At 41.7% G+C, this 57,671-nt stretch carries 46 protein-coding genes and 2 tRNA genes (1 of these 48 only partly in view); 4 read left to right on the top strand and 44 right to left on the bottom strand.

Annotated elements, in window-relative coordinates; translation table 11 throughout:
• From ACKLNX_RS13680 to ACKLNX_RS13640, 9 genes are all read right to left on the bottom strand, one after another.
• Nucleotides 1-173, bottom strand: partial view of a sodium ion-translocating decarboxylase subunit beta gene (locus ACKLNX_RS13680; protein ID WP_412972775.1) — the 5' portion only. It extends 961 nt beyond the left edge of the window; 173 of the gene's 1,134 nt are visible here — the first part of the coding sequence; the start codon lies at nt 171-173; the stop codon falls past the left edge of the window.
• A 4-nt stretch (nt 174-177) separates the two neighbouring features.
• Nucleotides 178-1,959, bottom strand: a complete 1,782-nt coding sequence (oadA, locus tag ACKLNX_RS13675; RefSeq protein WP_412972774.1) for a sodium-extruding oxaloacetate decarboxylase subunit alpha — start codon at nt 1,957-1,959, stop codon at nt 178-180.
• Nucleotides 1,960-1,969: 10 nt separating this feature from the next.
• Nucleotides 1,970-2,257, bottom strand: a complete 288-nt coding sequence (locus tag ACKLNX_RS13670) for an OadG family protein (protein WP_412972773.1) — start codon at nt 2,255-2,257, stop codon at nt 1,970-1,972.
• Nucleotides 2,258-2,454: 197 nt separating this feature from the next.
• Nucleotides 2,455-4,146 (bottom strand): sulfotransferase family protein, encoded by a 1,692-nt coding sequence (locus ACKLNX_RS13665; protein WP_412972772.1) that lies wholly within the window; start codon nt 4,144-4,146, stop codon nt 2,455-2,457.
• A gap of 239 nt (nt 4,147-4,385) precedes the next feature.
• A tRNA-Arg gene (locus ACKLNX_RS13660) sits at nt 4,386-4,462 on the bottom strand.
• A gap of 82 nt (nt 4,463-4,544) precedes the next feature.
• Nucleotides 4,545-4,637: transfer RNA gene (locus ACKLNX_RS13655), tRNA-Ser, on the bottom strand.
• Between the two features lie 191 nt (nt 4,638-4,828).
• The gene (csrA, locus tag ACKLNX_RS13650; protein WP_411694149.1) at nt 4,829-5,026 is read right to left on the bottom strand and encodes a carbon storage regulator CsrA; all 198 of its coding nucleotides are present in this window, start codon (nt 5,024-5,026) and stop codon (nt 4,829-4,831) included.
• Nucleotides 5,027-5,233: 207 nt separating this feature from the next.
• Nucleotides 5,234-7,834: an alanine--tRNA ligase gene (gene alaS / locus ACKLNX_RS13645; RefSeq protein WP_412972771.1), complete on the bottom strand. Its 2,601-nt coding sequence runs from the start codon at nt 7,832-7,834 to the stop codon at nt 5,234-5,236.
• 116 nt (nt 7,835-7,950) lie between these two features.
• Nucleotides 7,951-8,394 (bottom strand): regulatory protein RecX, encoded by a 444-nt coding sequence (locus ACKLNX_RS13640; protein WP_412972770.1) that lies wholly within the window; start codon nt 8,392-8,394, stop codon nt 7,951-7,953.
• Between the two features lie 37 nt (nt 8,395-8,431).
• Here ACKLNX_RS13640 and ACKLNX_RS13635 point away from each other — a divergent pair, with 37 nt between their 5' ends.
• The 4 genes from ACKLNX_RS13635 to ACKLNX_RS13620 all read left to right on the top strand — a co-directional run bounded on the left by ACKLNX_RS13635 (nt 8,432) and on the right by ACKLNX_RS13620 (nt 17,676).
• On the top strand, nt 8,432-9,607 hold the full coding sequence (locus ACKLNX_RS13635; protein ID WP_412972769.1) for a GNAT family N-acetyltransferase: 1,176 nt from the start codon (nt 8,432-8,434) through the stop codon (nt 9,605-9,607).
• 255 nt (nt 9,608-9,862) lie between these two features.
• Nucleotides 9,863-11,971 (top strand): M13 family metallopeptidase, encoded by a 2,109-nt coding sequence (locus tag ACKLNX_RS13630; RefSeq protein ID WP_412972768.1) that lies wholly within the window; start codon nt 9,863-9,865, stop codon nt 11,969-11,971.
• A 494-nt stretch (nt 11,972-12,465) separates the two neighbouring features.
• A complete protein-coding gene (locus tag ACKLNX_RS13625; RefSeq protein ID WP_412972767.1) occupies nt 12,466-15,654 on the top strand; it encodes a TonB-dependent receptor domain-containing protein in 3,189 nt (1,062 codons plus the stop codon).
• 81 nt (nt 15,655-15,735) lie between these two features.
• Nucleotides 15,736-17,676 (top strand): alpha/beta hydrolase family protein, encoded by a 1,941-nt coding sequence (locus ACKLNX_RS13620; protein ID WP_412972766.1) that lies wholly within the window; start codon nt 15,736-15,738, stop codon nt 17,674-17,676.
• 49 nt (nt 17,677-17,725) lie between these two features.
• On the opposite strand, the gene ACKLNX_RS13615 is transcribed toward ACKLNX_RS13620, so the two are convergent.
• The 35 genes from ACKLNX_RS13615 to ACKLNX_RS13445 form a co-directional block, all read right to left on the bottom strand.
• The gene (locus tag ACKLNX_RS13615) at nt 17,726-18,328 is read right to left on the bottom strand and encodes a DUF938 domain-containing protein (RefSeq protein WP_412972765.1); all 603 of its coding nucleotides are present in this window, start codon (nt 18,326-18,328) and stop codon (nt 17,726-17,728) included.
• 24 nt (nt 18,329-18,352) lie between these two features.
• A complete protein-coding gene (gene metH / locus ACKLNX_RS13610) occupies nt 18,353-21,004 on the bottom strand; it encodes a methionine synthase (protein WP_412972764.1) in 2,652 nt (883 codons plus the stop codon).
• Between the two features lie 8 nt (nt 21,005-21,012).
• Nucleotides 21,013-22,065 (bottom strand): homocysteine S-methyltransferase family protein, encoded by a 1,053-nt coding sequence (locus tag ACKLNX_RS13605; protein WP_412972763.1) that lies wholly within the window; start codon nt 22,063-22,065, stop codon nt 21,013-21,015.
• 112 nt (nt 22,066-22,177) lie between these two features.
• Nucleotides 22,178-23,110 (bottom strand): homoserine O-succinyltransferase, encoded by a 933-nt coding sequence (locus ACKLNX_RS13600; RefSeq protein WP_412972762.1) that lies wholly within the window; start codon nt 23,108-23,110, stop codon nt 22,178-22,180.
• A 198-nt stretch (nt 23,111-23,308) separates the two neighbouring features.
• Entirely contained in the window at nt 23,309-23,803 is a 495-nt protein-coding gene (locus ACKLNX_RS13595; protein ID WP_412972761.1) for a DUF2802 domain-containing protein, read from the bottom strand.
• 136 nt (nt 23,804-23,939) lie between these two features.
• Nucleotides 23,940-24,431 carry a chemotaxis protein CheW gene (locus tag ACKLNX_RS13590; RefSeq protein WP_412972760.1) on the bottom strand — a complete coding sequence of 164 codons (492 nt, stop codon included), beginning with the start codon at nt 24,429-24,431 and terminating at the stop codon, nt 23,940-23,942.
• Between the two features lie 45 nt (nt 24,432-24,476).
• The gene (locus tag ACKLNX_RS13585) at nt 24,477-25,268 is read right to left on the bottom strand and encodes a chemotaxis protein CheW (RefSeq protein ID WP_412972759.1); all 792 of its coding nucleotides are present in this window, start codon (nt 25,266-25,268) and stop codon (nt 24,477-24,479) included.
• A complete protein-coding gene (locus tag ACKLNX_RS13580) occupies nt 25,258-26,028 on the bottom strand; it encodes a ParA family protein (RefSeq protein ID WP_411694163.1) in 771 nt (256 codons plus the stop codon). The genes ACKLNX_RS13585 and ACKLNX_RS13580 overlap by 11 nt, the downstream gene beginning before the upstream one ends.
• A gap of 30 nt (nt 26,029-26,058) precedes the next feature.
• Nucleotides 26,059-27,171: a protein-glutamate methylesterase/protein-glutamine glutaminase gene (locus ACKLNX_RS13575; protein ID WP_412972758.1), complete on the bottom strand. Its 1,113-nt coding sequence runs from the start codon at nt 27,169-27,171 to the stop codon at nt 26,059-26,061.
• A 62-nt stretch (nt 27,172-27,233) separates the two neighbouring features.
• Nucleotides 27,234-29,432: a chemotaxis protein CheW gene (locus tag ACKLNX_RS13570; RefSeq protein WP_412972757.1), complete on the bottom strand. Its 2,199-nt coding sequence runs from the start codon at nt 29,430-29,432 to the stop codon at nt 27,234-27,236.
• Between the two features lie 12 nt (nt 29,433-29,444).
• On the bottom strand, nt 29,445-30,203 hold the full coding sequence (locus ACKLNX_RS13565) for a protein phosphatase CheZ (RefSeq protein ID WP_412972756.1): 759 nt from the start codon (nt 30,201-30,203) through the stop codon (nt 29,445-29,447).
• Between the two features lie 30 nt (nt 30,204-30,233).
• A complete protein-coding gene (gene cheY / locus ACKLNX_RS13560; protein WP_411694167.1) occupies nt 30,234-30,617 on the bottom strand; it encodes a chemotaxis response regulator CheY in 384 nt (127 codons plus the stop codon).
• A gap of 51 nt (nt 30,618-30,668) precedes the next feature.
• Nucleotides 30,669-31,397 carry an RNA polymerase sigma factor FliA gene (locus ACKLNX_RS13555; RefSeq protein WP_411694168.1) on the bottom strand — a complete coding sequence of 243 codons (729 nt, stop codon included), beginning with the start codon at nt 31,395-31,397 and terminating at the stop codon, nt 30,669-30,671.
• Nucleotides 31,398-31,408: 11 nt separating this feature from the next.
• Nucleotides 31,409-32,260 (bottom strand): MinD/ParA family protein, encoded by an 852-nt coding sequence (locus ACKLNX_RS13550; RefSeq protein ID WP_411694169.1) that lies wholly within the window; start codon nt 32,258-32,260, stop codon nt 31,409-31,411.
• The gene (gene flhF, locus ACKLNX_RS13545; RefSeq protein ID WP_412972755.1) at nt 32,257-33,708 is read right to left on the bottom strand and encodes a flagellar biosynthesis protein FlhF; all 1,452 of its coding nucleotides are present in this window, start codon (nt 33,706-33,708) and stop codon (nt 32,257-32,259) included. Before flhF ends, ACKLNX_RS13550 begins: the two co-directional genes overlap by 4 nt.
• 32 nt (nt 33,709-33,740) lie before the next feature.
• On the bottom strand, nt 33,741-35,840 hold the full coding sequence (flhA, locus tag ACKLNX_RS13540) for a flagellar biosynthesis protein FlhA (protein ID WP_412972754.1): 2,100 nt from the start codon (nt 35,838-35,840) through the stop codon (nt 33,741-33,743).
• Nucleotides 35,841-35,956: 116 nt separating this feature from the next.
• The gene (locus tag ACKLNX_RS13535) at nt 35,957-38,911 is read right to left on the bottom strand and encodes a diguanylate cyclase (protein ID WP_412972753.1); all 2,955 of its coding nucleotides are present in this window, start codon (nt 38,909-38,911) and stop codon (nt 35,957-35,959) included.
• Nucleotides 38,912-39,391: 480 nt separating this feature from the next.
• Nucleotides 39,392-40,519: a flagellar biosynthesis protein FlhB gene (gene flhB, locus ACKLNX_RS13530; RefSeq protein ID WP_412972752.1), complete on the bottom strand. Its 1,128-nt coding sequence runs from the start codon at nt 40,517-40,519 to the stop codon at nt 39,392-39,394.
• Nucleotides 40,520-40,540: 21 nt separating this feature from the next.
• On the bottom strand, nt 40,541-41,317 hold the full coding sequence (gene fliR, locus ACKLNX_RS13525) for a flagellar biosynthetic protein FliR (protein ID WP_411694174.1): 777 nt from the start codon (nt 41,315-41,317) through the stop codon (nt 40,541-40,543).
• Nucleotides 41,318-41,321: 4 nt separating this feature from the next.
• On the bottom strand, nt 41,322-41,591 hold the full coding sequence (fliQ, locus tag ACKLNX_RS13520; RefSeq protein WP_411694175.1) for a flagellar biosynthesis protein FliQ: 270 nt from the start codon (nt 41,589-41,591) through the stop codon (nt 41,322-41,324).
• Between the two features lie 4 nt (nt 41,592-41,595).
• The gene (gene fliP, locus ACKLNX_RS13515; RefSeq protein ID WP_411694258.1) at nt 41,596-42,348 is read right to left on the bottom strand and encodes a flagellar type III secretion system pore protein FliP; all 753 of its coding nucleotides are present in this window, start codon (nt 42,346-42,348) and stop codon (nt 41,596-41,598) included.
• Nucleotides 42,349-42,367: 19 nt separating this feature from the next.
• Nucleotides 42,368-42,871: a flagellar biosynthetic protein FliO gene (gene fliO / locus ACKLNX_RS13510; RefSeq protein WP_411694176.1), complete on the bottom strand. Its 504-nt coding sequence runs from the start codon at nt 42,869-42,871 to the stop codon at nt 42,368-42,370.
• Entirely contained in the window at nt 42,831-43,301 is a 471-nt protein-coding gene (fliN, locus tag ACKLNX_RS13505) for a flagellar motor switch protein FliN (RefSeq protein WP_411694177.1), read from the bottom strand. Before fliN ends, fliO begins: the two co-directional genes overlap by 41 nt.
• A gap of 16 nt (nt 43,302-43,317) precedes the next feature.
• Nucleotides 43,318-44,376, bottom strand: coding sequence for a flagellar motor switch protein FliM (gene fliM, locus ACKLNX_RS13500; protein WP_411694178.1), 1,059 nt, complete (start codon nt 44,374-44,376; stop codon nt 43,318-43,320).
• A 104-nt stretch (nt 44,377-44,480) separates the two neighbouring features.
• Nucleotides 44,481-44,999, bottom strand: a complete 519-nt coding sequence (gene fliL, locus ACKLNX_RS13495; RefSeq protein WP_411694179.1) for a flagellar basal body-associated protein FliL — start codon at nt 44,997-44,999, stop codon at nt 44,481-44,483.
• A gap of 125 nt (nt 45,000-45,124) precedes the next feature.
• Entirely contained in the window at nt 45,125-47,377 is a 2,253-nt protein-coding gene (locus ACKLNX_RS13490; RefSeq protein ID WP_412972751.1) for a flagellar hook-length control protein FliK, read from the bottom strand.
• Nucleotides 47,378-47,494: 117 nt separating this feature from the next.
• Entirely contained in the window at nt 47,495-47,947 is a 453-nt protein-coding gene (gene fliJ / locus ACKLNX_RS13485) for a flagellar export protein FliJ (protein WP_412972750.1), read from the bottom strand.
• A gap of 11 nt (nt 47,948-47,958) precedes the next feature.
• On the bottom strand, nt 47,959-49,326 hold the full coding sequence (gene fliI, locus ACKLNX_RS13480; RefSeq protein WP_412972749.1) for a flagellar protein export ATPase FliI: 1,368 nt from the start codon (nt 49,324-49,326) through the stop codon (nt 47,959-47,961).
• Entirely contained in the window at nt 49,307-50,119 is an 813-nt protein-coding gene (fliH, locus tag ACKLNX_RS13475) for a flagellar assembly protein FliH (RefSeq protein WP_411694184.1), read from the bottom strand. Before fliH ends, fliI begins: the two co-directional genes overlap by 20 nt.
• A complete protein-coding gene (fliG, locus tag ACKLNX_RS13470; protein WP_411694185.1) occupies nt 50,119-51,162 on the bottom strand; it encodes a flagellar motor switch protein FliG in 1,044 nt (347 codons plus the stop codon). Before fliG ends, fliH begins: the two co-directional genes overlap by 1 nt.
• Before the next feature lie 12 nt (nt 51,163-51,174).
• Nucleotides 51,175-52,869: a flagellar basal-body MS-ring/collar protein FliF gene (gene fliF / locus ACKLNX_RS13465; RefSeq protein WP_411694186.1), complete on the bottom strand. Its 1,695-nt coding sequence runs from the start codon at nt 52,867-52,869 to the stop codon at nt 51,175-51,177.
• An 11-nt stretch (nt 52,870-52,880) separates the two neighbouring features.
• Nucleotides 52,881-53,207 (bottom strand): flagellar hook-basal body complex protein FliE, encoded by a 327-nt coding sequence (gene fliE, locus ACKLNX_RS13460; RefSeq protein WP_411694187.1) that lies wholly within the window; start codon nt 53,205-53,207, stop codon nt 52,881-52,883.
• Between the two features lie 220 nt (nt 53,208-53,427).
• Nucleotides 53,428-54,819 (bottom strand): sigma-54-dependent transcriptional regulator, encoded by a 1,392-nt coding sequence (locus tag ACKLNX_RS13455; RefSeq protein WP_411694188.1) that lies wholly within the window; start codon nt 54,817-54,819, stop codon nt 53,428-53,430.
• A complete protein-coding gene (locus ACKLNX_RS13450; RefSeq protein WP_412972748.1) occupies nt 54,816-56,048 on the bottom strand; it encodes a sensor histidine kinase in 1,233 nt (410 codons plus the stop codon). Before ACKLNX_RS13450 ends, ACKLNX_RS13455 begins: the two co-directional genes overlap by 4 nt.
• 147 nt (nt 56,049-56,195) lie before the next feature.
• Nucleotides 56,196-57,629, bottom strand: a complete 1,434-nt coding sequence (locus ACKLNX_RS13445; protein ID WP_411694190.1) for a sigma-54 dependent transcriptional regulator — start codon at nt 57,627-57,629, stop codon at nt 56,196-56,198.
• Nucleotides 57,630-57,671 lie beyond the last annotated feature (42 nt).

Here is a 57,671-nt window from a genome sequence, read left to right as displayed (position 1 = left end):
AATGGAATATTAGTTAACAGAGCACCGAAGCCTATAGGAAGTAATAATAATGGCTCAAATTTGCGTACAATGGCTAAATATAGCAATCCAAAGCCAACTAGCATCATCACCAATTGACCAATTTCAAAATGCGGGATAGAAGTACTTTCCCAAAGTAATAATAATTTATCCATGGGCTTATCCGATAACCATCATTGCTTCACCAGCTTGGACGGAGTCACCTTCTTTGCAAATCACTTGCTGAACAACGCCGGAAACGCTACTTCTTACCTCGGTTTCCATTTTCATGGCTTCTAATATAAGAATCACATCGCCTTCATTCACCTGTTGACCTTGTGCAACCATGATTTTAAATATATTGCCTGATAAAGGAGATACTATATCTGTCCCCTCTCCACTTGAGCTTACTTGCGTTGACTGTTCGTTAACCGCCCCGGCACTAGAAATATGGCTCACTTCGCCATTATCAGCTACTTCGACATGATAAACCTGACCTTCAACACGCACTTTGTAAGCGGCTGCATCGCCGGAAAGAGGCTCAGCACTAGTTGCATCAACGACAGGTAGTTCTGTTGTAGGAACAGGTTCAAATGCACTTGGGTTATCTCGATTCTCAATGAACTTCAAACCAATTTGCGGGAACAGTGCATAAGTGAGAACGTCATCAATTTTATCTTTTGCGATACGGAGTGATTTTTGCTCTGTCAGTTCATCCAATTCAGCTTCTAATTTTTCTAATTCTGGTTCGATGTTATCTGCAGGGCGACAAGTGATAGGTTCCGCACCTTCTAAAACCCGATCTTGTAATTCTTTATTAACTGGTGCCGCTGTCGCACCATATTCACCTTTCAGGACACCAGCGGTTTCTTTGGTGATGCTTTTGTAACGCTCTCCTGTGAGAACATTCAGCACAGCTTGTGTACCAACAATTTGCGAAGTAGGTGTGACTAAAGGAATAAAGCCAAGATCTTCACGCACTTTTGGTATTTCAAGAAGCACTTCATCAAACTTATCTTCAGCTCCCTGCTCTCTTAGCTGGCCTTCCATGTTGGTCAACATGCCGCCAGGAACTTGAGCAATTAGGATTCGTGCATCCACGCCTTTCAATGAACCTTCAAACTGCGCATACTTTTTACGCACTTCGCGGAAATAAGCAGAAATTTCGGCAAGCTTTTCAATATCCAAGCCAGTATCACGGTCGGTGCCTTCAACTATAGACACCATTGTCTCGGTTGCAGTGTGTCCATAAGTCATGCTCATAGAAGAGACCGCCGTATCTAGCATATCAATACCGGCATCAATGGCTTTTTGGTAGCTTGCAGTGCTTAAGCCAGTTGTTGCATGGCACTGCATGGCAATTGGCACATTAACTGTTTCTTTGAGGCCTGATATAAGTGCTTCGCAATCATATGGCTTTAATAAGCCCGCCATGTCTTTAATACATATTGAGTGCACACCCATATCTTCGAGACGTTTTGCCATATCTAGCCAAAGCTGCAGGTTGTGCACTGGGCTTACTGTGTAAGAAATTGTACCTTGAGCATGCGCGCCAACTTTAATTGCAGATTTAACGGCAGTCTCAAGATTGCGAACATCGTTCATCGCATCAAAAATACGGAATACATCAACGCCATTGGTATGAGCTCGCTCGACGAACTTCTCGACGACGTCATCGGCATAATGCCTGTAACCAAGTAAGTTTTGACCACGCAACAACATTTGTTGCTTCGTTTTAGGCATTGCTGCTTTAAGCGCGCGAATACGCTCCCAAGGATCTTCACCTAAATAGCGAATACAAGAATCAAAGGTTGCTCCGCCCCAAGATTCCACAGACCAATAACCAACATCATCCAATTTAGCTGCGATAGGAAGCATATCTTCTAAACGCATGCGCGTTGCCAGCAGAGATTGATGCGCGTCGCGCAGGACCAGTTCGGTGATTTTTAATGAATTGGACATAATGTGTTCCCTATGGCTTTAAAGTTGTATGTCTGTGCGTATGAACAGCTGCGGTAATAGCTGCTGCTATTTGAGGGCTCACTGACGATGTCGCTTTATTATTTGTGTTTGATTGATTTTGAGTGGGGCGATGACGGGGAGATGCCTGCACAATTTCTGCAGAAGGAAATTTGCGACAATACCATGCGATTGCCTGTATGCCGCCAATCAACAATATTAAGAATGCAAATACCACCGACATACCAACGCCGAGTAAAACGCCTGCTTCTGCTAATTGCTCGGTCATTTGTGTTGGCATAGCTGTTCCTTTTTAAATACTTCGAAAATCAAGCTAGCTTAAATAGCATGAGGCTAAAGTAAATACAATCTAAAAACGTTTCAAACGCGCATAAAAACCTATTTTTATGCACTCATTCGATATTATATTTAATTTTTATGCAATTTTTACGAATTTTTAACAACTTATTAAACTCAAAAAGAATTATATCAAGCTGACTAGGTATTATAACCGTACTTATCAATAAAGTACTTCAAATCAGGGATATATGGCTTCAATTGCTCTTCATATTTCTTCCATTTATATTTCGAAGATTGATAAAGAGGTTGATTAGTTTGACCTCTCGAAGCACTGGTTACATATTTTTCGCCTGCGTGTGTATGAAAGTTCAAATAAGTATTATCTGCTTTGAATCCAATGAAATCGAACACCTTCTCCATTTCACCAGCCAAATCTTCAACCAAGTCCTCATATTTTACACAATGAACCTTTATGCCTAATTCTTGTTCATACCTTTCCAACAATGTAAAAGTTGAAACATAGTGAGCCACAATATCTTGCATACTTAACATATGGGCATTATATGAATTCATAGTGAAATTTTGTTGTAAACAACTTAAGCAAACATCTAATGGATGCCTTATGGTGAGAATTAACTTTGCACCTGGAAATAATTTTTTGATTAGAGGCAATTGCTCCGTAAAGTGTGGATTTTTTTCCACAACAATTCCTGATTCTGGAATTGAGTAACCTTGCTCATTCTCGATGATATCAATATATCGCTCACGTAAAATCACTAACTCTTCATCGCTTAGGTTCCAAATGTCTTTTGGGTGCTTTTTACCAAAATTTTTCATGACGTTTGCAGCAGATGGCAGTATTTTCCTTTCACTGAGAACCAGCAAATTAACTTGAGTATCAAGTACATTATCTAATAAGGTAGTTCCTGATCGTGGAAAACCAAAGATGAATACATAATTTTTTCCCTCTTCACCTTGCATGAAGTCACTGCTGTTCTGAAGCTTTGGAATTAGTCCTTTATATTCACTATATCTTTTTTTAGCTTTATTTAAATGTATTTTTATAGAAGCATCTCGAGACTTACGTATGCTACCAGCCGTTTCCCAAGCATTGAATGCCGACGCGTAATCCCCATTGCTATGAAAAACTTTCGCCAACAACTGTTGATGTCTTACTGATTTATTGGAGTCAGCATGCATTTGTAGTGTTTCAAGTGCCTCAACTATCTTATTATCTTTTAATAAACCATCCACTCTGTTCGATAAAACAACAGTTTGAAACTTTTTCTCATACTTCTCACACGCAATCTCTCTCAAGTCGTCGACACCTAAACCAATTAGGTAATCTATGAAGGTAGCAAACTGTTCTCTATCTAATTTTTCAAGCTCTAAAAATAACTTTCTTACTCGTTCCTCCACAAGTAACTTGGAACCAAACTTCGAGGCACTTTCTAACAATAGCATTTGCGCCTCAATAGAATGCCTTTCCCACCCTAGTGCTTTTGGTGCTAGTTTTTCAATATTAACCAAATGATCTCTCAATGAGTATAGTTTGAGAAGATGTATTAGACTTTCACCATTACTAACTGAACTGTTTTTTGCAATCGACAATTCAAAGTAATGTTCTGCACTCGCTGCATCTCCTAAATTAATACAGCATCGCGCCATGCTATTGGCAATTTCGACAACTTCAGCAGAATCATTTGTTTCAGTTAGTAGCCTTTTACCAATAGGGAGACATTTTTGATATTTTTCTTCCTTGAGCAAAATGGCAAATTCTAACTTTCTTTTTGTAAATGAATTAGCTTTTATCTTTTTGAGGCTCTTTTTAGCACTAGAAAAATTGTTTGCATTAAAATGCGCTATTGCTTGTTCTAATTCATCTGGCACAGTTTCATATTCCTTTGCTCATTTTGCTATTGGGAAGAGTGATATAAAACTAGAATAAACCATGTACTTGTTCTATTCAACAGAGCATAAGAAGCAGAATTATCAAGCTAGTAGAAGAATAGAAGCCTCGATAAACAAAGTGCTCAAATGAATAGACTGAAGTTTTTCAAACTTTTAATTAAGCAAAAAAAAACCTCAGCTTTCGCTAAGGTTTTTAATCAGCCTCTAAGGCTGTGATATGGCGCGCATGGAAGGATTCGAACCTCCGACCGCCTGGTTCGTAGCCAGGTACTCTATCCAGCTGAGCTACATGCGCGTAGTATTTCTATCGTACTGTGTTAAATCGAATGAGCTTTCAAGCTTACTCTTATTAACGTCACATTTATACCATTAAAGAATGGCGGAGAGAGAGGGATTCGAACCCTCGATAGGGCTATAAACCCTATACTCCCTTAGCAGGGGAGCTCCTTCAGCCACTCGGACACCTCTCCTAAATGTGGGGCGGAAGTTTACTGAATCGATAGTATAAGTCAATGCTTTTTTAGCAACTTATTCGCTATTTTTGATCGATTGTCAGTTTTTTAACCAACTCGCCCTATTTTACCTGCCTAAAAAACAAAAAACTCAGAATGACCTGAGTTTTTCGTGCCGCTTTTAAGCGGCGTTTATGAGAATGAAAAAGTTAGTCATCGTCTCCGACAGCAGCTTGGTTTCCTTTTTCTGCTTGAATCCTCATGTAAATCTCTTCCCTATGAACTGAAACTTCCTTCGGTGCGTTAACACCAATTCGTACTTGATTTCCTTTGACGCCTAAAACAGTTACCGTGACATTGTCACCTACCATTAAAGTTTCCCCTACGCGTCTCGTCAAGATAAGCATGTTGTCGCTCCTTTTAGTTTAGATCTGATTCATAGCCTAATATCTGAGTTCAGATATTATATTTGTAAGACATTGACCATTAACAAGATCAAATATACTTTAATTAATTGATTTAAGCCAAGAAAAATCCAATAATTTTTTGTTTATTTTTTAAACAAAGCCATTTTAAATGAATTTTATGCTGTTCATTTCACTAGTAAACTTTGGCTACTCTTTTTTCATGTTATTTTCAAGCCAAGTATTCACAGAGGCTAAGGCCTTATCAAGGTTTTCTGGCTGGGTGCCACCCGCTTGTGCCATATCCGGTCGACCTCCACCTTTTCCTCCAACTTGGCTTGCCATGTGGTTAACTAACTCACCTGCTTTGAATTGCCCCACCAAATCTTTTGTTACGCCAGCAATCAGACTTACTTTACCTTCGTTAGCAAGCCCTAATGCAACAACACCGGATTGCATTTGGTTTTTTAAGTCATCCATCATGCCACGCAGAGCTTTTGCCTCAACACCTTGCATGTTAGCTACGAGAAGCTTAATACCCTCAACTTCAACAACGTTTGACATGATGTCTTTACTCTTCTGACCAGCCATCGACTGTTTAAGCTGTTCAAGCTCCTTTTCTAAGGACTTAGTATGTTGCAGTGCCGAAGACACCTTTTCCACAACAGAAGCTTTATCGGACTTCAATAGGCTAGCAATATGATGAAGTTTGTTTGATTCATCATTCACAAAATCCTGAGCCATTTGACCAGTAGTCGCTTCTATACGTCGAACTCCAGATGCTATACCGCCTTCGGAAGTGATTTTTAATAAACCAATATCACCGGTTCGTGCAACATGTGTTCCGCCACACAGCTCGGTTGAGAACTCGCCCATTTTTACAACGCGCACCTTTTCATCATACTTTTCACCAAACAGCGCCATCGCGCCAGACTCTTTAGCTTCGTCCAGATCCATGAGCTGAGTAGTCAATGCGTGATTCAAACGTATTTCAGCATTCACTAAATTCTCAATGTCAATCAATTGCTCAGAAGATATAGATTCAAAATGCGAGAAGTCAAAGCGTAATTTTTCAGCGTCTACTAATGAGCCTTTTTGCATCACATGCTCGCCTAACACTTGTCTCAATGCTGCGTGTAGCAAGTGGGTCGCACTGTGGTTTGCTTTGATTCGATCACGTCTAGCGCGATCTACGACTAATTCAACTTTATCGCCTACTTTAATAACGCCGTCGATAGACACTGTATGAGCAAATGCCTGGCCTAATTTCACGGTATCAAGAACTTTTGCTTTACCTGAATTTGAATTTATGAATCCAGTGTCACCCGTTTGGCCGCCTGACTCTGCGTAGAAAGGCGTTTCCTCTAAGATAATAATTGCACTCGCATTCGCTTCTTTAACGGCTTCGTTATCAACGATAATATCTATGACAGTTGATGAACCCGTCACTTCTGAGTAACCCGTAAACTCGGTTTTATGTTCTACACTTAGTACATTCGCATAGTCCGCTCCAAACTTACTAGCCGACTGTGATTTTGATTTTTGTTTTGCCATTGCTGCTTCAAAGCCAGCTTCGTCGATGGTCAAGTCTTGCTCACGCGCAACGTCATTGGTTAAATCGGCTGGGAAGCCATAGGTATCATAAAGCTTGAATACCAATTCACCAGGTACTTGTTTGCCCGATAGTTCTGCTAAAGCATCGTTTAGAATTGCCATGCCGCGAGCTAGGGTTTTTGAGAATTGTTCTTCCTCTACTTTTAATACTTTTTCAACCACCGCTTGCTGCTGCTTTAGCTCAGGGAAAGCTTCCCCCATTTCTTGCACGAGCGTATTAACCAGTTTGTAGAAGAAAATGTCGTCCGCGCCCAACTTATAGCCATGACGCACAGCTCGACGAATGATCCGACGCAGCACGTAACCGCGGCCTTCATTCGATGGCATAACACCATCACATATCAGGAAGCTACATGAACGAATATGATCCGCTATTACGCGCAATGATTTGTTTTCTAAATCTTCAGTACCCACTATTTTTGCAGCGGAGGCGATCAGGCTTTGGAATAAATCGATTTCGTAGTTGCTGTGCACATTTTGCAAAATAGCGGAGATGCGCTCTAAGCCCATTCCGGTATCGATAGATGGTTTTGGCAATGGCAACATATCGCCATTTGCTTGACGATTGAATTGCATGAAAACCAAGTTCCAGATTTCGATAAAACGGTCACCGTCTTCTTCAGGTGAGCCCGGAGGGCCGCCCCAAATATGCTCGCCGTGGTCGTAAAAAATCTCTGAACACGGTCCACAAGGCCCAGTATCGCCCATTGACCAAAAATTGTCAGAGGTTGAAATGCGAATAATGCGATCAGCAGGCACGCCTATTTTATTTTCCCAGATATCAAAGGCTTCATCATCTTCAAAATAGACTGTGACGAGTAACTTTTCTTTGTCGAGTCCTAGCTCAACAGTTAAGAATTCCCACGCAAACTTAATCGCATATTCTTTAAAGTAGTCACCAAAACTAAAATTCCCCAGCATTTCGAAGAAAGTATGATGTCTTGCGGTGTACCCAACGTTTTCTAAGTCGTTATGTTTGCCGCCTGCGCGCACGCAGCGCTGAGAAGAAACTGCTCTTGTGTAATTGCGCTGTTCCGCACCTAAGAACACATCTTTGAACTGGTTCATTCCGGCATTGGTAAACAACAATGTTGGGTCATCGTGTGGCACTAGAGATGAGCTTGAAACAAGTTGATGTTGATGTTTTTGAAAATATTCAAAGAAACTGCGTCGTAAATCGGCTGTAGAGCGTACCATTAATGTTCCTAAATCGTTCATATACGGGGAAAATGTTCTAAGGCAGAAGATATCATGTAAAAGGTGAGTTTGTTAACCCTCTCAGCCCTCTATTTCACTTATACTTCACTAAAATTTCATTCAAATGCATATTTAATTTGTTCCTGCGTAAAGCCACGGTATTGCAAAAAACGCATTTGCTTTTGTTTTGCCGCCCAGTCTTCGGGTAAATCAGCGCCGAATCGTTTTATACGCACAGCTTTTGATGATTCAAACCAATCGAAACCTTCGTCACCTACCAATGTTTTAACTGTGTGAAAATCGATATTATGATTATTTAGCTCTCGCTCAACAAATACTGGTCCTTTGCCCTTTCTGTAAGCGCCACGAACAACCGCTTCAGCGTATCGAAGGTCGCTTTGAATGTCTTTCTCTGCGAAGCGCTGAATCGTTTCATCAACCAAATCCTTATCTAAGGCCAGTTCAGCTAGCTTTTTACGCAACTCTGTTTGGCTATGCTCACGTCTTGACAGTAAACGAGTTAACTTGTGTCTAATGATCTTTGCGTCGTTATCTGACATAGTGATAAACATGCTTCCTAATAATTAAAATTTAACTATGGCCTTACATTGGCAACCCATTCTCAGTGTCGATGATATAACTCAACAACAATGGCAACAACTGTCCAATCATAAAACGGCCTATTCTACGCCCTTTTTAAGCTACGCTTTTCTGAAAGGACTAGAACTTAGCAAATGTGTAGACGGCGAAACTGGCTGGCACAGTTATCATATTGGTATTTATGATAGCGCAGCTAAGCTAATTGGGTTTATTCCTTCTTATTTAAAAACACATTCTTATGGTGAATATGTTTTTGATCATGCTTGGGCGAATGCATATCAACATCATCAGGTACCCTATTATCCTAAATTGGTCGCATGTATTCCTTTTACACCTGTAACAGGCAGTCGATTATTATTTGATAAGAATGCCCCATACTCATTTGAAGACATCAATACATTTGTACTTAACAATACAGATAATATTCTTGAATCTGCTCGTGCGTCATCATTTCACTATTTATTTCTGCCTGAGTATCAAAGCGAGTTAATTGCCCAAGACAAACTGTTACAACGCTTGAGCGTGCAATTTATTTGGAAAAATAAAGGCTATGAAAACTTCGATGATTTTATGCAACAAATGACATCGCGTAAACGTCGCTCTATTCGCAAAGAGAGAAAAGCAGCAACGCGCATATCCGATACCGAAAATGTTGTCATCAAGCGACTGTGTGCTGAGCAACTAACAAGTGAGGTTTTGGCTGACTTTTATCTGTGCTACCAACAAACATACTTGAAACGAAGTGGTCACACGGGCTACCTAAACGAAGCATTTTTCGACTATTTACAATCAAATATGCGAAACAACATTATGATTGTAATGGCCTACCATGCCGAAAAATGCATTGCCTCGGCGCTCTTCTTTTATAATGAGGAGCAATTGTTTGGACGTTATTGGGGGGCTTTACAGGAAGTTTCTGGCTTACATTTTGAGTGTTGTTATTATCAAGGTATTGAATTTGCCATCGAAAAAAAGCTACGACAGTTTAATCCGGGCACTCAGGGCGAACACAAGATTTTGCGGGGCTTTGAACCTACCTTGTGTTTTTCTAATCATTACTTGCAACATCCCGGATTTCAAAACGCCGTTGAGGATTTCTTGCAAAACGAAAGAATCGGCATTGAACAATACAAACAACAAGCTGAAAGCGTATTGCCATTTAAACAAGATTAATTTCCTATTCTTTCAGACACAAAAAGTAACGATTTAATTACGGACAAACTCGAGAAGCTCATTAAAATATTGGCACTGAGTTAAATAGCAGTTTAATTTGGTCTTCGTTCTGTATTGAATATCGTGACAGATTATCGTTAAAGCTAAACGGTGACCTATTCGGTATGAGCTATAAGACAATGCAGAACAAAGCTAACATAAGCTAACATAAGCTAACATAAGCTAAGCACTATAAAATCAATAAAAAGGGTAACCATGAAGAAGTCATTTATCACAATCGCAATTATGAGTAGCTTTGCGCTTGGCGCTTGCGATTCAACATCGAGTAATAGCCAAACTGTTAATCAAAACAAGCAAGCACTTCAAAACGAAGATTCACTATTAACAGCCAAAACAACAACGGCAAAACCTGAACTAGGTTCTTTTGGCATTGAGTTGTCGGCTCGTGATTTGTCAGTCAAACCTGGCGACGACTTTTTCATGCATGCCAGCGGCACTTGGTATGACAACTTCGAAATGCCGTCGGATAAAACACGCTATGGTGCGTTTTCACTTCTTGCCGATCGCAGCGAAGAACGTGTAAAACAAATTATCGATGATATAAGTGCATCGAAAGATTTAAGCTTTGAAGAACAACTTATCGCAAATTTTTATAATGCGTACATGGATGTAGAAACTATCAACGCATTAGGTTTAGAGCCAATCCAAGCTCTCATTGATCAAATTAATGACATTGACTCAGTGATTGATCTTACCTCTGTTTTCGGAAGTGCGTGGCTAACGGGAGTTTCAAGCCCTATCAATGCTGGACTTGGTTTCAATCGCTTAGACCCAAATGAATATCAATTATCAGTAAGTACTGGTGGACTTGGTCTACCTGATCGCAGCTACTACTTGACTGATTCTGAGCGCTTCGCAAAAATTCGCGCCGCTTATAAAGAGAATATTACGAAGATGCTTGCTTACGTAGGCGTTGAAGATGCGGCAAATAAAGCGGATGAAATAATAGCGCTTGAAACAAAAATTGCAGAAGCTCAATGGCCGCGTGAAAAACGCAGAAACCGAGACCTCACGCTTAATCAGATCAGCCGAAGTGAATTACTCAAGGAGTATGCAGGCTTCGATTGGGATACTTACTTTGCCTCTTCAGCCTATAAGATCCCTGAGCTAAACATTACGCAGCCTGAGCCGGTAAAAGACATGATCAAATTGGTGAATAGCGAACCATTGTCTGTATGGAGAAACTATTTGCTCTATCACGCAATGAGTAATAACGCAGGCATGCTACCTGAAGCTATATATCTCACTGATTTTGAATTCTACGGCACTGTGTTAAATGGTCAACAAGAACCAAGACCTCGCTGGAAACGAGCTATTTCAGCTATGTCTGGAACACAATCATTAGGTTTTGCTATTGGTAAAGTGTATGTCGAAAAGTATTTCCCTGAAAGTTCTAAAGAGAAAATGGCAAGCCTTGTTGAGAATTTACGTAAAGCCTTGGGTGAGCGCATTGATAACCTTGATTGGATGGGTGCTGAAACTAAAGTTAACGCTAAACAAAAACTAATGGCATTCCGCCCGAAAATTGGTTACCCGGACGAATGGCAATCATTTGAAGGTGTCTCAATTTCATCGAACGATCTTATTGGCAACGTCAAAACATTACGCAAGTTTTTCCATGCACAGAGTGTTGAACGAGAATTGCAAAAAACGGATAGAGAGCGCTGGGGTATGGCACCACAACGTGTGAATGCCTACTATAATAGCTCGTTTAACGAAATCGTGTTTCCTGCAGCTATTCTTCAAGCTCCGTTTTTCGACCCTAATGCCGACGACGCTGTGAACTACGGTGCAATTGGTGCCGTCATTGGACATGAGATGGGTCATGGTTTTGATGACCAAGGTTCAAAATCAGATGCCAATGGTATTCAACGTAACTGGTGGACGGAAGAAGACCGCGCAGCCTTCGATGAGAAAACAGACAAACTTGCCGCTCAATACAGCCAATACGAACCGATTGAAGGTAATTTCGTGAATGGCCGCAACAGCCTAGGCGAAAACATCGGAGATGTGGGAGGTTTAGCTATGGCTTATCACGCTTACAAATTGTCACTTAACGGTAAAGAAGCCCCTATTATTGATGGACTAACAGGTGATCAACGTTTCTTTTTAGCTTGGGCACAAGTATGGCGCGAAAAACGGACTGAACAGAGCATGTTGAATCAACTCCGCTCTGGCACCCACGCTCCTGGCAGGTTTAGAGCTCAGGCGCCACGAAACCACGATGCTTGGTATGAAGCATTCGATGTGCAACCTGGAGACGAACTTTACCTTGCACCAGAGGATCGTGTTCGCATTTGGTAGGACAAAAAGCGCCCGACAACTGATTGCTATATAGTCAAAAAAGGGCCGCATTTATAGATATAAAATGAACAATGCAGACCAGTCTATTAGATGGTTTGCATTTTTTTTAATTAAATTTATTTTTTTTAATCTTTTTGTAAAGAAATGAGACCAGCAAGAAACTTTGTATGCAATTGTTTTAATTGTATTTTTTATATTTTATAAATATAGCGAAGTGAAAAACCATAGAATCGAGCAAAAAACACACAGAAATGATGCTGTCAGATGTTTGACTGTTTCTACCACTTTGATTAAATTAAGGTGTGCAGAAAAAGCAACTGTCTTGTCTGACTGTTTTATGTATCAACGAATGCATCAGATAATCTGGTCATTCAATATGTGATGTAGTTACTGAGACATGTCTTATAATAAAAAGTTGCACATTTTGACCAAAAAACTCATTTTTGGATAAAACAATAATACTAATCGCTATAAAGCGGTAACAGGGAAACAATATGAATCAAAGCAACGACACTAAGTTGCATAAAGTATCATTAGCGGTATTAGTCGCTCTAGGATGCTTAGCAGCCCCAAACCTATACGCACAGGAAACTGATAGCCTTCTTGAAGAAGAAGAGGAAGAAGTCAAGGAAGTCGTAGAACGAATTTCCGTTACTGGTTCGCGTATCAAGCGTCAAGAATTTTCAAATGCATCTCCTATTCAAATCATTAGTGGTGATATTTCACGTGAATTGGGTATGTTTGACACGAGCGAAATGCTGCAGTCAAGCTCACAAAGCTCTGGTCAACAAATTGACAACACCTTTTCTGGTTTCGTTCTAGATAACGGTCCGGGTGCTGCAACAGTTGGTTTCCGTGGTTTAGGTGCTGCTCGTACATTGGTACTTATCAATGGTCGTCGTGTTGCTCCTGCTGGTGTGGGCGGCGCGCCAACATCTCCAGATTTGAACCTTATTCCATCAGTACTAATCGATCGTGTTGAAAACCTTTTTGATGGTGCTTCAACGGTATACGGTTCTGACGCAATCGCGGGTGTTGCTAACGTAATTCTTCGCTCTAACGTTGAAGGTTTCGATGTTCAAGCGACAGTAAGTGCTCCTAAAGATGGTGGTGAGCAAACTATTCTTTCAGCTATGTATGGTGTTTCGGGTGACAACTATTCATTCAACATCGCAGCTGAATATAACGAACGTCGTTCACAAACATTTGGCCAAAGCGAATTTGTTGGCGAATGTACTGAATTCTATTATGAAGGTGATGACGGTGAAATCTACACAGACTACCGTGGTATAGGTCCAAACCCTACTCCTCCTGATGCTTGTGATATTTTCCCATTATCAAACCGTATGAGTATTCCTTTCCACGGTAGTATCTACCGCACTGAAGGTTCTACTAACATCGGTATTCCAAACTGGAGTGACTCAACAAGTGGTCTAGCTAACGCACCATTCTTCGGTGACATGGTGACTGAAGTTGATACAAATGGCGATGGCATCATCGATAACGCTATTTGGGATGGTAACGGCGACGGTTTGTTAGACTTTAACTTCCAAGACCCGTTCTACAGCTTAGAGCGTTCTGACTACGTAAACACAAGAGACTGGGTAAGCCCGCTTAAGCGTTTGAGTATTTATGCAAATGGTGATTATTTGCTACAGGACGACAACGATACTCGTTTCTTCTATGAAGCATTGTATGCACAACGTGACTCAAACGTATTTAGCCCAGGCGGTCAATTGTTTGAATTTGTTGGTGCAGATAACCCATTCAACCCATGTGGTACTGATCCAATTAACGGCATTGATTGTCGTGCTGGCGTTGGTTTCCCATACGGTCCTCAAGAAGTACGTCCAATTATCAGCATTAAAGGCGATAGAGATACAAACGTTGTTGACGTACATCAGTACCGTGTAGTTGGTGGTGTTCAAGGTAACATCGGCGCTTTAGAAGACTTCGGTCAGGGTAACTGGTCATACGAAGTTTCTGCTATTTACAGCGCATCTAAAGGTGACAACAGCATCATTGGTATCAATGAAGCAAACTTGTTGAACTCATTAGATACTTCTGTACGTAATGACGATGGTTCTATTACTTGTGGTAACGGTTCTGACGGTTGTGTTCCTGTTAACTTGTTCTCTTCTAACATTTATCAACTGGGCGGTGGTGTATTAACTCCTGCAGAAGCTGGTTACTTGTTCGATAGCCGCGAGATTTCAACTGAAGTTAAGCAAACAATGCTGACAGGTTATATTTCTGGCGATGCATTCACTTTGCCATGGAATGACCAAATTGTACCATTAGTATTAGGTGCTGAATTCCGTAAAGACGAAATCATCACAGATGCTAACCCAGTAGCTGCTGAAGGCCTATTATGGGGTTACTTCTCAGATGAAGGTGCTGACGGTTCAAGAAACCTACAAGAAGTATTCTTCGAAACTGAAGCGCCATTGTTACGCGGTGAAGAGTGGGCTGAAGAGTTGACAGTAACGGCTTCTGGTCGTTGGACAAACGAAACTTTCTACGATCCTGAAACGACTTTCAGCTTGAAAGCGATTTATCGCCCAACTGAATGGTTCACTATTCGTGGTACACGTGGTACTTCATACCGTGCACCTAACCTACGTGAGCGTTTCCTAAACGGTACTTCAGGTTTTGCTAGCATCAGCGATCCTTGTGTTGTTCCTGATAGCGCTAGAATCTCTGATCCACTTGATTTGAATGCAAACGAAACTTACGATGCATCAGAAGATCAACGTGCACAGCGTATCTTAGACTCGTGTGTAGCAAATGGTGTTGATCCAACGTCACTTGGTCTACAAACAGATACTACTGACCGTTTCGGTGCAGGTACTTCTACTGAAGTTAGTACTGGTGGTTCCGATACATTGGCTGCTGAGCAATCAGTATCTGAAACTTACGGTTTCATCTTTGAACAGCCGTTCACTGATGCATTTGACTTAACACTTTCTGCTACTTGGTACGATATTCGTATCACTGATAGTGTTGCTGAGCCAAGTGGTGGTTTCATTGTTAGCAACTGTTACAACAACATTGAGCGTCCAGATGGTTCAAGTGCTTTCTGTGGTAGCATCAATCGTAACAGCACAACTAACCGCCTTGAGTCAGTAGATGCTTCGTTCATCAACATTGGTCTTGAAGGTTCTAAAGGTGTTGACTTCAACATCTTCTATCAACAAGATTTCGTTGTTGGTGAGAATGAGCTAGGTGTGACTTTCGATCTAATCGCTACTAAGCTTCAGTCTGCTGAGCAAGATATTCTTGGTCAACAGGATGATAACTTCGGCGAGCCTACTTATCCTGAATGGAGAGGTAATGCACGTGTGAACTTAAGCTACATGGACTTCAGATTTAACTGGTCAACTCGTTACATCGGTAAAGGTGAAGCGGATCAGCCAGCTGATTTTGATACCTACGCTCCATGTGACGGTTTAGACGTATTATGTCGTCCAGTTTACTACACTGACGATTACTACACGCATAACGCTTCAATCAGCTACAGCCAAGATAACTGGGCTGTAACTGTAGGTGTTAGAAACGTGTTTAATGATGCTCCACCTAAAGTTGATGATGCAGGCGTATTCTCCACGCGCAACATCCCACTAGGTGTTGGTTATGACTTGTTCGGCCGTACTGTTTTCGGAACGGTTAGCTACTCGTTTTAATTAAAAGCGTTACGTAATATGAAGGACTCTCTGGGCTTAGGTCCGAGGGTCCTTTTTTTTTAAAGAATTGTAGGAAGAATTATGTTTCTTAAACAAAAATTGATTGCAATATTTTCAGTCGCTATGCTCTTACCGAGCACCTTAATAGCGAAAGATTATGAACATTCAGATTTAATCGAATCCTTCGCGGTACTGCCTGCCTTACAACAAGTGTCTGTTTCTCCGGATGGTAAGAAAATTATCATCATGCGAGCGACATCAAAAGATGGTGATTATATTTTAGAGGTAAGACAAACCGATAAAATTACCGAAGATCCCGTGTTGTTCGGATCAGAGCACATGGAAATTCAAAGTGCATTTTGGCTAAATAATGAATTAATGGCTGTTAACTTCAGTCAAAATATTCAAGATGGTAACCGTAACTATTATGCGAGTAAGTTCGCTATCGTCCAAGCCGACGGTAAGGGAGACTGGCGTGTTCCATTTCCAAAAGACAACCAAGCAAGATTTAGTCTTATTTCTGTCCTAAGAGATGATCCAAAAAATGTATTGATTAGCTACGACATTAATGATGATCGCTTGCCTGATATTGTTAAATACAACATCTACAACGGCAGAACTCGCACCATTTTGCGAGCTAACACCAAACTTTCTAGTGGCTTTATTCCGGATAACAACGGCGAAATAAGAGCTGCCAACGCATATGACGCGAAAAATAATAGTCTTGACCAATATGTTCGCTTAACACCAGACGATGAATGGGAACTTATATTTAAGAACCGTGCAGAAAACCGTGAACAGTTTGACTTTTTATCGTTTTCTCGCGAAAACCCACAAGAAGTATTTATCAGCGCGAACCGAGGCCACGATACAACAGGTATTTACACATATAATATCGAAACTAAAGAGTACTCTGAGAGACTGTTTGGTTTAGAGAATGTGGATGTTGACGATGTTATTTTGAGTAACAAAGAAGCTGACAGAGGGCGCCTTCTAGGCTTTTCTTACGAAGGTAAGCATCCTACAGCTTATTGGTTAGATGAGTATGAAGAGAATTTAAGAAAAGCGATAAAAGCTGCATTTCCTGGAAAGTATGTTTCCTTAGCAAGTCGCTCTGAAGATGACAACCAAATTGTTGTTCGCACAAGCGCAAGTAATGACCCAGGTACTTACTATCTACTTAGTAACAAAAAAGATGTCAAAGTTATTGGCGAGCGTTTCCCTCTTATCGATAGAGATCTTCTTGGCGATGTTAAATACATTAAGTATACAGCTAGAGATGGTCTAAAAATCCCTGCTTACGTTACTATTCCAAAAGTTGGTAAGAAGCCTTACCCAACGGTTGTTATGCCACACGGTGGACCATGGGTGCGTGATACTATCATTTATGATGAATGGGCCCAGTTGTTAGCTAGCCACGGTTATATGGTCTTGCAACCAAACTATAGGGGTTCTACTGGCTTCGGTTTAAATCACTGGAAAAAAGGTGATAATAATTGGGGTCAAACGATGCAAGATGATAAAGATGATGGAGCTAAATTCCTTATTGATAAAGGTTTAGCAGATCCTGAGCGTATGGCTATTTTTGGTTGGAGTTACGGTGGCTATGCCGCTTTTGCAGCCTCAGTTCGTGAAAACGGACCGTTTAAATGCGCAATTGCTGGTGCTGGTGTAAGTGATATTAATCGCATTGGTGCTTCGCTATTTAACCGCGGCCGTTATGGACGTGTTTTCCAAGGAAAAACCGTGACCGGTTTATCTCCAATCGAAAACGCTGAAAAGTTAGCGATGCCCTTGTTCATTATCCATGGCGACATTGACCAACGTGTCCCAGTAGAGCAAAGTCGTTTGATGGTTGATAAATTAAAGTCATTAGGAAAACCGTATAAATACCTTGAACTAGAAGGTGCGGACCATTTCTATAACACACTTTATTATCGCCACAAGTCAGAGTTCTATCCTGCGATGATAGACTGGCTTGAAAACTCATGTTTTACCGATAGTACTATCGCAAAACAGTAAGTTAACACTTATATTGAAAGCCCCAATAAACCTTGTTTATTGGGGCTTTTTAACTTTGCCACACCAACATCATATTGTTTGCCGGCATATCGATACGCTCAATCAACGTAAGCTTTGGTGCCCAAGCAGCTAACTCATCAATATCACGATAACCTCCCCGTCCGTTTGCAATTAATTGCTCATGAAATGCTTGGTTGCTTTCACTAGTAAATTTTCCATTCACTTTAAAAGGCCCATACTGGCAAAATACGCCGTTTTTAGGTAAATGATAGTCAACTGAGTGCATTAGCGCTTTTATCTCATTCTCGAGCATAATGTGAGCTGTATTCGCCGTATATACACCGTCAAATTGCTCACCTGTGCTTGGAGACGTTTTTAGCCATTCATCATGATCCAATTTCAAAGCAAGGGGACGATGTAAATTCTCACATGGGTATTCGTCTAACCATTGATTAATTCCTGCGTGGTATTCTTTTTGGTCGGAACATTGCCAATGTAAATGGGGTAAATTTGGTGCGAAGAACACCGCATGTTGGCCTGTCCCTGAGCCCACTTCCAACACGCTCTTAGTTTTTGCGAACGCCTTTTTTAATGCGGCCAAAATATAAGGCTTATTATTTTCACAGGCTTGGCTGAACGGTTTATCTTCCACTTATTGTCCTATTCGTCATTCAAATTAATCATTCAAATTCGGCCTTAGCCATTTCTCGGCTTCCTCAATTGACCAGCCTTTACGCTTCGCGTAATCCGTCAACTGATCTCTTTGGATTTTCGCAACGGCAAAATAACGAGCCTCAGGATGTGCAAAATAAAACCCTGAAACTGAAGCACCTGGCCACATGGCGTAGCTTGAAGTAAGTTTCATACCGATTCTATTTTCAACGTCCAGTAAATCCCAGATGAGTTGCTTTTCAGTGTGCTCAGGACAAGCAGCATATCCTGGCGCAGGTCGAATACCTTGATACTTTTCAGCAATTAATGCTTGGTTATCGAATTGCTCATCTTTAGCATAGCCCCATAACTCTTTGCGAACACGCTCATGTAGGTACTCAGCAAATGCTTCAGCAAGTCTATCGGCAATTGCTTTACTCATAATTGAGTTATAGTCATCACCGTCCTCTTCAAAGGCTTGTGCTAATTCATCCTCACCAATACCCGCTGTGACTGCAAAAGCCCCCATGTAATCGCTGCGCCCCTCAACTAAAGGCATTACGAAGTCACTTAAACAGTAATTTGGTCCTTTAGGTTTATGCGTTTGTTGGCGCAAATGATGAGCGACGCCTATTTGGGAATCAAGATTATTTGGACCATCTGTATTTGCCGAATCGGCATTAAATACGAGAACGTCTTCTCCCTGTGAATTAGCAGAGAAAATACCAACACGACCTTTCGCTATCAATTTGCCGTTAGCACATAAAGAATCTAGCATTTCATTTGCATCTTTAAATAAGCTTGTCGCTTCTTCACCTACAACTTCATCATTTAAGATACGAGGATATTTGCCAGCTAATGACCAAGTTAAGAAAAATGGCGTCCAATCGATATAGTTTCGTAGCGTTTCTAATTCAAGCTCAACTGTTTTAGTGCCTAAAAACGCAGGCTTCACGGGTTCATAGTTAGCCCAGTCACAAGTGAATTTATTTGTTTTAGCATCGGTAAAGTTAATTGCTTTGGTGCGTGGTGTTTTTTTCGCATGTTGAACGCGCACTTTTTCATATTCTGCAGTAAGCTCTTTGGCAAACTCCGCACGATTCTCTTTTGAAATCAGCTTCTGACAAACACCTACTGCACGACTAGCATTTGGAACATAAACCACAGGATGATCATAGTTTTGCTCTATTTTAACCGCAGTGTGTGCTTTTGAGGTTGTTGCACCACCAATTAACAAAGGTAAGTCCAATTTTAGACGTTGCATTTCTTTAGCGACTTGCACCATTTCATCGAGTGAAGGCGTGATCAAACCAGACAAGCCAATCATGTCGGCATTTTCATCTTTTGCGACTTGAATAATCCTTGCCGCTGGCACCATTACGCCCAAATCAATTACTTCAAAATTATTGCACTGTAAAACTACGCCTACAATGTTTTTACCAATATCATGGACGTCCCCTTTCACCGTGGCAATCACAATTTTACCGTTCGAGCTACGCACACCTGACTTTTCTGCTTCAATATATGGCTGCAAATGTGCAACCGCTTTTTTCATCACCCTCGCCGACTTAACCACTTGCGGCAAAAACATCTTTCCTTCTCCGAAGAGGTCACCAACCACGTTCATCCCATCCATTAAGGGACCTTCAATTACGTGCAATGGACGCTCAGCGGCAAGGCGAGCTTCTTCGGTATCATCAATAATGTAATCGGTAATGCCTTTCACCAATGCATGTTCGAGTCGCTTAGTAACTGGTAATTCGCGCCAAGCGAGATCTTCTTTTGCAGCTACCTTTCCGCCGCCTTGGTATTTTGGTGCTAGCTCTAATAAGCGATCGGTAGCATCTGGATGGCGATTTAGGATAACGTCTTCCACGGCATCACGAAGTTCTTTAGGTATTTCATCATAAACTTCTAATTGCCCCGCATTCACAATTCCCATATCCATGCCCGCTCTAATGGCATAAAACAAAAACACACTATGCATTGCTTCGCGTACAGGGTTATTTCCACGAAAAGAAAATGAAATATTCGATAAACCACCAGATACGTGACAATGAGGTAATTCTTGACGAATCTGGCGAGTCGCTTCGATAAAATCTACCGCATAGTTATTGTGCTCTTCTATACCGGTCGCGACGGCAAATATATTCGGGTCGAAAATAATGTCTTCCGGCGGAAAGCCTATCTTTTCCACCAAAAGCTGATAGCTGCGTTTACATATTTCAAATTTGCGCACTTGTGTATCTGCTTGCCCGTCTTCATCAAAGGCCATAACAACCGTTGCAGCTCCGTAGCGCTTAATTTTTTTAGCCTGAGCTAAGAACTGTTCTTCGCCCTCCTTTAAGCTAATGGAATTAACAATCGCTTTGCCTTGCACGCATTTCAATCCCGCTTCAATAATCGACCATTTTGATGAATCGATCATGATAGGAACGCGAGAAATATCTGGTTCAGATGCTATCAGATTAAGAAAACGAACCATGGCCGCTTCGGAATCCAACATGGCTTCATCCATGTTGATATCAATAATTTGCGCCCCATTGGCGACTTGTTGGCGCGCAACATCAAGCGCAGTTTCGAAATCATCTTCCAAAATCAGACGTTTGAACATTGCCGAACCCGTTACATTGGTTCGTTCGCCCACATTTATAAAACTTGAAAAATCAGCAGTCACAACAAATCCTAATGAACAAATGGCTCTAAGCCGGATAAACGCATTTTAACTTCGATGTTTGGAAGTTCACGCGGAGGAATACCAGATACCGCTTCGGCAAGCTGTCTAATATGTTCAGGCGTACTGCCACAGCAGCCTCCTAAAATATTGACCAAACCAGATTCCCCCCATTCTTTTAGGTGCTCTGCAAGCTCTTCTGCCCCCATATCATACTCACCAAATTCGTTCGGCAAACCTGCATTAGGATGAGCAGAAACATTGCATTCCGCAATTCTTGAAATCTCTGCAACGTATTGGCGCAATAAATCGGGCCCGAGTGCACAATTCAAACCAATAGCGAAAGGCTTAACATGACGCATTGAGTAATAGAAAGCCTCTGAGGTTTGCCCTGACAACGTTCGCCCAGAAGCATCGGTAATCGTGCCGGATATCATTACTGGTAAAGTAATACCCGACTCTTCGAACACTTCTTCAATGGCATAAATTGCAGCCTTGGCATTCAGTGTATCGAATATAGTTTCAACTAATATTAAATCGACCTTCCCCTCTATTAGTGCATGAGTTGATTCTTTATAGGCTTCAACTAATTCATCAAAATGCACATTGCGTTTGCCTGGGTCATTTACGTCAGGCGATATCGAAGCAGTGCGGCTTGTTGGCCCAATAACACCCGCAACAAAACGGGGTTTATCCGGTGTTTGTGCGCTAAACTCATCTGCAACTTCACGTGCTATTTTAGCGGCACTTAAATTAATTTCTTGCGACTCATCTTGCATATCATAATCTGACATTGAAATAGTTGTCGCATTGAAGGTATTGGTTTCAATGATATCGGCGCCAGCTTGAAGATACGCGCGATGAATATTTTTGATAAGTTCGGGTTGAGTTATCGACAACAAATCGTTGTTACCTTTCACATCACAATGCCAATCTTTGTATTGTTCACCACGATAATCAGCTTCATTAAGTTGACGCTCTTGGATCATGGTCCCCATTGCGCCATCAAGTATCAAAATACGTTTCTTTGCTTGTTTGTTTAAGCTATCTAATGTGGTGCTCACTTTGTCTCTCTTTTGTTTGCGCTTTTTTTTGCGTTTTCATTTACAGCAATTAATTGTAGGTCTTATATTGAAATCAATTGGGCAATAATTAAGCTTAGCCCAAAATTACCGCTTATTCGCTTTCTCTTCTTCTAAGCGTGCTCAAATCATATGGCGTGTTCTGATACACATAATAATTTAGCCAATTGGTCAAGAGTAAGCTGCCATGCGACTTCCAGCGCACTAAAGGTTCATTGTTAGGATTATCATCAATAAAATAGTTTTCAGGGATGACTGGCTCTAATCCGGCCTCAAGATCTCGTGTGTATTCCAGCGCCAAGGTATTCGGATCATACTCTGGGTGGCCAGTTACAAAGACCAAACGACGATCGTCCGTTGCACTAATATAAGTACCCGCAGTATCAGAATGAGCCAACACACTTAGCCCCTTCACTTTTTTATAATCCTGAAGAGTCACCTCGCCAACCCGACTGTGCGGGGCCCAGAATTCAGGGTCAAATCCGCGCATTAACTCGTCATTGGGCTGTACAACTTTATGCTCAAAAACGCCGGAGAGCTTAGTTGCTCGCAATTGACGCTGTATTCCATAAAAGTGATACATTGCAGCGTGCGCTGCCCAGCACAGAAATATCGTAGATTGCACGTTTTCTTGCGCCCAATCTAATAGCTCAGTCATTTTATCCCAATACTTAACATCTTCGTACTCAAGCAAGCCTAGAGGCGCACCAGTGACTATCCAGCCATCATAGTTTTTATCCGCAACCTCGCTAAACTCATGGTAGAAAGCATCCATATGAGATTTAGGCGTGTTCTTTGGCGCTGTTTCATCAATACGAATTAAATCGACATTTATTTGAATTGGCGTATTAGATAACAGGCGTAAAATCTGAATTTCAGTTTCGATTTTATTCGGCATTAAATTTAGTATTCCAACTTCAAGTGGCCGAATATTTTGGCTAGCTGCACGATTGCTATCCATTGCAAATATATTTTCTTGCAATAGCACATCTAAAGCCGGCAGGTCAGAAGGAATCTTAATGGGCATTAATACCACCTATCAACAACACAGTTCATGCAATTGCATGTTTTTCAATCAACGTGAGTCTTATTGTGGCGATATCATTTAAAAAGTCAACATCTTTACGTCTAGACGTCTAAATAAAATGGTTTGTTTTGATTTACTTGTCATCAGGTGAGAAGCGAAGGCCTAACTTAGGTCTTAGGTCGACCTTTCATGTTGTGTTTATTTACGCGCTTTTTTCTGAAAACCTATTAAGACTTCAACTTCAGCTTTTGGTAGATCACACGCATCCATGATTTCTTCAATGCTAGCTCCCGAGGCGACTAGACTATGCGCTTTCGCGTACATTTTAGCGGCAGGATCTTGTTGGGATATCTCATCAATCTGTGCCATCAGTTTATCAACTTCCAGTTTTAGTGTATCAATTTCGGCGTTTAAAGTTTGTGTGGTACTTGTTTCAAAAGTCGAAAATGCGTTCTTAAAGTCTTTAGTGAATGCTTCTTTATTCTCAGCATTAATTGCTAATTGGCTTTGCTCTAGCGCATTCAACTTACTTTGATGCGTTTCATTTAGTTTATGTAAACTATTGATTAGCTCTAAAGCTTTATTTAATCGAAGACTCAGTTTCCTAGAAGATTGAATGGCAATAACAGCAAGGCCGAGACCAAAAAAGGAAATGCAGAGTAGAACCATATTTGTGATTGAAATGTCTTGCATGGATACGCTTACTTATTGTTTTTCACCAGTATATTCAACTTTAACGCATTCATACAATTAAATACAAAAATACCGTGACTGTGCACGGTATTTTTAAGGTCGAATGTATTTAAATCAAATGACGGCTGAATATGAGCTATAATGAACTCATTTCGTCCCATTCATCGTCACTCAACAATTTATTGAGGTCGACTAGAATAAGTAACTGACCACTTCTGTTACTCACACCTTGAATGAATTTGGCGCTTTCTTCAGTGCCTACGTTCGGTGCGCTATCTATTTCTGATGAACGCAAGTAAACAACTTCAGCTACGCTGTCTACTAGTATTCCAACAACTTGCTCATCCGATTCAATAATCACAATTCTTGTATTATCGGTAATATCCGTTGGTGGCAGGCCGAAACGTGAGCGCGTATCAATGACAGTAACTACGTTACCGCGCAAATTGATAATACCAAGCACATAGTCTGGTGCGCCTGGAACTGGGGCAATTTCAGTGTAACGCAAGACTTCTTGAACTTGCATAACATTGATACCGTAAGTTTCCTCATCTAAGCGATAAGTCACCCACTGCAGCACCTCGTCTTTCGGGTCGCTTGCGGTCATCGTTGTTCTATCTTGGCTCATTTAATTTACTCCGTCACACAACATATATTGCTATTTTGTTTACGCTCACTTGCTGCCTAATCCTGCTTTTAGCATTTCAACAAGTTCCGCAACATTAATTAAAGCACACATTTTTTCTTTCACCATGCCTGCTAACCATGGACGTTTGCCAGAGGCACTCCGCCATTTCACGTCGGATTTATTCAGTTCGACTGTATTAACTAGGTTTTCGCAAGCAAGGCCCCAAGGAGTCTTGCCTAAATTAATTAAAAACCGATAATTCAGATTTTCCGCCATTTTCTCGTCATACTTCTCAGGCATAACCCAACGGGCGGAGTCTACAACGTTATATTTATCTTCATTTTTCAACATGACACCCATGAACCAGACCGGTTTGCCTATCATAGGTGCTATTTTCGTTATTTGATGAATTCCACCCAATTCAATAAGTGGAACAGCTAAGGTTAAGCCAGCAACTTCAAAAAATAATGCTTGAAAATTTTCTTCCAATGAATCTTGTAAGCTTAGTGGTGCTGAAACTTCTAAGCTACTTGTCATTGTTTCGACCTGAATCAAAATTTCTTTATCTTCTTGTCGAATTTTCTGACCTTCAGTATCAACTTTAGTTGATACTACATTAGTCACTATCCTTTCATCAACTACTTGCTCAGTGCTTTCAACTAAGTGTTCAGGCTTAGTTCTGACTCTCATTTCAGTAAGTTGTGGTTCAAATGTTCTATCTAACAGCTTTTGTGTTGAGACTTTATCAAAGCTAGGCTCAGGAACAGACTCCGTTAGTAAGTCACTTAGATAATCTTCTACCACACTTTCCTTGGCAAATTCATTTTTATCCTTCACTTGCAATATCCTTCAAAAACTTTTGATACGCAAAAACGCCTCTGCACTTTGGTGCAAATATGGATGCGGGCACTTGTGCTAAACTTGCGTCTCTGAATTTCGTATCAATCGGGATGAATCCTCGCCATAAGTGCTCAGGGTAATCCTCGGTTAAAGTTGTATAGGCTTGAATAGTTGCATTCACCCGACGATCGAACATCGTTGCAATAATGCTAATGGGGATATTGTCTGGCATCGTTTTTCGCATTATTTTGAGGGTGCGCATCATTCTATCAAGGCCTTTTAACGCTAGATGTTCCGTTTGCACTGGTACGATAATTCTGTTGCTACACGCTAATGCGTTTACCATCGACACACCTAATATCGGTGGGCAATCAATCACTACATAATCAAACTGGCGATGAATAGAAGCAAGTGCCTTTTTCAATATCAAGCCTTTCCCACTCTCCATGCCCATTTTTCGATCTAAAGTTGCAAGAGCCATAGTAGCTGGCAATACCATCAGTCCTTTAACCTTTGTAAGGCAAAGTGCATCGAGTAAGGTTTGACCTGTGTATTTTTGTGGCTGAACAAAGACATCATAAATACTAGTATCAAGGGTTTCGGAGTCAATCCCAAAATAATAACTTAAGCTCGCATGTGGATCGGTATCAACAAGCAATACACGTTTGCCCTGCTGAGCTAAAAGCCCACCAAGAGTGACGGCAGTTGTTGTTTTACCTACGCCACCTTTTTGATTTGCGACTGTCCAAATATTCAATTGCTTAACAACTCATTTTAGGTTTTTGCTTCACACTTTCATTTCATTAATGATGTGCTCTGCAATATCATTTAATGGGATTACTCTATCACACGTTCCTGACTCAGCTACCGCCTTTGGCATACCATATATTACACTCGACTTTTCATCTTGCGCCCAAATTGTGGCCCCCTTCTCCTTTAAAAGCTTGCCACCTCTGGAACCATCCGAGCCCATGCCAGTCAATATCACACTTAAAATATCGCCTGAATACGCCCCTACAAGTGATTCCATCGTAAAATCTATAGAGGGATGATAAATAATGGCACTCTCTTTTGGAGCCTTTACAATGTTGATTCTTGCAAAAGCCCCCTTGCCCGTAACTTGCAGTTGTTTACCACCTTCGGCTAAATAAACAGTACCTTTCTCAATGCGATCATTATTTTCAGCTAACTTAACTTTTAGCTGAGAATGTTTATTCAAACGCTCGGCAAACGCAGCCGTGAATGTGCCGGGCATATGCTGAACAAGAATAACGGGATAAGGAAAGTCAGCAGGTAATCCGCTGATAACTGTTTGTAAAGCGACAGGCCCGCCAGTGCTTGCTCCAATAAAGAGTAACTTATAACGCTTGCCAGTGGCTGGCATTGGTGACGAAGATACTGCTACAGGCTTAGCAGGAAGCTTTGAAGCTCTATACGTGGGCTTGTTAGAGGAACTTGCCGGCTTTATCGTCTTCTTGGCCTCGGTAGTTTGCTTTAATAAGCGGCTTCGAGCTATTGCTTTAACACGGCGTTGAATAATTAAGATTGCTGCAGGACGCTCTTTGCTAACGTCATCAAAGTTCTTAGGGATAAAATCAATCGCACCAGCTGCGAGAGCGTCGAGGGTAACTTTAGCTCCTTCATGAGTTAACGAAGAAAACATTAGGATGGCAGTGGGCGCTACTTGCATTATTTTAGTAACAGCAGAGATTCCGTCCATCACTGGCATCTCAACATCCATCGTTATCACATCAGGTTTTAGCGTTTTGGCTTTTTCAACCGCTTCCAAACCATTAATCGCTTGCCCAACAATTTGAATGCTCGGATCTTTCTCTAAAAAGGATGCTAAACGTCTTCGATAAAACGTCGAATCATCAACTATCAACACTCGATATGGCATCGTGTTTATGAAGCCCTTGTATCTGGATTAAGGTATGCCCTTTAGTGTATCAGAATGTGATACTAAGCATACCTTTTCAATAGACTTGAAATGTCTAATATTAATGCAATACCACCATCGGACGTAATTGTTGCACCCGCCATGCCTGGAGTACCTTGCAGTAAGGCATCTAATGGTTTAATAACAACTTCTTCCTGACCGATTAGTGAATCGACAACGAAGCCCACTTGTTGTGTACCTATTTGCATAACAACAACGTGCCCTTGTGATCGGTCAACTTTAACAGGCACCCTGTTTAGCCAATCACCAAGATAGAATAATGGAATCGCCTTAGACCTTACGATCATAGTGAGTTGACCATCGACGGTATGGGTTTTCGAAATATCCATGTTGATAATTTCATTAACCGAGCCCAGTGGTAACGCGAATGTCTGTTCTCCAACTACGATCATCAAGGTAGGAAGTATGGCTAAAGTTAGCGGCACTTTAATCGCCAAACTAGTACCTTTGCCAAGTTCAGAGTTGATATTGACCGTTCCGTTGAGCTGGTTAATTTTGGTTTTCACCACATCCATCCCAACACCACGACCGGAAATATCACTTATCTCTACTTTCGTTGAAAACCCTGGAGCAAAAATTAAATTAAATGCTTCAACATCGGACATTCTTGCCGCCGTATCAGCATCTAAAACCCCTCGATTAATCGCGATTTCTTTGAGTTTCTCAGGATCCATCCCTTTACCATCATCATCGATAGTAAGCAGAATGTGATCACCTTCTTGTGAGGCCGATAACTTCACAGTACCCATTCTTGGTTTACCTTGAGCCTCACGATCGTCAGGCATTTCAATACCATGATCGACAGAGTTTCGCACCAAATGCACCAATGGATCTGCGAGTGCTTCAACGAGGTTTTTATCTAAATCGGTTTCTTCACCTACAAGCTGAAGTGTAATTTCTTTTTTCAGTGTTCTTGCCAAGTCACGAACAACGCGAGGAAAACGGCCGAACACTTTCTTAATAGGCTGCATGCGAGTTTTCATCACCGCACCTTGCAAATCACCAGTGACTACATCCAAGTTCGCAATAGCTTTGGACATACTTTCATCTGCATTGTTAATGCCCAAGCTCAGGAGTCGGTTGCGCACTAACACTAATTCACCAACCATATTCATGATTTGGTCTAGTCTCTTGGTGTCTACACGTACAGTTGTTTCTGCTTGTGGCGCTGATGAGCCTGATTTTTTATCGTCTTTTTTAGCGACTTGTTTAGCAGGTGCTTTTGCTGCAGGAGCAGGTTTTTGAACTGGCGCAGCAGCGGCTTGAGTTTGCGCAGCAGGCTTTGTATCAACCTTTTCGCTAGTCTCTGCTTTTGTGACCTTAGGCGTTTCCGGAGCTTTCTCTTCTTTCTTTTTGTCAGCAGCAATTACCGGTGCTTTTCCTTCACCATGCAATTGATCGAGCAAAGCCTCGAATTCATCATCAGTAATTTCGTCTGACTCATCATCACTTGAAGCATCATTGCTACCCTTGGTGGCTTTCTCTTCGGCTTTAAATTGACCTTTACCGTGCAAGTCGTCCAGTAGTGCTTCGAATTCATCATCAGTAATATCATCTGCGTCTGATGTCGCAGCTTCGTTACTTGAAGCGGGTGCGCTCGCTGGAGTAGCTTTACTCGTCGGACTTCCCCCGCCATGTAATTCATCTAACAAGGCTTCAAATTCATCGTCTGTAATTTCTTCGATACCCGAGTCATCACTGTTGCTAGCTGCTGCTTCCATCTCGGTAACAGGAGTGCTAGGAGCTTCGGGTTCTGCTTGCGCAGGTTCAGCATCATCAGTGTCAGCTGAAAAAATGTTCTCATCGGGGGTTTCAGGCTTGCTTAGTTTGTGCAATACGGCGATGAGTTCTTCGGGTGCAGCCTCTAAAGGCTCTCTATTCTTTACGTGTTCGAACATTTCAACAACAACATCTGTTGCTTGTAAAATGACGTCCATTAATTCAGGTGTGAGCGTACGCTTGCCGTTACGCATGATGTCAAAAACGTTTTCTGCACCATGACAGATATCAACGAGTTCTGTTAATGCTAAAAATCCAGCACCACCCTTGACTGTATGATAACCACGGAAAATTGCATTGAGTAATTCTCCGTCTTCTGGATTATTCTCAAGATCAACAAGTTGTTCCTGGAGCTGCTCAAGTATTTCTCCGGCTTCCACCAGAAAATCTTGCATTATTTCCTCGTCAACTTCAAACGACATTCGTCGGCTCCCCTAAAACCCTAAACTTGACAGTAAATCGTCAACGTCGTCTTGTCCACTTACTACGTCGTCGCGAGTTTCTGCATCGATAATCGGCCCTTCGGCTTTTATTGTATCGGTCTTTTTCTTAGAAGGTTGAGAATTATCTTTAAAATCTTCTTTCCTATCGACATCAGCAAACGCTGTCAGCATAGCGACTAAATTATCTTCAACATCTTTCACTATTTCGATAACACGGCGCAGTACTTGTCCAGTGAGGTCTTGATAACCTTGGGCCAGTAGTATTTCAGATAACATAGAACTGAGAGTTGAGGTGTCTCGCGTAGCATCAATTAGGAATTGATCGAGCTCATTACATAGCTGTTTGAATTCACCTAGCTCCATTTGGCGACTCATCAATTTCTGCCATTCAGGCATAATATCAAGTAAGCGCTTGTTTAAGCCTTCGGTAAGAGGCATGCTTTTCTCAACAGCATCCATCGTTATGTTGGCTGCTTTTTCAGTTTCATCGATCACGTAATTTAGTCTAGTTTGCGCATCTGGAATTTCATCTTGCGTCAACGTAGAAATGCGATCATCAGCCTCAAACACGCTCAAGGAATCATGTAACTGGCGGGTCAAGATACCTACTTCAGTAAACAGTTCTCCTGCTTCTCGCATAGTGATGGTGTCAACCAGTGCGTTAGCTTGCTTGCGATCACCATTTTCAAGATATGCAACTAATTGCTTCGCTTCTTCTAACGAAACTAAGTCTCTGTCGGTCGTTGTCATTCAACGTTACCCCATTAAGAAATATCGCTGTTAACCAAGACGCTGAAAAATCTTTTCTAACTTCTCTTTCAATGTAGCCGCAGTAAAAGGTTTGACTACGTAACCATTTACACCAGCTTGCGCAGCAGCAACGATTTGCTCTTTTTTCGCTTCCGCGGTAACCATTAGAACAGGTAAATGTTTTAAGTTTTCGTCAGCTCGAATAGCGCGAAGCAAGTCAATACCTTGCATCCCAGGCATATTCCAATCTGTTACCACAAAATCAAAATCACCTTGAACAAGCATCGGCAACGCAGTATTACCATCATCCGCTTCTTGAATGCTTGTAAAGCCAAGGTCTTTTAACAAATTCTTAATGATACGCCGCATTGTTGAAAAATCATCAACAACTAGGATTTTCATATTCTTATCCAAAACTGCCTCCGCTGAGGTACAAATTAACTATAAAAATAAAACGCAGCCAACTTAGTCGACGGTTCGCCATGACTGCATTTTCGACTTTAACTTTAACATCGCTTGACTGTGAATTTGACTCACTCGTGATTCGCTGACTTCAAGGACTTCACCAATCTCACGTAAATTTAATTCTTCGTCATAGTACAATGAGAGGACGATTGCTTCTCGCTCTGGTAATGTTGTTATCGCTTGAGCCAGCGCTTTCTGAAATGATCCTTGCACCATATTTTCAAAAGGACTGTCTTCGCCTTTCGTGGCGTCCGTGGTGAGAACGTCTTCGCTAACGCCGAGATCTTCAATCCCAACTAACTTGCCAGCGTTAACTTCTCGCAACATTTGATGATATTCTTGCACCGGAACTTGTAACCTTTCCGCGACGTCAATGTCTCGAGCATCACGACCTGTGGCTTTTTCCACTTGAGATATCGCTTCCGTTATCGCTCTACTGTTCTTGTGCACTGAACGAGGAGTCCAATCACCTTTGCGAATTTCATCTAGCATAGAACCGCGTATACGGATTCCTGCAAATGTTTCAAAACTCGCACCTTTAGAACCATCAAAGTTTCTTGCTGCTTCGAGCAAGCCAATCATCCCTGCTTGAATCAAGTCATCCACAAGGACGCTCGCTGGCAACCTTGCCATAAGATGATGAGCAATTCTTTTCACCAAGGGCGCGTGTCGCTCCACCAATTGGTTTTTATCAATTTGTTGTTGATAGACTGCCACTTTGTTACTCACTGATTAATTACCTACTCGTTTCTCGACACTAACTGCTCAATGAAAAACTCCAAATGCCCACCAGGTTGTTCTGGTATTGGCCACATCATGGATTTTTCAGCTAGGCTAGCAATCGCCACCGCTGCAGGCGATGACGGATATGCATCAACGATAGCAGCTTGTTTGCGTACAGATTTACGAATATTTTCGTCGAATGGAATAACTCCAACCAACTCTAATGCAACATCCAAAAATCGCCCTGTCACTTTGGAAAGCTTGCTAAAAAGCTCTTTACCTTCCTTATCACTTCGCACCATATTGGCAACGACTTTAAACTTGAAAACACCGTGCTCACGGTTAAGAATTTTAATCAGTGCATACGCATCCGTCAAAGATGTGGGTTCGTCACAGACAACAACAACGACGTCTTGTGCGGCCCTTGAAAAACTCATTACCATGTCGGAAATGCCCGCAGCAGTATCAACAATGAGTACATCTATCTCTGTGCGTAATTCGCTAAAAGCTCTAATTAAGCCTGCATGTTCAGTAGAACCCAGCTCAGCCATTGATTGCGAGCCTGATGTTGCCGGCGCAATTTTTACACCGTGAGGACCCGTTACCAGAATATCGTCTAAGGTGCATTCGCCTTTCAAAACATGGGATAAATTTTTATCTACACGCAAACCAAGTAACACATCGACGTTGGCTAGACCTAAGTCGGCGTCGAGCACCATCACACGTTTACCTTTTTTAGCCAATGAAATGGCTAGATTCAAAGACACGTTGGTTTTACCCACTCCACCTTTACCACCGGTGACTGCCATGACTTTAATTAATTTGGATTGATTCATTTTTCTTAAGCTACTCGCTTGGTCTTCTATCATACTGCTCTGACGCCTTCATCAGAGATGGATAGCTTAGTATGCGCCAAAGCGTACTTTTTATAAAGTTTTGACGCTACCATTATTAAATTTTTCGCATCTGCTAACTTAATGTCTTCTGGCACTCGCTGTCCATCCGTTACGTAGCTTAGCCTAAGGTCATTTTCAATCACTACACTAAGTGCTTCACCTAGACTGTAACATTCATCTAATTTACTGAAAATACAGCCAGTTAAGTTTATATTCTTATACGCTTGTATGGTTTGATGTAACACCTGATACTGTGATCCAGCCGGTAACACTAGGTACTTTTTAATGTTTGCCGTGGTCTCTTTTTCATAATCGTTTAGTTGAGTAACCAATCTTGCATCACGCTGACTGAAACCTGCCGTGTCTATCAATACCAATTTCTTGTGTCTCATTTGGTGAAGTATATGAGCTAACTCTTCTGAAGTTTGTGCTTTCTTCACCGTACAACCGATAATCTTTCCATACGTCGCTAATTGTTCGAATGCTGCGATTCTGTATGTATCAAGGGTAATCATAGCGACTTCGTTTGCACCATATTTTTGCGCGAACTTGGCTGCCAATTTTGCAACGGTAGTGGTTTTACCCGTACCAGTTGGGCCGACTAATGCGACAATACCTGATTGTTGCAAGATATCATTGCCACCAATATGCAAACGATTTGAAATTAGTTTCATCAAATAATCCCAGCCCTCTGTCTCTGTCGCTTGAGGTGGTAAGAAACTTACTAGTTGCTCAACTAATTTTTCACTAATCCCCATACCTAAGAGCTTGTTTCCTAGGAAATAATGGGTTGGATTCTTACGCTTATTTCGTTCATCGCTTAAACCGTTAACTTGATATTGCAGAACATTCCGAATAGAAGCAAGCTCTGATTTAATAAAATCAAGTCCATCACTGGATTGTAAACCGTTGTCATTCTTAAACAAATCGGATGCCTGACTATCCGAGAGATCATCTTCAACTGAATAGTCTTGCTCTGGTTTGTTGACCGGAGTTCGAACATATTCGCTTGTAAGCTGAGCTTCTCTGCGGCGCTTTTCAGCTTGCTCAGAATCCGCGTATCCACTGCTTACATTAGTTTGCTTTTGATTCATTGCATTGGACTGAGCGACACTCTCAAAACCATCACTTTTGTCGTCTGCTAGTTGACCCGCTTGTTGTTTCTCTAACAGCGCTTTCAAACTATCAGGACCATCATCACCAATGATCTCACTCAGTGTTGGCGTGTTTTTAGCTTTTCGACTAAGGCTAATGGTTGGCGCCGGTTTCGTCATTTCGGTTTCTTTATCCACCGCTGCGACCAATTCAACACCGCCTGCCACTTTTTTATTAGACATGATAACGGCATCACCGCCAAGTTCGTCTTTCACTTGCTTAAGCGCTTCACGCATGTCTTTGCCAAAAAAACGTCTAATTTTCATGATGTCCTCGTTAGTGTTTGTAATGCGTCAGTTTATTGACCGACTGATGACACTATTTTAATTTGTTTGTCGTCTGGTATTTCTTGATAAGACAACACATGTAATCCAGTAACAGCGTGTTTTAAGAATCGTGATAACACCGGACGTAACATACCGGATGTTAACAATACTGAGGGTTCACCAGCGAGTTCTTGCTGCTGACTTGCCTCTGTTAACGACTGTTGAATCTTCTCGGCAAGACCTGGCTCAATGCCAGCGCCATCTTCACCACCTGCTTGTAATGACTGATGCAACATCTGTTCCAAGTCTGGTGCTAAGGTAATAACCGGTATTTCATCACCACCTGCCGTGATGTCTTGAACGATGAGTCGTTTCAAGGCGATGCGCAATGCAGACACGAGTACATCTGGGTCTTGGCTCTTCGGACCATACTCACAAAGTGTTTGACAAATTGTACGCATATCTCTGATTGGCACCCCTTCATATAATAGTGTTTGCAACACTTTCACCATTGTACTGAGTGATAAAATATCTGGCACTAAACCTTCAACTAATTTCGGGTTGGTTTTCTCGAGCATATCCAGCAGTTGTTGCACTTCTTCGTGACCTAGTAACTGATAAGCATTCGTCGTCAACAGTTGGCTCAAATGCGTTGCCACAACTGTTGCTGAATCAACAACGGTATAACCTAATGTTTGGGCATGTTCACGTTGGTTTGCTTTAATCCAAACAGCGTCCAATCCAAAAGCTGGATCCTTAGTTTTCGTACCCGGTAGTTCGCCAAATACTTGACCAGGATTGATTGCTAACTCATTTTCATGACTGATTTCGGCATCACCAATAGAAACACCCATCATTGAAATAGAATATGCGTTTGGAGAAAAGTCTAAATTGTCACGAATATGTACCGGTGGAATTAAGAAGCCAAGCTCCTGCGACAACTTTTTGCGCACGCCCTTAATTCGCGTCAATAATTCACCGCCCTGTGATTTGTCTACTAAGGGTATTAAGCGATAGCCAACTTCTAAGCCAATAGTGTCAACATGTTGTACGTCGTCCCAATCAAGTTCTTTGATGCTATTTGAAGATGCACTGGCGTCAGGCATTGTCTCCACAAGCGCCTTATCTTGCGCTTCTTTCGCCTTCATTTTGTCTCTGAAGAAAGCATAAGCAAATACAGCTGCGGAAAAGCCGAGGAAGGCTACATGCGGCATACCCGGCACAATTCCCATAACAAACAAAATACCGGAAGTGATATAAAGTGCTTTTCGGTTTGCTAGTTGTTCGCGAATTTCAAATCCCATTTCCTGAGAGTCGTTTTCGCGAGTCACAATAATCGCTGTTGCAACAGAAAGGAGTAAAGATGGTATTTGTGCGACAAGTCCGTCACCAATCGTAAGGATGGTATACACTTCCATCGCATTCGAGAATTCCAAATCATGTTGGAACATACCGATAAAGAGGCCGCCAACAATGTTAATAAGCATGATGAAAAGACCTGCGATTGCATCCCCTTTCACAAATTTTGACGCACCATCCATTGAGCCATAGAAATCTGCTTCGGAAGTAATTTCTTCACGGCGAGCTCTAGCTTGATCTTGGTCAATATAGCCTGCATTCAAATCGGCATCTATTGCCATTTGCTTACCTGGCATTGCATCCAAAGTAAATCTTGCACTTACTTCTGAAATCCGGCCTGCACCAGCAGTGACTACTTTAAAGTTGATGATAAGGAGAATAGCAAAGACAACAATACCCACGGCATAATTGCCGCCAATAACCACTTCACCAAACGCTTGTATAACTTTACCAGCGGCATCACCGCCTTCATGCCCTTCAAGCAAAACGATCCTAGTTGAAGCAACATTCAAGGCAAGACGTAAAACCGTCGCAACCAAAAGAACTAATGGAAAAATACCAAAATCAATTGGACGTTTAGTTAAAACAGACACCAAAATTATGACGAGGGATAAGGCGATATTAAAGCTGAATAATACATCTAATAGGATAGCGGGCATCGGTAAAATGACCATGCCCATAATGGCGAGAACCACAATAGGCGCGCCCATACCGGCAGCGATACTTTTTATCTGAGCTCTATCTACACTTTGAAAAGCTGAAGTTAATTGCATATAACAGAATTTTGACATCTAAGTAATAATACTGGGTGTATTACAACTACCGTGCCAATACGGCGAAAAAAATAAAAAATGGTGAAGCAGCGACATAAAAGTAATGTAAGAAAAGACTACAACATGGGCAAAACTTGATTTCGTCCCAGACTTTTTCCCTCATAAAGGAGATTGTCAGCTCTTTTTATACACTCGTCTACTGAAGAAAAATTATCAATATTAGCAACGCCTGCAGTGAGAGATACTCGAATTGAACTACTTCCTACGATAAAATCTTCATCGCGAATCGTTTCACGGTATTTATTTGCGATATTAATAGCGTCTTTTAACTTTGTATTCGGCAACAAGACAATAAACTCTTCCCCGCCCCAACGCGCCAAAATATCGTAATCGCGCGTACACTCTTGAAGAACTTTTGCAAATTTAACCAGCACTTGATCACCGGCTTCATGACCATACTTGTCATTAATTTTCTTGAAGAAATCAATATCAATTAAAATGACAGAAAAAAGTTCGTTATTTCTTTTGTATTTTGAAAACTCTTTACTAACTGCATCTGTAAAACCTCGTCGGTTATAAACTTGAGTTAATGGATCCAATGTTGTTAGCAAAGTTAATTGATTGTTGGCGAGTTGCAGTTCTGCCGTTTTCTCCTTCACGCGCTGGAATAACATGGCAGAGCGCTGATGCAAGGCGTATGTTCTCCATCTAAATACCAGGAATACAAGTATAATAGTCAGCAGGCCAAAGCAAGTTATAGCCAATGTCGTTTTATACCAAGGTGGAGTAACTAAAACTGGCATGCGTTGGGGATTATCACTCCAAACCCCATACCGATTCGTCGACTTAACTTCGAAGATATAACTGCCAGGATCCAAATTTGTATAGGTTACAGTTCTGTTTTTACTATTTAAGTATTGCCAGCGATCATCAAAACCAATTAATCGATACGCGTATTCGATACTCTCGGGACTGCCAAATTCAAGTGCGGCAAATTCAATACTAATTAAGATGTCTTCTGGAGATAATATTATTTTGGTGACTGAATCGACTATATTTTTGACGCTTCCAAACTTTTCTTCAATGCCGTGGCTGTCGTTACTATTCAGCACTGCCACACGAGTGAACTGTAGATTGGGTATTGAATCGGGTTTATTTATTTCCTCAGGATGGAAATAGGTCGCCCCTTGATCGCCAACAAAAATGATGGTGTCATCACTTTTCACTGCATAGGCACCGATGTAATAGCCATTACTATTAACACCATCGTTTTCATCGAAAACTTCAACACTCTCCGAGGCTAAGTTTACTCTAAAAATAAATTGAGATGTGGATACCCATAAAAAGCCATTATTATCATCCACAACAGCACCAATTGACGATTGAGTGAGCTCCTCATTAGCGAATAAAGGTGAAAACTTAGGGTTCGAATTGCTGTTATCTAATTCTAACAAATGTAAACCATGACCCAGAGTGCCAATATAAAAACTATTTTCATCCCGTTTAGAAATCCATGTAAGCACGTCGTGGGCAAGACTATCACTGTCACTGCTGTCGTTTACAAACTTCCGAATTTCATCAGTCAAAGGGTTAATTAAAAAGAGTCCTCCCGTTGTTGCTACCCACAACTCGTCTTCTGAAATTGGTAAGATTGTAGTCGCCATAGGGATATCATAATACTTTAATACCTCATACGTGTTGCTATCAATGAGTCTTAACCCTTGATGCCGCGAGCCTGCCCATAGGTTGCCATCTTTGTGCATTTGAATCGAATATATGAAGTCGTCTAAAAGCGCAACATCTTCAATATAATCACTACCTTCATCTATCTTTCCAACTCCCTTTTTTGACGCAAGCCAAAGTCGCTGCTTAGTCTCATCGAACACCATTGCACTAATTTTGAAAATTGATTTTTCTATTTGCTTGCGCTGCCACGGTCCTTCAATTGTGCTGTCTTTGTTTACTTTAATTACACCTTGCTTAGTTGAAAGCCACAAAGTGTCATCAGCTTGTTGTGTAATAAAATACGTAAACTCGTGGTGCTTTAAATCTAGTTTTTGAAACATTGATGAATTTAAATCTAAAACACCAAAACCTTTGGTGTATGTACCAAATAAAATTAAACTGGTATCCGTATTGAATAAGCTTTGTATGCTATCTGAACGCTTCGAATTTCCATTGACATTGTGACTGGCAATATTAACGAACTTTATTTGATTAGGATCGGGGAATATGGAAGCACCATTGTTCGTTGCCACCCAGATCGAATTATCATTCATTTGTTCTATATCGTTAATGTAACTATCGGAAAAACCATCTTTAAGCGTTATATTTACGATGTTGCCAAAAGATTGCCCTAGCACGTCTGCCCTATAAATCCCATTACCCGATGTGCCAACCCAAAGAAATCCCGCATTATCTAATGCCAGCGCTGTGGCCTCAATTTGCGTTAAAAGTTCTTCTTGCCATTCACCTGTGTCAAGATTGTAACTTAGTACACCATCGCTACTTGCAACTAAAAGTCTCTTGCCTTGCTGCGATATGACGTCATATATAGTTGAATCCTGATTAGGCATAGAGATAGGCACAAAGCCTACCTCTCCTGATTTTTGCATGAACAATACTTTAGGTGTACTAACAAAAATGTTTTGTTTATTATCAATTAGGATGGTTTGTACTTGTTTTTCGAGTTCACCATCATGCTTTCTTAATTCGACAGCCTCGAAGTTTTGATCGGAAAAACGCAGGACATCTAGGCCGTTAATTGTACCAACCCATAAATCACCGCTTTTTTTATCAACTTCGATACTATAAACGAGTGATCCTGACAGCCCTTTTCCTGCCTCTTGGTGCTGACCAAAATGAGTAAACGTATAGCCATCAAATTTATCGATCCCGGACTGGGTTGCTAGCCAAATATAGCCATCATTATCTTGTGCAATATCATGAACTGTAACTTGAGAAAGGCCTTCTCTAACGCCGTAGTTTTTAATATTGGCAATATCATACTGTGGGGGGGGATTTGCAAAAACGGGTAAGCTCGAGATTGTCCCAAGAATCAACATGCTCATAAAGCAACAGCGTAGACACTTTCTTATTGCCAACATTCAAATTTTTACCCGATTAAATTGAAAACTTTACCAGACATTCAACAACTATGAGCGACGAGCTTTCTGATAACTCCATGGTTCACGCGACTTATTGAATCTATCTCTGTTTTTACTATTCCAGTATATGTTCTTTCGCTTTTTAAGCAAGTTGTTGAACAACTGGCAACTATTCGCTGATTGCTTTCAACTAGCTGTGATTCATCTCACTTCGCTTCAATGTCTTGGATACTATGCTCTTATGTCTTGGATACTATGCTCAAATGAACAAGGGAGGCTCTTCTGCTTTAAAAAATGCGCTCGAGCCCATCCTTGGGGCGCTCACAAAATCACGTCCTGTGATTTTGAAGATTTTTTAAAGCAGAAGAGCCTCCCTTGTTCATTTGTAAGTTTACCAATTATTGTTTTTTCAGCCTTTTTTTTCAGGCGTTTGTTTAATATACATTAGCGTCTTAGTTCTGGTGGTATTGGTAGGTTTTTCTTAAGTGGTTTAGGTCGTGTAGCTTTGCCCTTCTTATAGGCTTTTAGCTGATAAACATAAGCAAGTACTTGAGCGACGGCCATGAACAGTTTGGAAGGAATTTCGCTGTTGGGTTCGGTGCTGTAGTAGATAGCTCGGGCGAGCATGGGTGATTGTACAATTGGTACTTCGTGTGCGTTGGCGATTTTACGAATATGCATTGCCAGTTCATCTACACCCTTTGCAACCATGATCGGTGCGCGATCGCCATCTTGCTCATATTTTAATGCAACAGAGTAGTGCGTCGGGTTGGTAACGATGACGTCGGCCTCTGGCACATCTTGCATCATGCGGTTCGCGGCGGCTTGATACTGCAATCTTCTGATGCGGCCTTTGACTTGCGGGTCGCCTTCTGCATTTTTGCGTTCATCTTTCACTTCTTGCAAGGTCATTTTCATTTCTTTGTTATGCTTGAAGCTTTGGTATGGCACGTCAATTAGCGCGATAGGGATCATACCGCAACATAAAAGTAAGAATGCCCATTCGATCATATTGAGTGCGTGAAAAAGATTTAGTGGATAAAGCTCCATATCCAAGTGCAAGGCTTCATCTTTAAAGATATACAGTGCTAAGTAAGCCATGAAAGCAATCATCACAACTTTACCAATCCCTTTGATTAGCTCAACTAAAGCATTCAAGCCGAACATTCTCTTGAACCCTTCTAGCGGACTTAAGCGATTTCCTTTGGGGGCTGCCGACTTCCATGCAAAGTTGTAACCGCCAAGAGCAATACTGCCGTAGACGCCACCAATTAGAGAGATAATCATGAACATGATCACAGGCAAGCTTGTTTCGCTTGCGGCCATATCGAGAATTTGAAACATGTGTACTTTGTCGTAGGTTTCATCTCGAGAGAGAATGAAAGAGCGCCTGTAAACCTGAAACATTGCATTTGCAATGTAGCTACCTACGAAGAAAAAGGCGATTGCACTGAAAACCAACACCAAAGCTGTAGACAATTCTCGAGATCGCGCAATCTGCCCTTTCTTTCGGGCATCCTCGAGTTTCTTGGGTGTGGGTTCCTCTGTTTTTTCTGCTGAATCATTCGCCATCGTTTATATTCCTAAACAGCGTTAGCAGACCAACAATAGCTTACACATAAATTCTTGTGCTCTCTGCCATTGTTGCTCAAAGTGATAAACTTGGTTACTCAAGGTAATGTAAATAATAACCAAACCGGTTAGTTGAGCGATTGAGAAACCCAAACTAAATATATTTAATTGCGGCGCTGCCTTGGTCATTACACCAAATGCCAAGTTCACAATTAACAATGAAACGATAGGTGCTAAAGACATAGCAACGGCAGAAATAAACATCCACCCAGCCCAGTGGCCGACTAACCTGAATTGCTCTCCGGTCCACCATGGTGAATCTATTGGAAAGGCCTTAAAGCTCATAACGATCATTTGGATCATCGCTAAATGTCCGTCGAAGGTCCAAAACAGCAAGGTAGCCAATATGAGGTAAAACTGACCAACCGCTGGCACACTGATGCCATTAACTGGGTCGACAATTGAAGCGAAACCTAAACCTGTTTGCATCGCAATAATTTGCCCGGCTAGAACGAATGTATTTAGCACCATCATGGAAATAAACCCGATGACAATGCCAATGATTAACTGCTTAATACCTAGAATGAAGGTGCCTAAATTGACCAGGTCATCAACGGGAACTGGCGGAACGTTAGGAACGATCATCAGGGTTAACATCACTGCTAACAAAGTACGAATAGGGGTAGGAATTGTTTTCGCACTAAAGCCAACCATCGCTGCGAATAAGCCTGAAATGCGCATAAATGGCAAAAGGTAGTCTGCAAGGAAGTTTGTTATTGTTGACTCTAGTATTTCCACAGTATCAGCCTACTACCGTCGGAATGCTGTAAACCATCTCAAAAGTGAAATCCATCATCTTTTGTACCAGCCAACTACCACCCCAACTCAACGCGAGTAAAGTGACTATCAGTCTTGGTAAGAAACTCATGGTTTGTTCGTTAATGGACGTGGCTGCTTGGAATACAGCCACGACTAAACCTACAATTAAGCTTGGTACTATGACGGCCGAGACTAAAATAATAACGACCAACATTGCTTCTCTTAAAATTTCGACGAATACCTCAGGACTCATTGCGTCAGACTCCCATTCCGAAACTGGTGGCTAATGTGCCAAATATCAGATTCCATCCATCCACAAGAACAAAGAGCATCAGCTTAAATGGCAGAGAGACGATCATGGGTGATAACATCATCATACCCATCGCCATTAATATCGATGCTACGACTAAATCGAGTATTAAGAATGGGATAAATAACATGAAGCCAATTTGGAATGCTGTTTTTAATTCACTAGTAACAAATGCGGGGATCAAAACAGTTAATGGTACATCTGCAGGATCGTCATACAAACCTTCGTAACCACCAATTTGCACGAATGTCTCTAAATCTTTAACTCGAGTTTGTGAGAGCATGAACGCACGCATCGGTTCTTTGGCGATATTGAATGCTTCCATGGAAGTCATCTCTTCGCTCAAATACGGTTGCAATGCTTTTTCATTAATTTCTTCGAATACAGGAGCCATGATAAACATCGATAGAAACAAACTCACACCAATTAAAATTTGATTGGATGGAGATTGTTGTAAACCAATTGCTTGTCGTAAAATTGACAGTACGACAATAATCCGTGTAAACGAGGTCATCATCATTATAAAGGCAGGTATTAAACTCAATGCCGTCATAATGAATAGTGCTTGCAAGGTCATTGAGTATTCTTGATTGCCGTCTTCAGTTGAAGTAACCGTTATTGCTTGAATACCCTGCTCAGCAAACGCACTGCCACTAAAAACAACGCTGACACCAATCAAGAGCACTAGCTTCGAAAACATAGCCCATGTAAAAAGTTTATTAATCATGAGTTGTTCCTTTCTTTGCGCCAACCATAGTATCCGCCATGGCTTTCACAAGTTTATCTTTAAACGCTAGGTTACTTGGCTGAACTTCGCCTTTAGCTGCTGAAGCCGTTTCGATAGGGTTTTCTAATTTCCCTAACTGGTTAATGTTGTGGGCGGTAACTCCCAATAGGAATTGCTCACCACCTACATCTACTACCAGTATTTTTTCTTTTGCACCCGCAGACATCGAAGCAACCACTTTTAATTGACCATTTCCTGCTTGAGTGACATTAAACCGTCGCGCAACGAAAGCGAGCGCAAAAATAATGGCGACTACCAGTAAAAGGCTAAGAAAAATTGACAGTATTGATGAGGGGTTTTGTAATGTTTGAGGGGTGGAGGCCGAAGCCTCCGCGCTGACCACGCTACAGAATAAAAACAAGAATAGGACGTAAGCCCCTATTTTATAAAGGTTTCTACCTGAGTTTTTTAATTCTCTCGACTTGACTAATAACATCCGTTAACCGAATCCCAAATTTATCGTTGATGACTACTACTTCTCCATGAGCAATCAACGTGCCATTTACTAAAACATCTAGAGGTTCGCCTGCAACTCGGTCCAATTCGACCACTGAACCTTGGTTCAATTGCAGTAAATTTCGGATACTAATTTCGCTACGTCCCACTTCCATAGATATCGTTACTGGGATATCTAAAATAGTGTCGAGCTTTTTCTTTTCAGCAACTGTGATAGGTGCATCTTCTTTCAATTCGTCTAGTTCTGCGGGCTGTGCGCCATCATCGTCGCCGCCACCTGCAGCTTCAGCCGCCATAATTGCGTCAATGTCGTCCTGAGGATCGCCGCCTTCGCCCGCTGCTGCTTCCGCCTCAGCTTGCTCAGCCATCGCCGCTTCCCAATCATCTAAGCCTTCGCCATCTTCACTCATAATATTTTCCTATCTTTTATAAATCTTCTTCTAACACTTGTAATTCAGCGTCGTTATCTATTACTTTGCCATTTCGAGTTAATAACTGTAATTCAGATTTCACCGAAGTAGGCCTTGGAATTTTTTGCGTAATTTTTAATGCAATGTTGTCTCTTGATTTACCTAATTTCGCTCTGAATGTGGGTAAATCCTCAATCAATACTGTCACTGTCTCTGGCATATCAATTGGAATAATATCGCCTTTTTCAAAATTCATGAGGCGTTCAAGCGAAACATTGATATCGAGTAAATGTGTAGTCAGACCAACATGTACATCCATGATTTCATCGCGCAGGGCTTTACTCCACCTGAAGTCAGTATCTTCTTTGTCATTTTGAACCCCAGCGTCAAGCAACTCACGAATAGGCTCTAACATGGAGTATGGCAAAGAAATATGGAAATCTCCGCCGCCACCATCTAACTCAATATGGAAGGAGCTAATCACGACCACTTCTGTGGGGCTAACGATATTCGCCATTGCAGGGTTTACTTCTGAGTCTAAGTACTCAAATGAAACGTCCATGACTGGGCCCCATGCCTCTTTATAATCTTCGAAAATCAATTTAAGCAGCATTTGAATAATTCGGCGTTCAGTTGGTGTGAACTCACGGCCTTCAATTTTAGCGTGATATCGGCCGTCACCTCCGAAGAAGTTATCAACCATAATGAAAACAAGACGTGCTTCCATTGTTATCAATCCTGTCCCCTTCAAAGGACGGAAACGAACCATATTCAAACTCGTTGGCACGAATAAAGTATGCACGTATTCGCCAAATTTAATCATTTGAATGCCGTTTATCGACACTTCAGCTGAACGGCGCATCATATTAAATAGGCTCACACGCATATGCCTTGCAAATCGTTCATTTACGATTTCCAGCGTTGGCATTCTTCCACGTACGATGCGATCTTGAGAAGAGAAATCGTATTCGATGGCAGAACCATCGCTTTCGATTTCCTCGATTTCTTCTTCCTCAACATCGTCAACGCCGTGGAGTAGCGCGTCAATCTCGTCTTGTGATAATAAATCGCTCACATTAATTCTCGTGTTGGCTTACTCAAAATGAGTAATTCTTATAACTAACCGCGCCATGATCATAGTGATCCCAGTATTCGCGGTGACTATTATTTCTGCTGCGCTTACTGAATGACAAATCCAGTAAATAAAACCTGCTCGACAATACTAGAACCTTCCAGCTCTTTCATAACCTGTCGTACTTGCTTTGTGGCACGTTCTTTCAGTTCAACTTTACCCACATCTGTTACTAAATCATCAGCGTTGGATGCGCTGAATACTTGCAATAAGGTACCTTCTATCATCGGTATATGACGCTTTGCCATTTCTTCGCTTTGTACGCCTCTTACCATGAGTTGCACCTCTATTTGAACAATTCGTTCTCTAGCTACGCCAGGAGCATTGAAGGTAAATGGTCTAGGCATAGCCACATACAATGCTTTTCCTTCTGGTGGCGCGTCGGCTTCAATTGAAGTTTCTTCAGCAGCGCCTTCACCTTCTGCAGCCGCAGGCTCTTCTCCCATGAATAAAAAGAAATAAGCACCGCCACCACCACCAAGTAAGACAACCACGATGATAATGATCAGCATTAGTTTGCTTTTCTTCTTACCACCTTCTTCAATTTCTAACTCTTCTTCTGCCATGCCAATGCTCTCTTAAATAATATTTATTTGCGTATATAAATTAGGCCATTCAACAAGTTAATGACACTGCTGTCAGAATTCCGACATGCGACTGTCAACAACACTGACCATATTATACGCTACTTTTAGGCGTAATAATCTATACCGCCTATTCTACCGCCGCTAATACGCTGTTCAACAGCACCGTTGTTGGCGTCTAGATCAAGTTCATCTTCTACTTGTCTTCCATCTTGCGATTGTTGTGCCATATTGCTAGATGCATTGGAATTATTTGCCAAACTATCCTGTTCTGATTGCTGACCAGTACCCGAGCTGTCTTGCTGAACTGATGATTGACCAAGTTCAATACCCTGCTCCTCAAGCATTTCGCGCAATCTAGGCACTGCTTGCTCTAATGCTTCACGTGCTTGTTGAGATTGCACCACGAAGTTAACTGTCGCTGAATCGCCAGACAAATTAACTTTAATATTCATGCCACCTAAATCTGGTGGGTCGAGCCTGATTTCAGCAGATAGATTGCGCGTGTTCATCATCCAACGCACTTTTTCAGTCAGTTGTTGCTGGCCCTCTGGCTTAAATATATTCACCGCTTTTTCGTTCACAACTGTTTGTTGGGCAAGTCGAGTACTTTCGATTTGCTGCTGAGTAATCTCTTTCATACCCTGAACTTCATTCAAACCGGTATTCAAATAATTTTGTTGTTGATTACTTTGATTTAAAGAACTTGCCGCCGCTAAAATGTTTGTGACCTGACTCAGCTGTTTATCCAATGCGACTTCAGTTTTGCCGCTGACTTTAAGGTCCGTCTCAGCTAAAGCATCTGACACTAAGGTTTTTAAATCAATGCCTGGCTCTCGTCCTTGCTTCAACTGTTCTTTCATTTCTTTAACGCCAGACTGCAATGCCGCAATAAATTCCGTCGATTTACCTTCGGCTTTCAAATCTGTTACGACTGACTCGACGCGTGTCGCAATATTGTCAATTGCGCTAGCTTCTGCTTCAGGAGGTAGTTTTGCCAACAATTCACCTTGCTTTTTAGCCGACGTCTTATCTACGGCAACAAACAATGGAGCAACTGGTGCTTTCTCGGTTTTGTCAGACGCTTGGTTTAGCGCCTGTGATACATTGGCACTTAGTTGTTGTGCTTCAGTCTCCGCCAAAATAGATTGTTGTTCATCGTTTGACTCTAGAGGTTTTGGCACAAGATACTCGTCGCTTTTAACAACACTTACATCCGATTCACTTGTTTTTTCATTAACAGTTTCTAAGGTGCTCACTTCCTCTTGAAGTAATAGTTCTTCCAAGGTTTTATCTGCTTCAGCGTTTTCATTAATTACATCTGCATTTTCCACAAGTGGCATAGGAACCTTTTGTGGATCAACAATCTCCAGGGGAGAAGCTTGCAAGAAATCTTTAAGCAAATTGGCATCATCAGCATTCTGACCCTGTTCTTCATTTACATTCTTAGTCGCATCACCTTCCTCTTTGGAAACCAACTGATTTAATAGTTTAGCGATGGCTTTATCTAAGTCAGCCATTTCCTCGCTGTTTAAACTTGCAGGCTCTTCGGAATTGCCACCCGCGGCATTAATCAAAGCTGCCAGCTCTTGCTCACTTAAACTAATTTCTAAAAACTCCGTGTCCGTCGCAGCATCAAGAATTTCGGATGATACTAAACTGGGATCTTTCAGCGCATCATTTGCTGAATCCATTGAAGCAATAGTTTGCGCAAAAATATCCATTGCCGGGTGATTATTTTCAGTATGAAGATCATTGGGAATGATGTGTGATGAGATAGCAGCTGAAGAGACATCATCGAAAGAGGCATCACCTGAAGTAGAAGATAAATCTTTTACTTTGTTCACATAAGAAACCCAATCGAAATCATCAGTAATATTTGACGATTTCAACTCACCTTCTAACAAGCTTTTTTTGTCTGCGCTTAACGCTACTTCTTCAACAGTTGTCTCACCGTTTTGCTTACTTGTTTGACCTTGGTCTGCCAATGCCGATGATTGAAGAGTTTGTTTAGCGTCATTTTTAAGATTAGTATCTTTTTCTGTTTGCTCGCTCGATAGCTGCTTATTATTTTCAGCCGTTTCCTTGAGTCGTTCCTGCTCTTTCATGCTCGCTTCGCGCTGGTCATTTCTTTGCTCTAACTTTTTTTCACTCTCTGCTGAAGCTCTGCGACTGCGCGTTGCAGCCGATTGGTTAGACTGTTCATGTTGACTAAGCGCTTCTTCAAATGCACTTTTAGGTGAATTACCAGCAATTGGCGAACTTTCCGCAAATGAAGAATTTGTTGAAGATTGCTTTACATCTTCAAATGGAATTTTGCTAGCGGCAATACTTGTTTGAGTAGAGGCAAATTGTTGCATAATACTGATTTCATCCTAAGCGTTAAATTTGGACTTATTTAATATTAATCAATATTTACAATAACTTATGATTATTTAAACAAGCGCTTACTAGATGAATTGCAAAGGCTGTACCAACTAGCGCAGATTTGGCTCGCTGCGTACAAACTTTTGAATAGCAATTTCGTCAAACAGTTGCTGCTCTTGGCGTGAGGCCACGCTTGAAGCTTCTTTAACTTTTTTAGAAATTAACATTTCGATGGCTTTGCGTCGCTTTTGTTGCTCAAGCCATTGTCGCTTGCGTTGATCCGCAACTAACACAGCCTGACTCACAAATTGAATTTGCTGTTCACAAGCGCGATCAAGCTTAGCGACAAAGGATTGATGCTGATGCAACTCTTTTGCTTCAACGCCCAGCTGGCCTTTCTGTTGAATGAGTTTTAGGTAATCGAGACGGTACTGTTCAAGGCCACTTAGTTTTTGTTGATTGTCTTGCAGGTTCTTGGCGGCAAATTGATAGTTTTGCGCCAGCTTTTGTTCTTTTTTTGTTTCCAGGTCAGCAACCATATGCAGTTGTTTTAAATTACTCATTTGAAATATGGCTACCTAGCTTGTTGCGCATTTTGACCATGAGCTGAGGCAGCATTTAGCCCGCCATTAAGCGTAGCCATCGACTCTACACATTGCTCAAACGTAATAACTTGCCCCATACTTTGCTGTAAAAAGGCGTTAATTGCTGGCTCTGCTGCAATTGACAAGTCAATGCGATTGTCTGTTCCACGCGCGTAGGCACCAATGCTAATCAAATCTTTGTTTTGCTGATAGGTCGAATAAACTTGTTTGATATTACGTGCTTGTAGAACATGCTCTTCAGCAACAACTTGCGGCATAACTCGGCTAATAGAAGCTTCAATGTCAATCGCAGGATAGTGACCTGACTCGGCGAGTTGACGCGATAACACAATATGACCATCTAGTATTGCACGGGCAGAATCCGCGATAGGATCTTGTAAATCATCCCCTTCTGTTAAAACGGTATAAAAGGCAGTAATTGAACCTTGTAGTTCAGTGCCATTACCCGCTCTTTCCACGAGTGCCGGCAATTTGGCGAAGACTGACGGTGGGTAGCCTTTCGTTGCAGGCGGCTCACCAACGGCGAGTGCAATTTCGCGTTGCGCCATTGCATATCTGGTCAGCGAATCAACCAGAAGTAATACGTCTTTCCCCTGATCTCTAAAATACTCAGCGATCGTTACAGCCGCTTCACAACCCTTAAGACGCATCAAGGGTGAGGTATCGGCCGGTGCGGCAACTACAACTGCTTTTTCACGCTCTTCTTCGCTTAAAATATCTTGAATAAATTCTTTAACTTCTCGACCACGTTCACCTATTAAACCAACAACAACCACATCGGCAGTTGTGCCTCGTGTCATCATTCCCATTAATACACTCTTACCCACGCCACTGCCTGCAAATAAACCCATTCTTTGGCCTTTGCCGACGGTAAGCACAGTGTTTATTGCTCTTACACCAACATCGAGTGGTTGATCTACGGGTTTTCTCACTAGGGGGTTTATTGGTGGTGGTGTTAAAGATGCTTTCTTATTACAGAGTATTGGGCCTTTACCATCAAGGGGTTCGCCATTGGCGTCAATAACTCGTCCCAATAATTCATCCCCAACTGCCAAACCATTTTCATGTGAAAGTGGCTGAACACGTGAGCCAGGGACAATGCCTTTAACAGATTCTGTTGGCATTAAATACGTAACGTCGCCAGAAAAACCGACAACTTCAGCTTCAATTTGTCCTTGACTGGTTTGCACTAAGCAACGACCACCCACAGGCACTTGGCAACCGACAGCCTCAAGTGTGAGGCCCACTCCTCGAATCAGTTTTCCAGAAGAAATAGCGGGTGCTTTTGGCACCTGCTCTTGCAATTGCTTAATTCTATCAGCTATTGCGAGGGTCATGATTCAATCCTTGGGCGTTTAGAAACTGCTCAAATACGTCGGCGCTTCGGCGCTCAATAGACATATCTACCGCGTTATTTTGTGTGCTCAGTTCGCAACCCCCACGTTCAATACTCGGGTTTTCAATAAGCTTCCAATTGTTTTCAGCGATAACTTCCTCTCCAAAGTGTCCCTTCACCATCGCAACATCAATAGGGTTCATCTGAAACTGATACTGGCTTTCTTGAATTGGAAGAACTTTAATACCTTCACTAATCGCACTGAGAATGACGTCTTGTTGCGTTGTCACCTCAACATTAATGACTGCTTTCGCCAGTTTAACCGAAAGGATGACCAATTCTTTTTCAAGTTCTTGATTGATCTGAGCCAAGGGTTTTGCTGCTTGCTCGATAATAGACTGCCAACTTCTTGCCAATTCTTCCATTTGCTCTTGCCCTGCTTGCATGCCCTCAGCAAGACCTTGCTCTTTGCCCTCAGCTAAACCTTGTTCCGTGCCTTCCTGTTTACCTAGTTCGAGTCCTTCAGCGTAACCTTCTTCTTTTCCTAAGGCGAAACCTTCTTCGTAAGCAGCGGCACGAATTTCTTCAATGTCCTTAGCTGTTAAAGGTTTAACTTCTTCCTCAACTTCTGGTGGCTCGTACTTCCATGTTCTGCTTTTATTAAGCGCGTTGGTCGCTGTACTTTCCACGTCAGAATTGACGGTGGGTAAATCCCAGGTTTTTGCCTCATCAAATGATTTATTCGATGCGGCTTTGATAGATTGTGCCTTTGGCTTACTACTTGATATAGTCATTAGACGAATTCTTCACCGCCGCCACCGCCTAGCATAACTTCACCGGCATCAGCCAAGCGACGCGCAATAGCTAGGATTTCTTTCTGAGCGGTTTCAACTTCACTTAAGCGAACAGGACCCATAGCTTCAAGATCATCTATCAACATTTCAGCGGCACGTTTAGACATATTGCCCGTAATCTTATTACGAAGCTCTTCGTCTGCGCCTTTGATTGCTTTCATCAAGCTTTCTTGCTGAGTTTCACGCAATATCGCTTGAATGCCTCGGTCATCAACATCAATAAGATTATCGAATACGAACATGAGATCTTGAATTTGCTGACTCATCTCTTCATCCGTTTCGCGAATGGCATCCATCAACTGACCTTCGATATTGGTATCAAGGAAGTTCATGATATTCGCCGCAGATTTCAATCCGCCCATCTTCGCAGCTTGAGCACCAGCTTGACCGGCAAACTGTTTCTCCATGATCTCATTAAGTTCTTGTAGCGCGGCTGGTTGAACTTCTTCTAGGTTGGCAACACGCATCAATAAGTCTAATCGTACTTTCTCTGGGAACTGCGCCAAAATTTCGGCAGATTGTTCCGGCTCCAAGTAAGACATAACGATTGTTTGGATTTGAGGATGCTCATTTCGAATGATAGTAGCAACTTGCTTAGAATCCATCCATTTAAGTGACTCTAGGCCTTTCGCACCGCTACCCGTCATAATTTGGTCGAGTAGATGTGCTGCTTTGTCTTCGCCTAATGCCGAAATTAATGCACCGCGCACGAAGTCTTGGCTCTTGAAGCCAATCGTCGAGTAGTTTTGAATTTCATCAATGAAGTGTGTATGCACAGAAGTAATTTTATCCTGTGTCATATCATCCATGGCCGCCATAGCTGCACCTAAAACTTGTACTTGCTTAGGTTCCATGAATTTTAAAATTTGTGCAGCATCGTCTTCCGATAAGCTCAACAACAAGATTGATGCTTTTTCTACGCCGTCTAGTTTGTTGACGTCGTATGCCGGAGGGCTTTCTTTTACAACTTCGTCTTCAGCCATATTATTTACTCCTTATTCGTCTTGTAGTAACCAACCGCGAACAACTTGCGCTGATAACTCAGGCTCGTTGGCTACAAGAGCACGTACGGCTTTTAACACATCTTCGTCTTTACGCAGATTAGGTAGTTTTAAAGAACCGTCTGCGGCGAAACCAATTTGAGTTTCATCAAATTCATCATTCAGCATCGCAAGTGGATCTTCACCTAAGTCTAAATCGGACTCGTCGAACTCATCATCCACAATATTGTTCTCTGGGAAGATAAGCTTAGTGAGCATTGGGCGAACCACAAAGAAAATCAAAATGATAATGACCAATGCACCTAATACTAGCTTAAGTGTAGGCATAAATCGCTCATGTTCCCACAAAGGTTTATCAGCTGCTTCACCCAACTCTATTCTGTTGAATGGAATGCTAACCACTTCAAGGGAGTCACCTCGAGTTACGTCAAAACCGATACCGCCTTGCAACAAGCGACGAATATTTAGTAATTGCTCCTGACTCATAGGGACGCTAGTCACCGTGCCATCGGCTGCTGTAGAGGAAACATGGTCCACTGCAACGGAAACACTTAGGCGACGAATAACACCGGTTTGCTGCTTGGTATGACTTATCGTTGTATCTAATTCATAGTTACGTGTTTGTTCTTTACTATTGCTGCCTGGCAATGGTGAACCGTTGCCACCTCCCGTTGCATTTTCAGGAATATCGGAATCAAGTGGAGGCTGATTTGACAAAGCACCCGGAATACCAGCAATAACATTCCCTACATTATTCTGTTCAGATATCATCTCGCTTCTAACAGCAGGAAGGTCGGGATTAAAGCGACGTTGTGTTTGCTCAACTGCTGTGAAGTCCATGGTGACGTCGGTTTGCGCCGTGTAGTTGCCTAAGCCTAAAACTGGAATTAAGATAGAGTCAATCTTCTCCATGTATTCCAACTCACGCTTTTTCTCTAATTCATATTCTTTTCGAGCAGCTGATGCGCCTGCGTCTTGTGAGCCTGAGTTGAGTAGTCGACCATTATTGTCTGTGACGGTTACTCTGCTTGGCTCCATACCTTGAACAGCAGAAGCTACGATATCAACGATAGAGTCAACTTCTTCGCGTGAAACGACATTACCTCGACGCGCTGTCACAACCACTGTAGCGCTCGCTTTCTTCTCTCGACGTGCGAATACATTTTCTTTAGGTAAAGCGAGAAGCACACGCGCTTTACCTATTGCGTTCATATCTTCAATTGTGCGTGCAATTTGTTGCTCACGAGCATGTTTTAAGCGCTCCATTTCAACACGTTGGCTAACACCAAAGCCCATGTCAGTCATGATAATGTCGGTGCCCTGAGAGGCCTCATTATTAATTCCCTGACGAGCCATTCCAAATTTTGCATCATTAAACTGGGCTTCTTCTACGTAAACAGTATTGCCTTCCAGTTTGTAGTGTATTTCGCTCTGATCGAGATAGTCTAAGGTTTCAATAAGTTCTTGAGTCGGCATTTGAGCCAAAGGGCGATATGTCGGTTCTTTAGACCAAAGAAAAACGAAAATGGCGATGACGATACAAATAACCAAGGTAACCACCAAGGTAATTTGACGAACCATCTCAGTAGTGCCTAACTGGTCCATGAGACGTGGTTTACTCTCAACCATATCGTCATTGCCATCTAGGTTATCTGAAAGTGTTAATTCTGTACTTGCTGCTTCAGCCACGACTTATTTCCTTAAACCGGCATGTTCATAATAGTTTTGTAGGCTTCAAGTACTTTGTTGCGCACTTGGACAGTTGCTTCAAAAGCAATACTCGCCTTTTCTTTAGTAATCATTACATCTGCTAAGCTCAAATTCGGGTCACCCATATCGAAAGACACTTGCATTTCGCGTGATTCTCTTTGCATACCATTAACGTTGTTAACAGCTTGACTGAGCATGTCGGAAAATTGGCTAGCCGATGAATTACCTTGCACAGAAGGTACATCCATTTTGATTGGCTTGATGTCACCAACCATAGCCTGCATTTCTTGGTAGATAGAATTTGCTTTGATATCCATCACACAACCCCTAGTGTCATTAATTTGTATATATTGCGACGATTGCATTTGATTTTGCAATTACAGTGCCAATTTATTTAAACCAATAAATTCAACAAGTTAAGTAGGAAGGAGAAATGTAACTTTTGAGGTGACAAAAAAATGCCGCTAAAGGTTAGCGGCAAGTAGGGATTGACATCCTGTCAGGACTGCTTACAAATAAGCATATTGGGAAACCGGTTTAGTTAGGTACTTCAATTCCCGATTCACGCATGCGGGCAAGTTTGTACCGCAAGGTTCTTGGGCTTATTCCAAGTTTTTCAGCAACATCTTTTCGCTTGCCATTATAGGCTTGTAGGGCATCCAAAATAATCTGATGTTCTTGGAATCGAAGTTCCGATCCTAATAAATTGTTATCGACACTTTCTTCTGTTTCTCGAGTATCATTTGACATATCAGGGGATGAAGTTGCAAACATTGTCGACGTTGTTCTTTCCACATTATGCGCCGCTTCAATCATCAAGTCGTCGTTATCAATTTCACCGTTATCACTTAAAATCAAAGCGCGTTGAATAACGTTTTCAAGCTCTCTCACATTCCCAGGCCATGTGTGTTGCATTAGCTTGTGCTGAGCAGCCATCGTAATATTGGGAACAGAAATACCCTGTGCCGTCGCATGACGCTGAACCATGTGTTTAGCCAAAGGAATAATGTCGCCAATTCGCTGCGAGAGTGATTGCCAGGTAATTGGAAAAACATTCAATCTGTAATATAAATCTTCGCGGAATTTACCCTCATCAACAGCCAACTTTAGATCTCTGTTGCTAGTCGCGATGACTCTTACATTTAAAGAAATAGTTTTGCGGCCACCTAACCTTTCTACTTCACGCTCTTGTAAAACACGGAGCAATTTAGCTTGTAGCGCTAAATCCATTTCGGTGATTTCATCAAGCAACAAAGTGCCGCCTTGAGCTTGTTCAAACTTACCCGGGCATGCTTGAACAGCACCAGTAAAAGCACCTTTCTCATATCCGAAAAGTGTCGCTTCTAACATATTCTCTGGTATTGCTGCGCAATTGATCGCGACAAACGTAGATTGACTGCGTGAACTTTGATCGTGGATATAGCGCGACAATACTTCCTTACCCGAACCACTTGGTCCTAGGACCATAACCGTTGCTTCTGATTTAGCGACCTTTCTAGCAAGCTCCAGCATTCGAATACTTGAAGGATCAGCCACAATAGGCGTTTTAGACTCTACTTTTTGTGCAGGTGCGTAGCGCCCTACTAAGTTTAATAAAACTTCAGGAGCGAAAGGCTTAGATAAATAGTCCGTTGCCCCATCTCGCATGGCTTGTATGGCGTCATCAATATTGGCAAATGCTGTCATAAGCAATACGGGTAACTTAGGATATTTAGCTTTTATACTTTTCAAAAGCGAAAGCCCGCTCATTGCGCCCATTTGAATATCACTGACTACTAAATCGAATTGATTGTTGTCAGCGAGTTTCAGCATGGCATTTTCCGCACTATCGACTGGAGTGACTTGATAACCACCCAATAGTAGGGTGTCGACTAAAGCTTCTCTTAGCCCATGATCGTCTTCAACTATTAGTATTTTGGTTTTACTCATATTGCTACCCCTTGGTCTACATCTTTTGAGTATGTTTGAAAATTGTTTTTAGTTTCAGTGCTTGGCAGCAGCAAAGTGAAGCAAGCGCCTGCACCATCAGTGTTGTTCGTTGCTTTAACGAAACCTTGATGAGACTTGGCTACTGACTTAACTACCGCTAAGCCTAAACCGGTACCTTGAGTTTTTGTGGTAAAGAAAGGTTCAAACATGTTGTCTATTTGCTCTTCTGTTAAACCACAACCCCTATCTTTAATTTGTATGCTAATAAAGGACACACCATTGTGTTCAATCATATCGGTGGATAACTCTATGACGTCGCCTTCGTTTGAAACTTCGATAGCATTATGCAAAAGGTTACTGATAGCCCCCGTTAATGCCGTTTCATTTCCCATTAATTGATGCTGTGATGACATTATGCCGCGTTTTAATGTAATTGATTTTGTCTCAAGCAGAGCATCAACAGCTTCTGTACTGCTATTAAGAACTTGGGACACCGTAAGTGGCGCAACAATTTGTTGCTCACCGCTTTTTGCAAACAACAACATATCATTCACTTGGCTTTCCAAGTCTTTAAGTCGATTTTGAAGATTCGTAGTGAAGCGGTCTGCCGTTTCATTTTTTAAATTCAATGAGCGCAAGTTTGCCGCGTAGAGCATTGCTGAAGAAAGCGGTGTTCTTACTTGATGAGCTAGTGATGCAACCATTTTACCTAGCGAGGATAAACGCTGCAGATGACTTATTCTGCTTTGTAGCTCGCGCGTTTCTGTTAAGTCAGTGAGAACTATGAGTTGACCTTTCTCTTCCACTAAAGGCGAAATAGAAATTTTAACTTTGCGACCATCGCGTAAGGAAACTTCATGCCCGTCATCGGCTTGAGGTTTGAATGAGCGCAATATAATTTCACGCCATAATTCTTTCTCTAATGGTTCCCCAAGAAGTTCAACGGCTTGTTGATTGGCCTGTTTAATACGACCTTTTTGGTCAAGCACAATCACGCCAGCGGGCATAACTTCAAGTAAGTGATTGAGTCTTTCGGCTTTGTTATGAAGCTCTTCAACCGAGTCCTCAGCTTCGACCAACTTTGGTTGTGCAAAGGCTGCGTTGCCAAGCTGTATAACAGAAACTGGTTTTTCCAGACTGTTAGCTTGATAAACAGCATTATGTTGTGAACCAAATGAAAACTGGTTTTGTGACTCAATAACGAAAAAGTTGTTGTTTAATTGCGACATAATCCTCTGACTACCTCAACTACTGGGTGTACTGAGGTAATGCATGAGCCATGCCAAAAATATCTATATGATTTTTATGACTTTTTAGATATTTAAAGCACCTAGATCACTGTCAATAAAATGACTTAGGCGCTCAACTCCGTAGACTTATTGACGGCTTATTTCATATTTACGCATTTTTTCAACCAAGGTTGTTCTGCGCATTCCTAGCTGATCGGCGGCCCTTGCAACCACCCAATCTTGCTGATCTAAGGCTTGTGAAATAAGGTTAATTTCGAGGTCAGATAAATATTCTTTCAAGTTAACGCCATCGGACGGCAAAGCAGTGCTTAATACACCTACCTGAGTTGTTTCAGCGGCATCTTCAACTTGAGTGATAAACAATTCGTTGAGGGCTTCACGTTCCTGTTGCTCTTCAGAAAGTGAACTCACTGGCGCAGGTGTATCGCCATATTGATATTTAACCGGTAGCTCATTTAGCCCAACTAATTTTTTGGGATAAAGAATAGCCAATCGTTCAACCAAGTTTGATAACTCTCGAACATTACCAGGCCAGGCATGCGACATTAAAGAGCGCATGGCATCATCGTTAAATTTAACAATATCTTCATTATTATTTTCTAATCGATGAGCGAGTTCTTGTAGCAACAGTGGGATATCTGCAGCACGTTCGCGCAAAGCTGGGCTTTCAATCGGGAAGACGTTGATACGATAGTAAAGGTCTTCTCTAAACTGCCCTTCGCCTATCATATCTTCTAAATTTCTATGAGTTGCTGCGACAATTCGCACGTCACAATTAAGCGTTTTCGTGCCGCCGACTCTTTCAAAAATCCGTTCTTGTAGAACTCGTAGCAACTTCACTTGCATTTGTAGCGGCATATCGCCGATTTCATCTAAAAACAGCGTACCGCCTTCGGCCAGTTCGAATCTGCCTTTACGTGAGCCAATAGCCCCTGTAAAAGCGCCCTTCTCATGTCCGAACAACTCACTTTCTAATAATTCCCCGGGAATGGCACCACAGTTCACTGGGATGAATGGACCCTTTTGTCTTTTAGACATGTAATGGATATTACGTGCGATAACTTCTTTACCCGTGCCTGACTCACCTAAAATAAGCACATTCGCTTCAGTTGGTGCAACTTGTTCAATCAAAGAGCGCACCTCTTTGATTCCGTTACTATTACCAACTAGGCTTCGGAATAAACGGGTCTTACCTGAATTCGCACTGAGTGAAGGAGTATTTAAGCGTTGAAAATCTTGACACTTATTGAGCAAGTCAGTCATCGCTGGCTGAGTTATGGGTTCGAATAATGAGCCCATCATATTCTTGTAGTTGTGCTCACTGCTTAATTGAAAGCCAATGTTAACAAATGGAATGGAAGGAAATTTTTCAATAACGTCTTCAGCCAACTCAGGAATTTCGCCGTCGATAAGGATCGCCACCAAGTCGTTTTTTAATTCAATAGTCTTAATGCAGTGACTATAATCGCAATGGCTACAAGCCTCACCCATAAAAGTCAGTATTACATTCAGATTATTTTTACGAACTTCATTGTCGCTGATAATCAGAATTTCCTTCATCGCTACCTCAGTTGAGTCTCTTTCTTAATAGGTACATTAAAC

The organism is Glaciecola sp. MF2-115 (assembly GCF_047250385.1).
Classification (GTDB): domain Bacteria; phylum Pseudomonadota; class Gammaproteobacteria; order Enterobacterales; family Alteromonadaceae; genus Glaciecola.
This window is presented reverse-complemented; position numbering and strand designations above follow the sequence as displayed.

What these genes read in the sequence shown, in the direction of transcription:
- oadA (WP_412972774.1), bottom strand. Translation starts at nt 1,959, where the DNA reads ATGTCCAATTCATTAAAAATCACCGAACTGGTCCTGCGCGACGCGCAT.
- ACKLNX_RS13670 (WP_412972773.1), bottom strand. Translation starts at nt 2,257, where the DNA reads ATGCCAACACAAATGACCGAGCAATTAGCAGAAGCAGGCGTTTTACTC.
- csrA (WP_411694149.1), bottom strand. Translation starts at nt 5,026, where the DNA reads ATGCTTATCTTGACGAGACGCGTAGGGGAAACTTTAATGGTAGGTGAC.
- alaS (WP_412972771.1), bottom strand. Translation starts at nt 7,834, where the DNA reads ATGGTACGCTCTACAGCCGATTTACGACGCAGTTTCTTTGAATATTTT.
- ACKLNX_RS13640 (WP_412972770.1), bottom strand. Translation starts at nt 8,394, where the DNA reads ATGTCAGATAACGACGCAAAGATCATTAGACACAAGTTAACTCGTTTA.
- ACKLNX_RS13635 (WP_412972769.1), top strand. Translation starts at nt 8,432, where the DNA reads ATGGCCTTACATTGGCAACCCATTCTCAGTGTCGATGATATAACTCAA.
- ACKLNX_RS13630 (WP_412972768.1), top strand. Translation starts at nt 9,863, where the DNA reads ATGAAGAAGTCATTTATCACAATCGCAATTATGAGTAGCTTTGCGCTT.
- ACKLNX_RS13625 (WP_412972767.1), top strand. Translation starts at nt 12,466, where the DNA reads ATGAATCAAAGCAACGACACTAAGTTGCATAAAGTATCATTAGCGGTA.
- ACKLNX_RS13620 (WP_412972766.1), top strand. Translation starts at nt 15,736, where the DNA reads ATGTTTCTTAAACAAAAATTGATTGCAATATTTTCAGTCGCTATGCTC.
- ACKLNX_RS13600 (WP_412972762.1), bottom strand. Translation starts at nt 23,110, where the DNA reads ATGCCCATTAAGATTCCTTCTGACCTGCCGGCTTTAGATGTGCTATTG.
- ACKLNX_RS13595 (WP_412972761.1), bottom strand. Translation starts at nt 23,803, where the DNA reads ATGCAAGACATTTCAATCACAAATATGGTTCTACTCTGCATTTCCTTT.
- ACKLNX_RS13590 (WP_412972760.1), bottom strand. Translation starts at nt 24,431, where the DNA reads ATGAGCCAAGATAGAACAACGATGACCGCAAGCGACCCGAAAGACGAG.
- ACKLNX_RS13575 (WP_412972758.1), bottom strand. Translation starts at nt 27,171, where the DNA reads ATGCCATATCGAGTGTTGATAGTTGATGATTCGACGTTTTATCGAAGA.
- ACKLNX_RS13570 (WP_412972757.1), bottom strand. Translation starts at nt 29,432, where the DNA reads ATGTCGTTTGAAGTTGACGAGGAAATAATGCAAGATTTTCTGGTGGAA.
- ACKLNX_RS13565 (WP_412972756.1), bottom strand. Translation starts at nt 30,203, where the DNA reads ATGACAACGACCGACAGAGACTTAGTTTCGTTAGAAGAAGCGAAGCAA.
- ACKLNX_RS13550 (WP_411694169.1), bottom strand. Translation starts at nt 32,260, where the DNA reads ATGATAGAAGACCAAGCGAGTAGCTTAAGAAAAATGAATCAATCCAAA.
- flhF (WP_412972755.1), bottom strand. Translation starts at nt 33,708, where the DNA reads ATGAAAATTAGACGTTTTTTTGGCAAAGACATGCGTGAAGCGCTTAAG.
- flhA (WP_412972754.1), bottom strand. Translation starts at nt 35,840, where the DNA reads ATGCAATTAACTTCAGCTTTTCAAAGTGTAGATAGAGCTCAGATAAAA.
- ACKLNX_RS13535 (WP_412972753.1), bottom strand. Translation starts at nt 38,911, where the DNA reads ATGAGCATGTTGATTCTTGGGACAATCTCGAGCTTACCCGTTTTTGCA.
- flhB (WP_412972752.1), bottom strand. Translation starts at nt 40,519, where the DNA reads ATGGCGAATGATTCAGCAGAAAAAACAGAGGAACCCACACCCAAGAAA.
- fliQ (WP_411694175.1), bottom strand. Translation starts at nt 41,591, where the DNA reads ATGAGTCCTGAGGTATTCGTCGAAATTTTAAGAGAAGCAATGTTGGTC.
- fliP (WP_411694258.1), bottom strand. Translation starts at nt 42,348, where the DNA reads ATGTTTTCGAAGCTAGTGCTCTTGATTGGTGTCAGCGTTGTTTTTAGT.
- fliO (WP_411694176.1), bottom strand. Translation starts at nt 42,871, where the DNA reads ATGTTATTAGTCAAGTCGAGAGAATTAAAAAACTCAGGTAGAAACCTT.
- fliN (WP_411694177.1), bottom strand. Translation starts at nt 43,301, where the DNA reads ATGAGTGAAGATGGCGAAGGCTTAGATGATTGGGAAGCGGCGATGGCT.
- fliL (WP_411694179.1), bottom strand. Translation starts at nt 44,999, where the DNA reads ATGGCAGAAGAAGAGTTAGAAATTGAAGAAGGTGGTAAGAAGAAAAGC.
- ACKLNX_RS13490 (WP_412972751.1), bottom strand. Translation starts at nt 47,377, where the DNA reads ATGCAACAATTTGCCTCTACTCAAACAAGTATTGCCGCTAGCAAAATT.
- fliJ (WP_412972750.1), bottom strand. Translation starts at nt 47,947, where the DNA reads ATGAGTAATTTAAAACAACTGCATATGGTTGCTGACCTGGAAACAAAA.
- fliI (WP_412972749.1), bottom strand. Translation starts at nt 49,326, where the DNA reads ATGACCCTCGCAATAGCTGATAGAATTAAGCAATTGCAAGAGCAGGTG.
- fliH (WP_411694184.1), bottom strand. Translation starts at nt 50,119, where the DNA reads ATGACTATATCAAGTAGTAAGCCAAAGGCACAATCTATCAAAGCCGCA.
- fliG (WP_411694185.1), bottom strand. Translation starts at nt 51,162, where the DNA reads ATGGCTGAAGACGAAGTTGTAAAAGAAAGCCCTCCGGCATACGACGTC.
- fliE (WP_411694187.1), bottom strand. Translation starts at nt 53,207, where the DNA reads ATGGATATCAAAGCAAATTCTATCTACCAAGAAATGCAGGCTATGGTT.
- ACKLNX_RS13455 (WP_411694188.1), bottom strand. Translation starts at nt 54,819, where the DNA reads ATGAGTAAAACCAAAATACTAATAGTTGAAGACGATCATGGGCTAAGA.
- ACKLNX_RS13450 (WP_412972748.1), bottom strand. Translation starts at nt 56,048, where the DNA reads ATGTCGCAATTAAACAACAACTTTTTCGTTATTGAGTCACAAAACCAG.
- ACKLNX_RS13445 (WP_411694190.1), bottom strand. Translation starts at nt 57,629, where the DNA reads ATGAAGGAAATTCTGATTATCAGCGACAATGAAGTTCGTAAAAATAAT.